Genomic DNA, 47,055 nt, shown 5'->3' on the forward strand with positions numbered 1-47,055 from the left:
CACCAATCTCCACCATATGTCGGTTTCCTGAAATTTCGCCTTGTAAACAGTGTCACCGCCCGGCTATACGCGTCGGCGGAGACGTGGCCGAGTGGTCGAAGGCGCTCCCCTGCTAAGGGAGTAGGCCCGGAAGGGTCTCGTGGGTTCGAATCCCATCGTCTCCGCCATATACCCTTGAAATAATTGAATAAATATACTTGATTTGAACGCGTTACCAAAATGGATCCCTAAAGCTAGCCGCGCTAGGTATGTAAAAATCAACACTACACAGCGGCTTTCGGGAAGCAAAAAAGCTATATCCTTTGTTTGCTGTCCGACTGAGTCGCTCGAAGGGGTTACTCAGCACTCTTGCTCTGTCCCATCGAAGCCTGACCGGCACCCCATCCCCCCGAAAACCGCCCCCTGCGGCTTGCTCAGACCCCTTGATTGATGGAACGGCAGATTTTACGACGGCTAGTTTCGTTTGGATCTTGAGCCGTGGGGGCTGCGCGGTCCAAAGTCCGCGTCACAAATACCGTGATCCACGGTCCAAGGTACACTGTCCAAGGGCCTGATGTCGATTTTCAGCGCCCAAGGACCGAGATCCATGGATCACTGAGCAAGAACGAAAGACCGATACTCTCAGCCACTGGCATAACCAGAGATTTTAAAATACGTGTTTCCCGGGTGCGCGCGCGCTCTGGTGGTACGGGCCGGTCGCTGCTGCTAGCCCGTTTGGGTCTCATAGTTCGGAGAAGGTCGCGACAATGGGCGGCGGTTTGCAGAGGGCCGGGTATTTTCTTGGCGCGGCCATTCGGGAATACCTGCCGGGCCGGTGGGCCCTGGCCCGTCACCGGCTGGCGGGGCGGCTGCCCGAGCGTCTGGAGGACGTGCCGAGCGATGTGCTGGAGCGGGTGGCCTATTACAATCGGCTGACGGCGCCGGTGGATGATCTGCCGCCCGTGCGGTTGGGCGATATGTCGATCGGCACCACGGATCGCAGCGGCAAGATGTATTACATCGATCTGATGCGCGATGCGCAGGGGTTCGGGCCGGAGTTCCGCATCGCACCGCTTTTCGGGGATGTGACCCATGTGCCTGATGCGCCGTCGCTGGTCAAAAGCCGGCCGATTGCGGGGGATGTGGCGCAGTCGGTTCTGTTGCTGCTGGATGCGCTGCGGCATTTCCAATTTCCCAAGGACAGCCGATGCTGGGCCGACAAGCGCCCGTCTGCTGTGTGGCGGGGGATGCTGAACGGGCAGGCGCCGAGGATCGCCGCCGTGCGGCTTTATGCGGACAGCCCCGCGCATGATATCGGGCAGGTCCACGAGGCCGAGGGGCTGGCGCCGCCGAAGGGCTGGCTGAGCATCGCGCAGCAGCTCGAGCATCGGTATGTTCTGTCGCTCGAGGGCAATGACGTGGCGACCAATCTGAAATGGATCATGGCGTCGAACTCGGTCGCGCTGGCGCCGAAGCTGGAATACGAGACCTGGTACATGGAGGGGCGGCTGGAGCCGGGGGTGCATTTCGTGCAGATCCGCGCCGATCTGAGCGATCTGGACGAGCGGATCGCGTGGTGCGAGGCCAACCCCCGTGCCGTGGCCGAGATCGTGCAAAATGCGCAAACCTGGGTGCGGCAGTTCCGCGATCCGGCGCGCGAAAGGCTGATTGCGGCGCTGGTCTTGCAGAAATACGCGGAGTTTACCGGCGGGCTGGGCTTGACCTCCTCCCCTGTGCGGCTGTTTACGTAGACTAAAAACCGTAGTGTTGCATTGCACACAATCAAACTTTAGGTGTTCAGTCCCTGCGCGTATGGGTTGACTGAACAAGCTTGAAATAATTTTGGAAACGCTGAGAGCGGAGTTAGGCCTTATGCATGCACCCAAGCTTTATGATTGCTTCCCTTTTTTTAACGAGCTGGATCTTTTGGAACTGCGCCTGCGGGAACTTGACGGCGTGGTTGATCGTTTCGTTTTGGTCGAGGCGCGCGAGACCTTTACAGGGAAACCCAAGCCTCTCTACTTTAATGACCATCGGGAGCGCTTCGCCCCATGGGCCGAGAAGATCACTCATATTGTGGTGGATCGCTTTCCCAAGGGGAGTTCCAAATGGGACAACGAACATATGCAGCGCTCCGCTTTGCAGCAGGGGATTAAAGCGGCTTCGCCGCAGGATCTTGTGATGCTCTCGGATCTAGACGAAATTGTGAAGCCGAACGTTCTTGCTGGACTGAAAGAGCGCCCCCCTTCCAAGGGCGAGGTGTTGTGTTTCGAGTTGCGGCTTTTCCAGTTCTACCTAAATCTCGAAAACACACAGCAAAAATGGTTACGGATTGGGCCGCGTCTGGCGCGGCGCGACATAGTTGGTCGAATTCGAATGATGCGCCAAATCCGTGCGCGTGAGGGTGGCGGACCTCGTGATTGGGTGCGTTTGGCGCGGGCAATTTGGGTGATGCAGCGGCCCGTCTGGCGCCGAACTATTTTGGACGCTGGCTGGCATTTTTCATGGCTGGGCGGTGCTGAGGCAGTGGCTGAAAAATTCTCAGCGATTCCTGATCAGGTAGGTCTCGAGGGCGAGATGGACGAGATGCAAGCGCAAGAGTTTATTCATAGAAATGTAGAAATAAACCACTATCTAAGAGTCGTAGAGATTGATGGGGGCTTTCCGAACACAGTGCGGGAGAATATCCAAAACTACACTCACTTAACGTACCAGCGGCCTTCGAAATCTGAAAGCAAATGAGGCTTTCCACGGATCATCCACTAGTTGATTTGGTCAAAGGGTGCACCGAAAGTCGGACGCGGAGACCCTTTTAATTTCTTGACGCTTGCGTCCATAGGACTCTTCGAGACTTAGAACTGAAGACTTGCTTTTTGAAATGACGCTTGCAACCTTTAGTTGCTTGGGCGGTGACTTTTGAGCCTTCGACTCAGACTGAGGCCGAACAAGGAAGTGGCCATGTGCCAAGAAACGTGAATTTTTCTTTAAATGTTGATCACGTGCTCTGACCCGGTGCGTCCACCACGTGCCCCAAGATCCGCGGTTCTTGGAACTCTGCCATTAACTTCAGATAAATAAATGTTATAATATAACACTCCATCTAAGGGATGTAAGCGGTCGCTGGCCCTCACCTTTTACCCGCTTGTCTGACCTGCGATGCCATGTCCGATGGAGATCGGTGCAGGAGTTTCGCGATGGCGACTACGTTGGAGTTTCTCCGGGATTACGGGGTGGACATAAGGACCAACGGACAGCGACGCTGGCCGGATGAGATAAAGGCTCGGATCGTTGCTGAGAGTTTGCAGCCAGGTGTGAGCGTGAATGCAGTTGCGGCGCGGTATGGTCTTCGGGCGAACCATTTATCGGAATGGCGTAGTCGGGCACGTGATGGCCGGTTGGTTTTGCCTGTGGTTGAAGATGACAGCTTCTGTTTTGCACCGATCGTCGTGTCGGATGGTGGCGGCGGTGCGGATGTGCCGGCTGTCGCCGGGCAGCCCACAAAGCCTGACGGGTTGTCCTGTAAACCCATCGAGATTGCGATAGGTCGTGTGACAATCCGGGTCGATGGCACCACCAGTTCTGACCGGATTGCCGAGATCGTGCGGGCAATCGGGGCGCGGCCATGATGTTCCCGTCAAACCGCGTGCGGGTTCTGGTCTCGACGCAGCCAGTGGACTTCAGGAAAGGTCATGATGGTCTGGCGGCAATCGTGTCATCTGTGCTGCGCAAGGATCCGTTCACCGGCACGGTGTTTGTGTTCCGATCGCGCCGTGCCGATCGGCTGAAGCTTCTTTACTGGGACGGCACCGGTCTGGTGATGGCTTACAAGCGACTGGAGGAGGCAACCTTCACCTGGCCTGCGATCAAGGACGGGGTGATGGCGTTGAACCATGCCCAGTTCGAGGCGCTGTTTGCCGGGCTGGACTGGCGTAAGGTTAAAGCCTTAGAGGCGCGCCCCCCTGCTGCGGCAGAGTGAATCAACCATATGTTTTTGCGTGATTTTACTGGGGCATCTGGGTAGCTATGGCCTATGCAAACTGCCCCGCAACTTGATCTTTCCGCTATCCCGGCTGCGCAACGCGCGGCGGTTCTGGCGTTGATGGAAAAGGTAGCGGCGCTCACAGAAATAACCCAACGGCAAGAGCACCTGATCGCCGAGTTGAACCATGCCCTGCATGGGAAGCGGTCGGAAAAGCTGACCGAGGATGAGCGACAGCTGGCGTTCGAGGATCTGTCCATCGCACTGGCAGAGGTCGAGGTGCAGAAGGAACATCTGGCTGACAGGTCAGGTGACAAGACGACAACCAAGCCTGCGCCGAAGCGCACCATCGGCAATCTGCCGACAGCATTGCCCCGCATCGAAGAGGTCATCGAACCCGAGAGCCTGATTTGCCCTTGTGGCTGTGGCGTCATGCACAAGATCGGTGAAGACCGCAGCGAGCGGCTGGATATCGTGCCAGCGCAGTTGCGCGTCATCGTCACCGTGCGCCCGAAATACGCCTGCCGGACCTGCACCGACGGCGTGACCCAAGCCCCCGCACCATCGCATCTGATCATGGGCGGCCTGCCGACCGAGGCGACCATCGCCCATGTGCTGGTCAGCAAATATGCCGACCACCTGCCACTATACCGCCAAAGCCAGATTCTGGCGCGGGCGGGTCTTGATCTGCACCGCGCTGTGCTGGCCGATTGGGTGGGTAAGGCGGCGTTCCATCTCAAGCCCGTCGTCGACCGGCTGACCGACCATCTGAAGCGATCCAGCAAGCTGTTCATGGATGAAACCACGGCCCCGGTGCTGGACCCAGGGCGCGGCAAAACCAAAACCGGGTATCTCTGGGCACTGGCCCGCGATGACCGACCATGGGGCGGTGAGGACCCGCCAGGCGTGGTCTACTTCTATGCCCCCGGGCGCGCGGGCCAGAATGCCGAAACATTCCTGACAGGCTTTGATGGCATCCTTCAGATCGACGGATACCAGGGCTACAACCGGCTGACCAAGCCTACCCGCAAGGGCGGCAATCCCATTCGCGTGGCCCATTGCTGGGCCCATGCCCGGCGCAAACTGAACGAAGTCTTTGACCGCGATAGATCAGAGATCGCCGCCGAAGGCCTGCGCCGCATCGCCGGGATCTATGCCGTAGAAGCTGACATTCGTGGCATCTCCCCCGGCCAGCGATTGTCTGCCCGCCAGACCCACAGCGCTCCACTGGTCGCGGCCTTCGGTGATTGGCTGCAGGCTGAGCGACGCAAGGTCTCTGCCAAATCCCGCTTGGGCGAAAAGCTGACTTACATCCACAATCACTGGGACGGGCTGCAGACCTTCTTGGCTGATGGTCGCGTCGAGATCGACAACAACCGCGTCGAAAACATGATCCGACCGATCGCTTTGAACCGCAAGAACTCACTCTTCGCGGGTCACGACGAGGGCGGCATCGCTTGGGGCCGCATTGCCTCGCTCATCGAAACCTGCAAAATCAACGGCGTCGAGCCCTTCGCCTATCTCAAGGCAACCCTCACAGCGATCGCCAATGGCCACCCGCAAAACCATATCGAAGACTTGCTACCGTGGAACTTCAAGCCGTCAAGCTAAGCCGTCAGTGTTGTCCAGCGAACGCTTACTAAGGGATAATGGGGAGGCGTGATCATGTTCACCAAAGGCAATCAGATCGGTCAGCAAACGCGTCTTGGCCCAAACTGGCCCGGCCGTCGCTGCGGAGCCAAAACACGGGCCGGCAAGCCATGCCAAAAGCCAGCCCTGCGCGGGAAAGCCCGCTGCCAGCTTCACGGCGGCAAGAGCACCGGACCACGGACCGAGGCCGGACGCGCAAGGATTGCTGCCGCCCACACAACGCATGGGCGGCTAATGAAAGCAAAACGCGCTGAGGCCAAGCGGCGGGCCGAGGTCGGGCGGGAGATCCGTGCTGAGCTCAAGGACATCGCAGCGCGGGCCGTGGCCTATGGGTGGTTGGATTCGGACTGGAAGGAGCAATTCGACTGATCACCCGTCCTCGATTTCAACTTCCTCGGCCAATGGACCAAGGAACTCGCGCAGAGCGTCTTGGGGCGTTTGGTCGGGGGGTAGTGCGCTTTCACGAGTAGCATATCGCATAGTGTATCGCTCCCCCGATGAAAAATCGAAGCGCGGATATTTTTGTTTCGCCTATAGCGACAAACCCGCACGACGACGTGCTTCGGCCCAAGCCTCAGCCTCCGCCCTTTGGCGAGGCTGTCCGCCATCATATTCGCGAATTGCGGCGCGTTCCTCGAAGAGATCGTGGGCAAGCATCTCCGCTGTCATCACCCCCTTCGGATATTGTACAATCTCCTGTTGGCCCGGGCACCGCCCGGCAGACGTACTTCGGTTAGGACGATTAGGATGATTAGGATTGGCCTGCCGGTTTCGTGCAGCCTTCAATGCGGCTACGGTATCGAAGCTAAATATGGCCATCATTCAACCTGTCGCATGATGCGCCATGCTTCTTTACGGGCCTTGCCAGCGACCTGCGCTCCATTTTCCTCCTTCACCCACCCATACGTTTCGAGGCGCTGAAGTGCCTTGCGCGCTCTGTCAGTCACCTTGAAAGGTCCACGCTGCGCGGCGACTCCAGCAGAGATAAACGGCTCACTCCAAGACTGAAGAAGCCAACGTCGCATGCGTTCAGCATCAGCAACTTCGGGAGGCACAATCGCAGTATCCGCGAGACGGGCTGCTTCGTTTGCATAAAAGGTGGCAATTTCGATAGCTCCAGCCATTGTTTTCCCACTAACCTCCGGCGCGTCGGGATTGGCATAGATGGTCAGCACTGCTGCTAGGCGGGCGGCATGTTCTGCCGTTTTCGAAGCAAAGGCTCGGACATCTTCAAAAACGCCGCTCGCCGCTTGCGCGCGTTCAACCTCTCTTGCAAACCGCATCAACACATCCCGGGCTTCAATTGAGAGCGGTAAGATTGGTGGCTCGAGTTCATTGCGCCGACCATCCACTGTAGGTAAATCACGAGAAAGGAGCGCCTTGGTGCGGGCGGCGAAGCGCGCAATCTGGGTCTCTGCAACCGCATCTTGCTCCATTCGCACCCGCGAGCCAATGTGGGATACGGGACGGCATGTCAGGAAACGGGCTAGAAGCCCTTGTCCGTTAGCCATCGGATCAGAGAGCAACTCTTGTGCGGCTATTGGTTGTACAAGGAGATGCACTGAAAAGCGCCGCCCAGTGTAGGCTTCTACGCCATCTCCGGCCCGCCATCGATCAATCCGTGATCCGTCCCACATGGCGCTAAGGCTGGCACAGGTTGCAAGGCGGTTTTCAGCCTTCATGCTGTGGCCACCAATCATTGCCCCGCCTTCCTCGCTCATGATGCCCAAGCTGGCTTGCAATTCTGGGAGGTGTTTTACAATTCCTTCGATAGTTGGCGCGGAGGCTACGATATACGGTTTCAACGGCGCCTGCGGCTCAGGGCCAAGGGCCTCGAGATCAACTCTTTTTGATGCATTGTCCGCTTTCCTATTGCTGATTATCTTATTTCGCGCCGATTTCCAGAGTTCGTGACCGTCCCGCCATAAACTATGTTCGAGGTCATAATTCATGCGAAGTTCGGCTTCATAGTCTCGCACGCCCTTCATTGCGAGACGGTCAGCTGTGCTCTTGCGTTCGCCGCTCTCAGCGACTGTCAAAAGAAACAGGCTTGCGGGCGCACTTCCGTTAAGCGTTTGCGCATCTCGCAGCCCCTGTACCGCTAAGGATGCCGCTGCAAGAATGGAGGCTGCACACATGGCGACCGGAGCCTCAGTTGCGCTTGCAATACCCATAGTAGCTGGAGCCAAAACTCCCAAAGCATCAACCGGGAAGGGTGCAGCTTCAGGCATCTCTCGTAGCAAAGGTGTCGGGCCTTCAGGTTCGAAGGGGGTCATATCTGGGCGGTTCATGAGTTACCCTCCTGTTTGATCAGGCGATCATTCCAGTCTGCTCCATCGCCGGGATCCATAATGTCGATATGCCAACCCTGTGCATGCGCACGCTCGGCGAGGTTGTGCCCCGCGAGACGACCGGCCTTGTCTCCATCAACAGCAACGATCAACGACGGACGTACGTTTCCGAATCCTCCTAATCGGGGCAGATTCAGTCGGGACATCCCACTCGCCGACAAGGCAGCCCAGACTGCCATTTCTGGATCGTCATACAAAATGGACGCTGAAAGCGTACTTTCGATCCCCTCGCCAACCATCAACGGTCCCGGTCCCAATCTGAGCCGTACTGCTCCACCAGCAGCAGCACCAAGCATCGCTTTAACTGGATCAACTTTTGCTTTTCCGTGGCCATCGCGGCTTAAGTAGGTTCGATGGACCGCAAAGTCGTTTCCGCCTTCAATGGTAGCGACCATTGCAGGGAGGCGCTTTGCTGAGGCATGCCAGCACGATGGATGATAACGCAAAGTATTTGGCAGAGTTCCAGTTATCCCGCGGCTGCGTAAGTAAACCTCAGCAGCGGTATTAAGGATCGATTGTGCCGTAGACCAGTTTGCAAGCGCCTGTTTAGCTTTTTTCGCATCCAATGCCTTTTGCTCCGCTGCGCGTTTAGCAAAAACGGCCGCATCAGGAGGGACATACTCGCCAGATTTGATACCCGTTGCTTTTAATATATCCCCAAAGCTGCAGCCTGCTTTGTGGCAATAAATAAGTAGCCTGCCGTTTCCACCATCTGCGATAGACAAAGCATTTTGGTCGCGGCGTCGTTCGGGTTGACAGACCGGGCAGGCGGCGCTGCCGGAGCGTCCATGCCATTTGCCGCCCAGATCACGGGTCAGGGTTGTGGCCTCAATCATTCCGCACCACCTTCCTGACCACCAAGGAGAGTTTCAGCGCTGCTTGCAGTGACGATCGTGCACCCGCCGATCCGAACGACTTTGAGACGCCCACTTCTGATGAGTTTGTAGATTGTCGTCCGCCCAAGTCCGCTTGCTTGGCAGAGTTCTTTGATGCGGTATCCGAGGCGTTGGTTTCGTGAAGGTGTGCTCATGTCCGGCTCCGTCTGATGGCGTTTGCTGGACACTCTCAAGAAAAAATTGGCCTCCAAAATCGGCCGTTAATTGGCCGTTTTTTTCTTGGCTGATTTCGGTCGGCCAGCTTTGCGCCGTGGACCGAGCTCACGTATTCGTTGCCGAGTAACCTTATGGTTGGGGTGGTCATTAACCGCCATCGCTAAGAGCTTGTTTCTAGGCAGAAGCCTTTGTTCCTCTGAAAGCGATCCCCACCACGCCTTTAGGTTGGCATCGGGAAGTGTCGGTCGTTTAGTTTCCTGCCGATACGGTGAATTGCCTGTGCCAAGAAACTTGCGAAGCTGCCCGCGGATCATGGTAATATCACGGTAGTGATCGGACCGCGCAAAGTGAGGCGTCGTGTAGGGTTCATCTGTAAAGCTAAACCACAGCAGGCTTGGTGGTCCAAATCGGAGGCCATCGATGCGATAATCGAAGGCCGCAAAAGATTCGGCAGTATGGGGAGCGATAGGTGCGATTACTTCTGATCCGTCTGGCCCGTCTTCAGGCACGAATTTGCCAAGTAAGGCGAGGTCGCCTGCGGATACTCTTTGCAGGAGCGATTTGAGGGTGGCGTTAAACGTTGTGAATGCTTCAGTCCTCGTGAGGCCGAAATGTTGTGCATTCAGTGCTTTAGCAAACCGCTCTCCCGGAACTTCAACGCCAAACGCGGCGAGCGTCAACGCGGCCGTCAATGGAATTCGTTCAGCTGCTTCCGACATCGACGCTTAAACTGCCTCTGCATTATCGCAAGTGACCACCAAGCTGGCGCAGTAGTCTGCCCATTCATTCATGAGCAGCCGTCGCTTTTCAAACAAATCACCCCGCCGGTAGGCTGCCTCTGATTTGTTGCCAATCGTATGAGCCAATGCAGCCTCACAGACTTCATGTGGGAATGATGTGGTCTCAGATGCCCAGTCCCGGAAGCTCGAACGAAATCCGTGGACTGTCACTGCATCCTCAATGCGGCGTAGAAGCATCGACATCGCCATACCTGACATGGCTCCGCCCCGTGGGCCGGGAAACAGGTGTCTTCGACCAAGTTGATGCGTCTGGCGCAAGATCTCTACCGCACGCTCGCATAATGGCACTCGGTGCTCTCGAGCCGCCTTCATGCGCTGTGCTGGAATGGTCCATGTCCGGTCCGCAAAATTGATCTCATCCCATTCAGCGCCAATCACTTCGCCTGTGCGGGCTGCGGTCAAAATAAGAAACTCGAGGGCAAGCGCCCCCGTCGCAGAGCGCTCACGCAGCCGGACTATGAAATCCGGTATGCCCCTATAGGGCAGGGCTGCATGATGCCCGCGAGATAGTCGCTTGCGCGGTGGTAGAATCTTATCGAGATGACCACGCCACCGCGCGGGGTTTTCGCCAGTTCGATGCCCCCTAACCTTTGCCGCGTCGAGGATACTCTCTATCCGACCTCGTAACCGGCTCGCGGTCTCGCTTTTTGTGCCCCAGATCGGCTCTAAGACCCGCAGGACGTGCTGTGTTTCAACGTCTTTCACAGCCATGTCTCCGATGACGGGGAAGACATAATCTCGCAATGTATTGTGCCATTGCTGCCGATGCTTCGCATTGCGCCATGTGCCCTCTCGGGCGCTCAGGTAATCACTGGCGGCTTCTTGAAACGTGACTTGTTCGGCTTCATGTAGCAAATTCTCTGCAGCCGCTTCAGCCAAGGCCTTTTGGCGTTCTGATAGCGGATCAATACCTGCTTTGACCTTCAACCGGTAAATCGCAGCTAAGTCGCGTGCCTCTGCGAGGGTGAGTTGGTCACTCTGCGACTTTTGCATAATAGCGATTGCTTCTGGACAACGAGACAGTCCCATGTCTCGCGACTTTCCATTCAGCATGAAGCGGAATACCCACGACCGTGCTCCGCTCGCTTTAACAAGCAGATACAAGCCGCCGCCATCAGCATGCCTGCCCGGCTTTGCATTTTTGACTTGCAGTGGGGTGAGCGCATTCGAAATTTTCTTTGGCATCTTGATGGAGCCTGCTATTGTTACCAAAAAAGTTCCACTAAAATAGGGTGGTTTTGCGCGAACCGCAACGGACAATAGCGGCGACAATACGCTTCCTGAACGTCCTGAAGGCCTATTTTCAAAAGATATTTTCCACGCAGACGGTCAGCGCCGTACGTATGTTAGGCGGACATCGTCTCCGCCACTTCCCCGAGGTGTTGAAAGCTTAGGTGCAGCATTACCCTGCATCGCGTCTTCAGCTTAGGCGTCTGCGGTTCACGGCCCATCCCTCTCTTGGACAGATGGCCAAAGTCTTATTCGCCTGATTTCAGGGGGTTAGCTCAAGGGCCAGACGCCTGTATCACTCAATGACGGGGAGGCCCGAGATCGTTTCCCGTCTTTGCTCAGTCATCCAGGTAAATTACGCCGTTTGTCGGGCCTAGCCGCGGGTGAAATAATCCAGTGACCGCCGCAGATCATCGCCTTTGTATCCACGCCCGATGAAAACGATCTGGTTTTGACGTTGAGCTGCCTCGGCCGGCAGAAATTCGGGGGGCTGCACGGACTTTCGCACCGCTTGTAAAAGCAATGGACCGGCTGGCGTGTCGAAGACACCCTTGACGCGGACCAGGTCATCGCCACGCGCATAGATAAGTGCCGACAGCCAAATAGAAAATGTGGCCCAGTCCACATCGTCCGGGATGTCGATTTTCGTGGGTTGGATCGGCTCTCCGCCATCCGAAATCCGGGGCAAATCATAAGGTGGTACAGCCGGCAAGTCCGGCAAGGCGAAAGGCTCGCCCTTCACCGCAGCCTCGATCCTAGCCACCGGATTGAGATGGCGCACGGTTGCAACGACAGTGGCCAGCACAGCATTGGGAACAGCATCCACCTTTGTCAAGATGATGCGGTCGGCCGCTTCGATCTGCGCCCGTCCCAAATGCTCGGTGCGCAATTGGTCCGCCGCATTCATGGCGTCCACCAACACGATGATCTCGGCCACGCGGATGTGATGCACAAGCACGCTGTCTTGCTGGATGGCATCCAGTATGGCGGCAGGATCGGCAAGACCGCTCGTTTCGAGGACAATCTGCGGAGTTTTCCGGTCTTCGGAGTTTTGCCGACTATGGGCATCACACAGCGCCTTGAGCGCATTGACAAGATCATCCTTGCCCGTGCAGCAGGCACATCCGCCCGACAACATCGTGACGCCTGCGGATTGAGATGCCAGCAAAGTGTCGTCGACCGGAGTTTCGGCAGCTTCGTTGATGAGAATATGGGCCTTGCCGAAGGCACCTTCGTAAAGCTGATGGCGCAGCCAGGTTGTCTTGCCGGAGCCAAGGTAACCACCAAGAATGGTCAGCCGAAGACGGCCATCTTCAGGCGGCGCGATCATGAGTTGGGTTCGGCGGCGGTGAACCGGGGATCAAGCGGATCGATGGGGTGGCCCAATTGCTGCGCGGCTTCCTGCCATACGGCTTCAAGATCAGGCAGCAATGTGGTGCGACCTGAAAAGGAAGACAGCGCAAAGCCCGGCCCGTGCCCGGGGGGACGCGCCTTGAAACCATAGCCATTCAGCAATCTGTTCAGGATCTGGGCACGGCGCATTTGCAGCCTAAGCCTGTCGCCGGCGTTATCGGCACCTGCGTCGGTCCAGTGGCCAGGGCGTGTCGGGAAACCGCATGCATTGCACATCTGAACACCTCATCGAATTGCGGACGGGGCAGCGCGCATGGCGCTGCCCCTTTGCCATGTCATATCACTTCAGGACGCTTGTCGCTGTCGAACGGGAAGCGCTGGCGGAAGTCGTCCGCAATGGTGTTGAAATCCACCCATTCGACGCCGGAATGCGTGTTGATATACTCGATCAGCCGCTCGAGCATCAGCAGAACCTGCGGACGGCCCGCAACGTCGGGGTGAATGGTGATCGGGAAAACGCCGTAGTCCATTTCACGATAGACCCAGTCGAACTGATCCTTCCACATCTGCTCGATATCACGCGGGCTGACAAAGCCGTGGCTGTTGGGCGCGTTCTTGATGAACATCATCGGCGGAAGATCGTCGACATACCAGTTTGCGCCGATGTCCACGAGGTCGATCTCTTTGCCGTGCTTGAGCGGATGCATCCACTCTCCGGCGGTCTTGGAATAGTCGATCACATTCCATTCGTCGCCGACACGGGCATAGAAAGGCTGGAAATCTCGGTAGCTTTGGCTGTGGTCATAGGAAAATCCGTACTTGCCCAAAAGCGATGCAGTCACGTTGGACATTTCCCACCAAGGAGCGACATAGCCCTTGGGGGCTTCGCCGGTGAGTTTCTTGATCAGTTCGATGGACTTGACCAGAACATCCTCTTCCTGAGAAGGGGTCATCGCAACCGGGTTTTCATGCAGATAGCCATGAGCGCCAATTTCGTGTCCCGCCTCGACGATCATGTCCATCTCTTTCGGAAATGTCTCGATCGAGTGGCCCGGGATGAAGAACGACGTCCGCATCTCGTATTTCTTGAACAGGCGCAGCAGGCGCGGCACGCCGACTTCAGTCGCGAAGATGCCGCGCTGGATGTCGTTGGGTGAATCTCCCCCGCCATAAGAGCCGATCTGGCCCGCGACAGAGTCGATATCCGTGCCGAAGGCACAGTAGATTTTCTTGGTCATTTTGGGTCTCCTCTTCTTTGTTTCAGTCGATGTCAGCGCGGCACTAGCCGCGGATGATCTCTTCGCAGCTCAGAGCGGCGGCCAGCAGGGCTGTGTCTTGACCGGTCGGGGCTGACAGCAAGAAGCCCGTCGGCATGCCATCGGCATCGGTGCCGTTGGGAATGGAAACGCCACACCAATCTAGGAAATTGCCCAGAGAGGTGTTGCGCAGCGCCAGGCCGTTGTGGCGAAAGAAAACCTCTTGATCCGCTTCGAGCGGCTCGATCTCCATGGCGGTGGTGGCCGTGGTCGGGCACAGCACGATTGACCGGCCTATTCTGGCCGCGGTCGACGCCATCATGCGGGTGCGGGCCTGTTGCAGTAACAGAACGTCAACCGCGCTCATGCTCTCGGCCAGCCTGATGCGGCGCACGACGCGTGCATCCATTTGAGCGGCTGCAGGGCCGCACACCCGCTCGCGATGCAGCGCCAGCGCTTCCGCACCGGCCAGAAAACCGTGCTCGACGATCAGGTCGGTCAGTTCCGACAGTTCAGGAAGCGAGATGCGCTTGATCCTTGCTCCCGCAGTCTCGAGCCTGTCCACGGTCGCGTTGAAATTGGCCGCGACCGATGGCGCAAGCCCATCCAGAAAGATCTCGTCCGGAATGATGAAGGACAATCCATCGACATCTGCGGGCTGCGCCTCGGGGGTGTCTTTGCCGCGCAAGACCGCGTCGAACAAGGCACAATCTGCAACCGTGTGTGCCAGTGGCCCGATCGTATCGAGGGATTTCGCCAGTGGATAGACCCCGTCCATGGGATAGCGGCCCGAAGAGGTCTTGTAGCCCACCACGCCGTTGAAAGAGGCCGGGATACGGACCGAGCCGCCCGTATCCGTGCCTATCGAGATAGGGACGATCCCGGCCGAAACGACAACGCCAGAGCCCGAGGATGACCCGCCCGGGCTGCGTCTTTGACCGGTGGGGGCATGTACATTGCGGGGCGTGCCGTAATGTGGGTTGAGACCGATACCCGAAAAGGCGAATTCCGTCATGTTGACCGTACCGGTGCTGATCATCCCGGCCCTGTGGGCTGTTGCGATCACCGGTGCGTCGGCCTTCGCTGGTGTATCGGTTCTGGTGACAATTGCTCCGGCGGTGGTCACACGGCCTTTCAGGTCAAACAGGTCCTTCCACGCCACAGGCACACCATCCAATGGGCCTGCCGGCAACCCCGACTTGAACCGCAAGCGCGAAGCCTCGGCCTCGGCCATCGCGCGATCGCGGGTCGTTTCGATATAGATTGCGGTGTCGCCGTGCTGTTCCAGACGGTCATAGACCTCTTCGGTCAATGCGACGGGATCAAGTTTTCCCGAGCGCAATCCCTCTGAAATATGCTGTGCGGTCGTGTAGGCCATAAAAATTGCCTTGCCCCTAGTTGTCGATCACGGTGGCATTGGAGGGGTTCCACGCGACAAAGGCGCGAGACCCGGCTTTAAGGCGGTCGCGGTACTTGTCCACATGCCCTTCGACATTGATCTGATTGCCATCCGCGAAGCGCACGATCATATGCATGATATGGCCGACGATCTGCAGCTTCTCGATTGTGCAGCTGATGGCGTTCGATCCGAAATTCGCGCGCATTTCGTCTTCCGGCACGTCGGCGGGAACAAGATCCACGGCCTCGGCCGGCAGGATGATGCTCATCTCGCGGCCTGCATGGATATCGACGCCCGCGCGGTTCGCACCGGTCAGATGGCCAAAGGCTGTTTGGAGGATCACATTTCCATCTTCCTGCCCCACGACGGTTCCCGGCAATATGGTGTTCGAGCCGATGAAGCGGGCGACGAACTGGCTGCAGGGGCGTGTGTAAAGCTCGCGTGGGGGGCTGATCTGTTCGATGCGGCCCGCGTTCATCACGACAATACGATCAGACAGTGCAAGGGCTTCGGATTGTGCATGTGTCACGAAGACAAAGGTGATCCCGAGGTCGCGTTGCAGCAGTTTCAATTCGTTCTGGATGCTCTTTCGCAGGTTCGCATCGAGCGCGCCCAGGGGTTCGTCCAGCAGCAGGATGTCCGGTTCGACAACCAGTGAGCGGGCAAGGGCGATCCGCTGACGCTGGCCACCCGACAGGCGCGCGGTCGGCATGTTCGCAATCGCGCTCAGGCCCAGCTTTTCCAGGATCTCGTCAACCTTGCGATTGGCTTGGTCGCGCGGCATGTTCTTGACCTCAAGGCCGAACAGCACGTTCTGGCGCACGTTCATATGCGGGAAAAGCGCATAGTTCTGAAAGATCATCGAGGTGGGGCGCTTCTCGGGGAGTTGGTCGTTGACCCGCTTGCCGCGGATCATCAGATCGCCTGACGTGATCGTTTCAAACCCGGAAATCATCCGCAGGGTCGTGGATTTACCACAGCCGGAAGGGCCCAGAAATGCTATGAATTCCCCTTTCTCGACATCCAGATTGAAGTCGATGACGGCCGGTGTTCCATTGTCATAGGTCTTGTAGACGTTCGCGAGCTGAAGATCATAGGCCAAGGGAAATGCGTCCTGTTCCTGGGAAAAGGGAAGGGGGGTTCAGCCGGCGGGCCGGCTGAACCAATGTCAATTCATGCAGAGAGGAATTCGTCCCACTTCTGAATGAGCAGGTCATACTCATCGGGCCACTGGTGCCAGTAGGCCACGTTGGCGGCGCGCTCTTCGAGGGATCCACCATCGCGCAGATCTCCTTCCTTGATGCCACGCTCGGTTTCACCAACCCACGGCTTGCCTTCGTACCAGAAGGCATATTTGTCAGGATCCATGACGTTCTTGACGTTCGTTGTGGGCGAATAATAGCCCTGCTCGGACACGGCGATCGCGGGCGGCCCGGACAACCAGTAGTCGGCATAGGCCGCTACGGCTTCAAGGTTCGGCGACGTCTTGAGCGGGGCGACACCGATCGCCCAGCCACGGTAGCCGCTTTTCATGGTCGCGTAGGAACACTCGACACCTTGTGCCTTCACGGCCATCACTGCGGGCTGCCATGCGTCTGCAATGACCATCTCACCGGATGCCAGCAGGTTCACCAGTTCGCCGAAGTCGCCCCAAAGCGCGCGGAACTGTCCTTCTTTCTTCTTGGAGATCAGGAACTTGGCAGCTTCTTCGATAGCGGCGGCATCCGGGTTGCCGGGGTTTGACACCTCGAGCAGGTTCAGTTCGTTCATGGCTAGGACGGCTTGACCGAAGGCGATCAGCGGGTCCACGTTCAGGCCGGTCTTGCCCTTGAATTTCGGATCGAAGAGCGACGACCAGTTGGAGGCTTCTTCCGCATCCACCAGATCGGGACGATAGCCGATGGAGTCGTAGTTGTAGACCGTCGGCACCATGTTCAGGCGAGTCTGGCTTTCATCCTCCCAAATCTGGCCGACAATCTGCTGATTGAGCGCCCAACGGTCGGACGGTGTGGTGAAGGTTTCGCGAATTCCCGCCCAGTTCGCGAGGTCCGAAGCGGCAACAGGCGCAAGCTTGTCCGTGGCCACCATCGCCGCAAGACGCTCGCCGATGATTTCCCAGCAGTCATAGGCATCGGAGCCGGACAGAATTTCGGTTTGGGTGTTGGGGAAGATATCCGCCTTGCCGCTAACCGAACCGACGCCGGATTTTTCCTTGAAATCGTTCAGGATACGTTCCTGCACGGTCACCGAAAGACCAACGGTCCGCAACTCCTGGTTGGCGAGGTTCGCCGCGAATGCCTGCTGTGCGCCAAGGAAGGGCATGCCGCCCGCCGCGAGCGCGGCAGAGCCTGCCGTGGCTTTCAGAAAGTTCCGTCTTGAGAAATTTGAGTGTGTCACTTTTCTTCTCCATGTTGAGGTCGTTTCGTCTTTGGAAATTGGGAAGTCTTTCTTCCCTTCCGTGTTCAGTAGCGCCCGACCATAAGCCCACCATCCACGGTAATAACCTGACCTGTCAGATATCTCGCGGCGTCGGACGCGAGGAACGCCACGACATCCGCAATGTCATCCGGCAGGCCAATGCGGCCAAGTGGAACGATATCGCCCACTGTTTTGGCTCCCTCGGGTCCAAGGGAGTGTTTCTCTGACAAAAGCTGAGCCGTCCGGATATATCCCGGCGCAACGCCATTCACCCGCACGCCGCTTCGGCCCAGTTCAACCGCAAGGCCGCGGACCAGACCGACCACCCCGGCCTTGGCCGCTGAGTAGTGCACATGCTCATCCCAGCCATAGGCGACGCCCATGATCGACGAAAGGCAGACGACCGCCCCCTTGCCGCGCGCTTTCATGCCGGGCACGGCTGGCCGGATAACGCGAAGCATCCCCTTGAGGTCGATATCAAAGGTGTGATCCCATTTCTCGTCCGTCAGTTGTTCCAATGGAACACGGTGCGCGATGCCTGCATTGGCCACGATCGTGTCTATCCTGCCAAAGCGCGTTTCGATGTCCTTTACCACCGCATTGGCACGATCGGTGTCGCGCACATCGAGATGCTGGAACTCCGCCTCGCCTCCGGCCTTGCGGATCTCCTGCACGATGCTGCGGCCTTCGTCCTCGAGAATGTCGGTGGCGATCACATGATCACCGCGCGCGGCAAGAGCTTTGGCGGTGGCGCGCCCTATGCCGATACCGGCGCCCGTGATCAGAGCAACTGATTTCATAGCATTACGTCTCCCGAATTTGGTGAAAGCGTCTGACCGACATAGATGCGCGCCGCGTCGGAACACAGGAATGCAACCGTTTCCGCGACATCTTCGGGTTCTCCAAAGTGGCCCAAGGGAAGTTCGGCGGCTTTTGCCGCGCGCCATTCCTCGGAAAGCGCGCGCACCAAAGGTGTATTGATCGGACCGGGGGCCACAGCGTTCACGCGTACGCCTTGGGTTGATACCTCGCGGGCCAGTGCCTTGGTCATCCCGATGATCCCGGCCTTCGCCGCGGAATAATGGACCAACTCGATCCCGCCGATCTGTCCAAGTTGCGAGGCCATGTTGACCACGCAGCCAGATTTCCGGGCAAGCATGTGGGGCAGGACCGCGCGCGTGCACAGGAACGTGCCGCGCAGATGGACGGAAATCATACGATCGAAATCGACAGGGTCGAGATCGATAAAACGCGATTGGTGCACATGGCCTGCATTGTTGACGAGGTGGGTCGGCGCACCGAACTCTGCAACACATGCCTCAAGCATGCGGGCCACGTCCTGCTCGTTTGAGACATCGCCTTGCACTGCAAGCCCACCGATCTGTGCAGCGGCCTCGTTCGCGGCGTCGGCATTGTAGTCATTGACCACGACATTATAGCCCAGCCCAGCAAGCTTTGTGGCAACCGCAAGGCCGATCCCTGATCCTGCGCCAGTGACGATGACCGTATTCATGCGATATCTTCCTGCATGGCCATTTTCTTTGCGCGCCGGACGCTCAGGCCCATCAGGATGCCGTAGACCGCCAAGAGCGCGAATGAGAACAGTGTTGTCATGACCCCGAAGGCAAAGATGTTGGGATGGATCTCGACCGAGAAGGTGCCGTAAATCGCAAGCGGCAATGTCTGGTCGCGGCCCGAAGCGAAAAGGGTGCGCGGAAATTCATCAAAGCTGAGCGTGAAGGCGAAAAGCATGGCCGACAGAACGCCCGGGAAGATCAGCGGGAACGTCACCTTGCGGAACGTGGTGATGGGCGAGACGCCAAGCGACCACGACGCCTCCTCGACAGAGCCATCGAAGCGGTTGAGGATCGCCAGCATCACGAGGAAAGCGAACGGGAATGTATAGACCACATGCGCCAGGAAAGCCGTGCTCCACCAGTGGCGCTCGATACCGACCACGTTGTTGGCCAGCAGCGATGTGCCAAGGCCGGTGAGAACACCCGGAACCATCATCCCGAGAACGATCAGGTAGAAGACTATACCAGCGCCCCGGAACCGTTTGCGGAAGGCCTGCGCGGCCATGACGCCAAGAACCGTTGCCGTGACCATGGTCATGAAGGCCAGTGTCAGCGAGCGAACAAGAGCCTCACCAACCGGCAGCGGGGCAATGCGTGATGGCGGGGTCAGCCCGAAAAGATGCTGATACCAGTAAGTGGACCATTCGATGATCGGAAACTGCGGCCCCCCTTCGGGACCCTGCTGAAAGGACAATATGCTCAGCACGATGAAGGGACCGTAGAGAAACAGGATGAACAGGCCGACATAGACTGCGAGGATCGGTTTGAGGATCTTGGATTCCATCGCTTAAATCTCCCGCTTCAGATCGACGATGCGCAGAAATCCTGCCACCACGATGCCCAGCAGGATGGTCAGGATCACCCCGACAACCGATGCCATGGCCCATTTCAGCGATCCCACCTGGGTCACGATGATATTGCCCAGAAGGTTCACCTTTCTTCCGGACAGGGCGCCCGATGTCGCGAATTCGCCCAACACCATCACGCTGACGAAGATCGCGCCGACCACGACCCCGGGCAAGCTGAGCGGAAAGATGATCTTCCAGAAGATCCGTCCGAACCCGGCACCCAAGTCGCGGGCAGCCTCGATGATGTTGCGATCGATCCGGCCTAGCATGAAGGCGATCGGCCCCACCATGAAGACGACATAGATCTGCGTCATGCCGATGATGACCGAAAGTTCGGAAAACAGAAGAACCTCGATCGGCGTGTCGATAAGACCGACTTTCTGCAGGATGATGTTGATCGCCCCCTCCTTGCCCAACATGGGGCGCCAGGCCAGCACCCGGATCAGAAACGAGGTCCAGAAGGGGATCACGCACAGCACGAGAAGGACTGTTGCAACCGTCTTGCTCTTGACCAGCAAGCCCACATAGAGAGCGGCCGGATAACCGATGATGAAGGTCATGGTAAGAACGATCAGCCACAGCCGGATCGTGGTCCAGAGTGCACCGACATAGGCCTCCGAGCCGAAGAAGTTCCGCCAGCTGTCCAGCGTCAGTGTCGAATTTATCGCGAAGGTCGTCTGCGTCCAGAATGAGACGTAAACGATCATCATGATCGGTGCGACCAGGAACAGGATCATCCAGACGACGCCGGGAGCAAGCAGCTGGAACGTGGTTGCTTTCTGCCGTTTGCCAATTGCCGCACTCATTGTGCTGCCTCCTTGCCAAATACGATCGCCTGCGCGGGATCCCATGAAAGAATGTAATTCTGTCCGACGCTCAGATCGCGTGGCTCACCCAGACTTAGGTGATGATCGACCTCGACTGTCTTGTTGTCTTCGGTTTCAAACAGAAAGATGATCGAGGATCCGAGATATTCGCTCGCGAGGTAGCGGACAGGTAGCGCCGGCCCGGGCAGTTCTGAGGCATCCGTGTCGAATATCCGTGTCCGGTCATACCGGATCGCGTAGACATCGCTGTCGTTGGCACGCACAGAAGACACAGGTGCTGCTCCGAAGGCGCCATGGAAGCTGCCGTCCTTCAGGGTTCCCTCGAAGAGATTGAAGCGATTTAGAAACAGCGCGACATCCGAAATGATCGGGCGGTCATAAATCGCATCCGGTGTGTCGTATTGCACGATCCGGCCAGAATCCAGCACCGCCACCCGGTCGCCCATTGCCAGAGCTTCGGTTTCGCTTCCCGTCACATGTAGGAAGGTCACATCAAGCCTTTCGCGAATGGTCCGCAGTTCCGTCTGCATTCTCTCGCGCAAGTTGGCGTCCAGTGCCCCAAGAGGCTCGTCCAGCAACACCAGTTTCGGCTGCATCACGAGCGAGCGCGCCAATGCAACACGCTGCTTCTGGCCACCCGATATCTGATCCGGATTCCGGTCTTCCAGACCAGCAAGACCGACCATGTCGATCGAGGCCCTGACGCGATCCGTGATCTCTGCGTCCGGCACTTTGGTCGCCCCATTGCGCAAGCCGAAGGCGACGTTCTCGAAAATGGTCACGTGTGGGAAAAGTGCGAAATTCTGAAAGACAAAGCCGATTCCGCGCTCATGAGCCGGCAGATCGGTGATGTCATGACCCTGAAACCAGATGCGGCCCGTATCCGGCGCTTCAAATCCGGCGATCACGCGCAAGAGTGAGGTCTTGCCCGACCCTGATGGCCCCAGAAGTGCGATGTAGCTGTTGTCCTCAGCTACGAAATCTATGCCGTCAAGCGCAGTCAGATTGCCATATCTGCGCGTCACTCCCTCCAGCCGGAAAATGGGGTCGCTTTGCGTCATAAAGCCCTCTTTTCGTTGTGAACCCAAGCAACTCAGCCGCCGCACGACCTGCTTGTGGAGTGCTGCAACATGGCCTGAACACAAAATGTATATCGTATGAAATGACTAATTGGGACCTATAGCAAGAGCCATCTTTTCCCGAATAGTTAGCGAATTTTGCCCCAATTTCCGAAAATGTTAAGAAAATCCACGGGTTTTACAGGAAAAATAAATGAATATCGCGTTCCAAATACATTTTTAAACTCTGTTCAGATATTTGGGGATCGATTCGCTTTCGGGTATCAGGGCCACGATCTTGAGCCTTGCCAGACTCTTGTACGACAGTATGCGCAAATGTTCTTTCAAATATTCAGTCGAGGCGCTTGTCTGTCGTGATCCGATCAGATGGAAAAGAGCGCCGTACTGATCCAGAGCGACCGTGTCCACCGGCAAACCAAGGTCGCTGAGCGCCTTGTCCATCGCAGACAACAGCAAGCGATTGTTGTCGATGATTTCCACCAGAGCACTGTTGGGAGCCTTGCGAAGACAGTAACGCATCAGCGCATCCTCCAGTTCGGCCGCGTCCTTTGCTTTGCCACTCTCGATCTGCCGGCAGATCCGCGTGATCTGAGAATGGTCGATGAAATCGGTCGCCATCCGCAGGGCTTCCGGTTCCATCAAGCTGCGAAGCTCGAACTTCTCGCGCAGGGTCCGGGCGGTCAGTGGCCCGGCAAGCCAATGCGAGGTTGCCCCCTTTCGGATCAACCCCCGTTCATTCAGGCGGCTCAGGACATCTCGGGCGACGGTTCGGCTGACGCCGAGATGGTTTGCCAGCTCGGTTTCGACCACCCGGAATTCACCGAATATCTGACAGGCCGCGATTTCCGCTTCGACCTTGTCATAGACCCGGAGCCATGTCCCTCGCACGGCCAAGGCCGAGCGCGAGGCAGGGGGAATGTCGAAATCGAATTCCTCCAAGGGTTTCCGGATCGGTTTCAGGTTGGCGGACGGTTGTCCGACCAGATAGCCGCGTCCCCGGAACCGGTGTATCAAACCCTCGGCGTTCAGCATGCGCAGCGACGCTTGCACCGGAGCGCGGCTGGTTTGCATCAGCTTTGCGATCGGGCCTTCGATCAGAACAAACCCATCGGGCAGGCGCCCCGACACGATGTTATATCGCAAGACCCGGCTGATCGTTTCGTACAGGGGCTCCTGTTCAAGGCTGTTGGGTTTCGCGGTCATTGTCCGGACGTTCCCAGGCTTGTGATGAACCGGTTCCAGGCGCGCGCCGCGTAATTGTATTCGTCCATCACCGTATTCCACAACGCGATCCGACTGACACGTTCGCGGTAGGCTCCGCCCGCGCGGCGTTGACCCGCGCGAACCACGATTCTTCCATCAGGCCCTTTCAGGTCGCATCGGGCGATCTCTCCTTCATACCAATAGCCCCATTCCTCAGGGCTCAGGTATTCGCGCACACCATCGGCATTCGTCATGTAATGCCCCTGACGCGCCATCACCGCCCCCGCCGGACCCGAAAGCCACCAGTTCAGATACTCATAAGCGATATCCAACTGGCTACCCGAAAGGTGCCGCGCGAGTGAAGCGCCCCCGTGCCAGGCGCGATACCCTTCGCGTGGCACGCTTTCGCAGAAGACGCCCTGCATATGCCCAAGATTGCCGTAAGAGGGGGACCACATGCTTTGCACCGAGACCCGGTCGGCGCGCACCAGCGCTTCGGCCTGATCGGGAGACACCCAACTGCCCACAAAGAACCCCTGTTGCCGAAGGGTTTCCAATAGGGCCATAAGGCTGTCGATCTCGTCAACGGTCATGTTGCCGATATCCTCGAACGTCAGGTCTCCGTTCGACTCGGCGGCCAGAGCCGCGTCAAAGATTCCGATCGCGGGTTCATCCACCAGAGCGATCCGCCCGCGCGCCCGGCGGTCCAGTAACCACGCCCAGCTCGAGCCCTCGGGTCCCTCATCCCCGAAAAGGCGGCGGTCGAAACCGAAACTGTCGACGTTATGGGCTGTCGGCAACATGCTGACCAGCGGCATCGGTTGCTGGCCCAATGTGCCATCCGGCTGAACATAGAGCTTGCGCACCGGGGCGTCGCCATGGCCCTGCCAGGTATATTTGCTGATGCCACCCGTCTTGGCGAGATCGCCAATTTTGTCCCATTGGAGAATGCGCCGCGTGTCGATCGGCTGCAGCGCGCCCCAGTACCAGACGATATCCAGATTATGAAAGCATTGCTCATAAATGTCGTAGTTCGAAGGATCCATTGCTGCCCGATGCTGGCAGGTCAGGAAGTCAAGCGATTCATGGTGGATTTCAAAGCCAAGGTCCGCCTCGGCCAACTGCCGCACTTCCTCCAGCAAAGTGACATCGGTACCGCGCACACGAAGGACCCGCCGTTTCACCTGGGCAGGTGCCGCTGGTTTTTGTGAATGACGCAGGTCGGCATGCATTGGAGCGCTTTTCCCAATTGAAACGTACCGGACATCGGCACAAGACGTGCAGCATGAGGCCCCAAAGGCGCCCGCTGTGCAAGTCCGCATCGCGCCGTTTGGCACGCCACCTTGGGGCATCCTTGGGCGTTCTTGGCGCATGCACCAGACGAATTGCAAGCCCCGGCACTCCGCATCCCCGGAGATGAGGCCACCAAACTTTTGTGCGCAAATCACCTATTTTGCCTTGTGGCTTGGGGTAAGGTTTACCCTAAGATGCAATGGCCGGTATTTGCGAGAAGCCGTCCGACAGGAGGAAAGGATGTTTTTTTCTACCGACCACGGAAGCGCCATCGACAAGAACAAAGTCTGGTCACGAACGATCTCGGAAACCTATTTCCCGCTTTCGGTTGAATGCCGGGACGCCACGCGTTTCAGGGGGTCTTTGAAGTCGTGGGGGCTTGGTGTGATGGGCCTGTCCGAGATGGAATGCGACGGCGTCATGTACCGCCGAAACAAGAGCCATTTCCAAGAGGAAAAGGACAACAGCCTGCTGATTACGATCCCCCATGTCGCCGAGGTGCGTTTCCATCAGGCGTCACGCCATACGCGCTGTGCGCCAGGTGGCTTTTTGGTCGAACAGGGCGACATGCCATATGAATTCTCTCACAGCCAGCGCAACAAACTTTGGGTGCTGAAGGTGCCCACCGCCAGTGTACAGTCGCGCGTTGGGCCGACGGAGCGGCTGAGCGCGCTCACATTTGATGCGCGCTCCGGGATCGGATCCTATTTCGTCGGCGCCGTGCGGAACACGATCGAAAGCATTGATGTCATCAACGATGCCGCGCGTGAAATGGCCGGGCAACATCTGCTCGATCTTCTGTGCCTCTCGATGCGCAGCGATGATCGCATTCTCGACAGTTCCGTGTCGACGATCCGTGCCGCCCATCTGCAGCGGGCCGAGCAGTTCATACGTGATAACCTGTCAAACCCCAATCTGGGGCCGCAAATGGTGGCTGAGTCCTGCGGCATATCTCTTCGGTATCTGCAGGGTTTGTTCGCCGAAAACGAGTGCTCTGTCGCGGGCTATATTCGTGACAGGCGGCTGACCCGCTGTCGCGAGACGCTGGAGATGGTGCATGACACCTCCACGATGGCCCAGATCGCGCAGAAATGGGGCTTCTACGATCAGGCCCAGTTCTGCAAGCACTACCGTGCCAAGTTCGGCTGCACGCCGACGGAGACACGCAAGCAAAGGCGTTCGGCTGCATGCGCCCGCCCCGACATGTGACGAAAGTTCGATGAACATCCTGCACTCTTGGTTTCGCAGGCGAACGGTATCGCTTGCCGCGTGTTCGGCAGGTGTGAAAAAGGATAGGAAAAACTGATGACAAAGACGAGAGTTGCAGTAGATGTTGGGGGGACGTTCACCGACGTTTGTATCATGGACGAAGAAACCGGGCAGATCCGGATCGAAAAGACACCGTCCACCCCCGATGATCCCATGCGCGCCATCCTGACTGGCGTGTCGGATGCCAAGGTAAGCCTGTCCGACGTCACCATGTTTTCACACGGGACCACGGTGGCCACGAATGCGCTGATCACACGCAAGTTGCCGCGCGCGGCCATGGTCTGCACCGAAGGTTTCCGCGATGTCGTCGAGATCCGCCGCTCGAACAAGGAAGACCTGTGGGACACCTACAAGGACGTTGCCAAACCCTACATTCCGCGAAGGGACCGTCTGACCGTCAAGGAACGCGTGGACGCTGCTGGAAAGATTATCCAAGAGCTTGACGAGGATGGGGCACGTCGCGTTGCCGAGATCCTGAAAAAGCGCGATGTGAAGGCGGTCGCCGTTTGCTTCATCAACTCGTATGTCAACAGTACGAACGAAGTGCGCATGCGGGCGATCCTGCGCGAGGTGATGCCGGATGTGCATATCTCGATATCGTCAGAAATCATGCCCGAAATATTCGAGCATGAGCGGTTCTCCACAACGATGGTCAATGCCGTCGTGTCGCCGGTTGTCGTCGATTACGTCTCGCGTCTCAGCGACAAGCTGACGGACGGTGGATACAATCGAGACCTTCTTTTGCTGCACTCGGGCGGCGGGGTAATGACACCTGCCAGCGTCAAGGATTTCGCGGCGCGTCTTGCGGGGTCCGGCATCGCGGCAGGGGCCATCGCCAGCCGTTTCATCGGCAATCTGTGCGGCTATGAGAACTCGATCGGTTTCGACATGGGCGGGACCAGCACAGATGTGTCGCTGACCTACCGCGGCGAGTCCACGGTGACGAAGGACTGGTATATCGAATACGGCTATCCGATCCGGTTTCCCAGCATCGAGGTGCTGACAATCGGGGCCGGCGGGGGATCCCTGGCCTGGAAGGACGAGGGGGGATCGCTGCGCAACGGGCCACAATCCGCCGGAGCCTATCCGGGGCCTGCCTGCTACTCCAATGGCAACGAGGTGGCGACCAACAGTGATGCCAATGTTGTCCTGGGCCGACTAGGACACAGCCTTGCCGGCGGCGACATCACTCTTGATCCTGCACTGGCCGAAAAGGCTGTGCGCGAGACAGTCGCAGAACCTTTCGGCATGGAACTTCACGAGGCGGCCGAGGCGATCATTGACGTGGCCAACGCCAATATGGCCAACGCGGTGCGCCTTCTGTCGATCAGCCGCGGACATGACCCGCGGGATTTCGCGCTGATCGCCTTCGGCGGTGCAGGCGCCCTGCATGGTGCTGCGGTGGCAAAAGAGCTGTCCATTCCTGTCGTGATCGTGCCGCCCAACCCGGGCGTCACCTCGGCGATGGGATGCCTGCTGGTCGATATCCAGCACGACTTTTCCGACAGTTTCATGGCGGATGCAGCGACCACGACGCCGGAAGACCTGGAAGCCGCATTTTCAAGGATCGAGAAAGAGGCCGTGGCACGGTTGCGCCACGAAGGTGTCGCGCCCGAAGACACCGTTTTGCAACGCTCGGTCGAGATGATGTACCAAGGACAGTGGCGGTCGCTTTCCGTCTCGGCTCCGTCCCCGATCACGAGCACGAAGGACCTCGTGCAAGGGTTTCACAACGAGCATGAGCGCGAATACAATTTCCGTCGCGAAGACGCACCCGTCAGTATCTTCCGTGTCGGCGTCAAGGCGACCGGCATCGTGCAGAAGGCCAAGCTTCCGTCCTTCGAGGTCGTCAAGCACGCACCCGAACCATCAGGCACCCGCGCGGTTTGGTTCAAGGGGGAAAAATGCGAGGCCGCGATCTATGACCGCGCCAAGATGAAGGCGGGGGCTGAATTTACCGGGCCCGCCATTGTCGAGCAGATCGACTCGACAGTCGTCGTGCCGCCCAAGGCTACGGCCAAGGTCGACCAATACATGAACATTCTTATTCGCGTGAAGGACTGAGGTATGAACAGCACAACCAATCAGGAACTGGACCCGGTCACATTCGAGGTTCTCAAGAACTCTTTTATCACCTCGGTCGACCAGATGGCTGAGCAGATGCTGCGGACTTGCTATTCCTTCGTGATCTACAACCGTGATTTCTCGAATGGTCTGCATGACGCCGAAGGGAACTGCGTTGCGCAGGGCAATTCTGACATCGCGGTGCACGTCGGAACCTTGCACTATACCTGCAAGGACGTGATCCGTGTTTTCGAAGGCGATATGTATCCCGGCGATGTCTATGCGATCAACGATCCATATGCAGGCGGTACCCACTTCAGCGACGTGCGCCTGATCCGCCCGATCTTCGACGAAGAACAGCTGATCGGTTTTTCGCAGTCCAACGGGCACTGGTCCGATCTGGGTGGCTCCGTTCCGGGGTCGTTCAACGTCGCGGCGCATGAGATGTTCGGTGAAGCGGTGCGGATCACACCTGTCCGGCTGTTTCACAAGGGCAGGTTCTGTGCCGATGTAGCGAATATGATCGCTGCCAATACGCGCGATCCCGCGTCGATCATCGGCGACATCCATTCACAGGCCCAGGCGACACAGGTGGCCGAACGCGAACTTCAGCGACTGGTGGCCAAATATGGACGCGATCAAGTCACCCAAGGCATGGGCGCGGTGCAGGACTATGTCGAACGCGCGGTGCGTCAGCGCATATCGGACTTGCCTGACGGGACTTGGGAGGCCGTGGATTATATCGACCGTGATCCGGGTGCCGGCGAGGGAATGATCCCGATCCACATCAAGATGACAATCAAGGGCGACCGGATCGTTTATGATTTCGAGGGCAGCCATCCGACCATCTCGTCGATCTACAACTCTGCACATGGCGCAACGTTTTCGGCCGTGGTTGCCGGGATGAAGACATTTTTCCCCGACTTGCCGCTCAATAGCGGGTTTTATCGCATGGTCGAGGTCAAGGCTCCCAAGAACAGCGTCGTGAGCGCGGAATGGCCCGTTGCGGTGACGGGCTTTCTGATGCCGTTCGAAAAGATCATGAACGCGATTTTCGAAATGTGGTCACAGATCATGCCGGAGCGCGCCATCGCCTGTGCCTTCAACCTTGAATATCTGCTCGCCGGTGGGAACGATCTGCGCAAGCCCGGCAAACCCATCTACATGTTTTACGAGTGGTTGCCCGGTGGCTGGGGCGGGCGCAATGGCAAGGATGGAAGCGACGTGACAACCGCCTGTTTCGGTACCGGCTTGATGTCGCAGCCCTCGGAAGGCAACGAGCGCGTGAACCCGACGCGCGCCGATGAATTTCAGATCAAGCAGGACAGTCCTGGCCCCGGCAAATGGCGTGGAGGTGCTGGCGTGATCAAGGCGTCGACATTGCTGGAAGCCGAAAACACGGTCATGTCCTATATCTGCGACCGGGAACGCGCTGTGGTCTGGGGCGTCGAAGGTGGGTTGCCGTCGATGCCGCACGGTCTGATGATCGAGCACGCAGACACTGGCGAGGAAAAGTGGCTGGGTTCCGTATTCTCTAATTACAAGATCAAGAGCGGCGACAGGTTCACACGGCCCACTGCCGGGGGTGGTGGCTATGGTGACCCACTGGAGCGCGACCCGGAACGTGTCCGTCAGGATGTGATTGACGAATATGTTTCGGTCAAGCGGGCAGAACTCGACTATGGCGTGGTGATCAAGGTGATTGACGCCGACATGCTGGAATACGAGATCGACCAAGCCGCGACCGAAAAAGCCCGAGCTTATATTCGCCAAAACCGCGTGGGCTGGGCTCGGATGGACCCCGAGATCGTGTCTCGCATGTATCAGAACGCCGAAATCGACGAGATGGATGCGGTTCGCAGATATGCCGTCATTCTGGACTGGGGGACAGGCGAGATCATGGAGAACTCGACGCGGCAGTTCCGGGAGAGCTTTGAGAAGCGTTCCGTCGCGCATTGGAGCTGACATTGCCATGGCCCGGCATGTCCTGCCGGGCCATGTGCATTGGTCACGGCTGTCCAAGAAGCCCCGTCTATGAAGCGGGCAGGGCGCTCGTCTCGCACAGACATGTTCCTCGCCCCCGAAAGCAGGCGATCCGGCAAATGGTGCAGGGGCGTGTCACCGACCGCTTGCCTGACAGCACTTCAAACCTTGTGGGTCAGTCCTGCGAGGGCGTGCCGGGAACCATAGGCAGTCGGATCGATGCCTGAAACCCGTCGGGCGCATCGGGGCGTGGTGACACCAGAACGAGGTCGCTTCCGATCCGCTCGGCGATGGCCGTGACGATGGCCAGACCCAGCCCGCTGCCCTCACTACTGGCGTTCGCGCGCTCGAAACGACCCGCCAGTCGGGCGATCGCGTCGCGCGGTACGACCGGGCCGTCATTTGCCACGCTTAGAAGACCGTCGCTTGTCAGGCTCACCTCGACCGGAGTGGTTTCCGCGCCATGGCGCAAGGCGTTCTCCACAAGGTTTCGGCACAGGATGCCGAAAGCGTCGGGGTGGATGTCCGACAGGACAGGCCTGTCCGGCAGATTCAGAACGATGCGCCCCGGCGCGCAGGCGCGCGCCATATCCTCCACCATGACCCTCGCGATGGTCCTGATATCGGTGCCCCGGTCCGTTCTCAGCTGCCCGCCTTCCGCCCGCGCAAGCTGCATCAGGCGCTCGGAAAGCCGGGTCAGCCGCTTGAGTGTCGTTTCAATTTCCCGAGCGCGCGCGTCAATCGCCGGATCACGTGTTTCGGATCGAATGCGCTGGGCCTGCCCGATGGCGCCCGCCAGAGGCGTGCGGATTTCATGGGCTGCATTGGCCGCAAAGCTGCGTTCGGCCTCGAAGGCGTCGCGCATCCGGGCAAGCAGCCCGTTGACCGTTGCCGCGAGGGGCGACAGCTCTGCCGGCAAGCCCTCGGCGGGGATTTCCGACAGGTCGCGTGCGCTCCGCGTCTCGATCCGCGTGCGGAAATGGCGCAGCGGCGCGAGACTGAACTGCACAGTCAGAATGATGGCCACCAGCGCCACCGGCAGCACGATCAACAGTGGCAGGCCGAATCCAACCTGGATTTCGCGCGCGACCTCGGCGCGATGCGTCAGCGGTTCGGCTACCGTGATCCGGATCGTCCCCCGCAGCGCCGCATCACTATACAGGCGATGAGTGGCGGTCTGCTGAAACCCGGTCCCGTCATAGGGTGGGAAAATGGCCGGATCGGCCGCATGGGACTGCAGAAGAACGCGCCCTTCGCTATCGCGCACCACATAGGTAAAAAACTCGTCATGCGCGCGGATCGGGGTCAGTCGCTGCGTTATTCCCTGATCTTCCCGACCGACGATGTCGGTTACCGCGAGCGGAAGGATGCGCTCTGCGGTTTCGCGCAGGGCGCTGTCAAAGACCTCGTCCATCTCGCCGCGGATCGTGACAGCCGTCACCGTCGCAGCCACAAGCCAGAGGATTGTCAGCACAAGGCCAAGCGACAGCGCAAGCCGGGCCTGCAGGCTTGTCGGCCATCTCATGGGCGCCCCAGACGGTAACCCATACCGCGCTCGGTTTCGATGATCCCGGCTCCCAGTTTCTTGCGCAACCGGCTGACATGCACTTCGATCGTGTTGCTTTCCACCTCGGCGCCAAATTCATAAAGCTTTTCTTCAAGTTGCGCCTTCGACAAAAGCTGCCCGGGACGCGCAAGAAAGGCCTCGAACAGCGCCCATTCTCGCGCTGTCAATTGCACCGGCTTGCCGTCGCGATGAACACTGTGCGCGGCAAGGTCGACGTCGATGGGGCCATGGCTGATGATCGGGTTTGGGTTGCCACAATAGCGCCGCGCGACCGAGCCGATCCTTGCGGACAATTCGGCAAGGTCGAAGGGCTTCACGAGGTAGTCATCAGCACCCGCGTTCAACCCCTCGATCCGATCCGTGACCTGATCGAGGGCGGTCAGAATGATGACCGGCGTAACATCGCCCCGCAGTCGCAACGCCTTCAGAAATCCGATGCCGCGTCCATCCGGCAGCATAAGGTCAAGAAGGATCAGGTCATAAGACGTTGCGCGCAGCGCATCATCCGCAGCGTCAAGCCTGGTGACCCAATCAACCGACCGGCCATCCGCCGCAATCTGGTCACGCACGGCCGCGCCGAGCGTCGTATCGTCCTCGATCAGCAGGATGCGCATGGATGTTCCTTCCGTTTCGATGATCCAGCTTTGGCGGCTGCGGCTGACGCAAAGCTGACGCTTGCGGGAACACCTCTTCAGGTTCCTGTCAGTATGGTGAGGCTTAATGCCCCTGAACAGATGCTCCACATTGAGTTTGTCCCATGAAGAAGACATTGACAATTCTTGGTTTTATCGCGGTTCTCCCGGCTGGCGCCGCATTGGCGGACGATGATTGCTATGCGCCGATGGCGGATTGGCAACCGCGCGAGACGGTCGCTCGGCTCGCTGCCGAGAATGGCTGGACGGTGCGTCGCATCAAGATCGACGATGGTTGCTACGAGATCGACGGCAGGGATGCCGCCGGACGGCGCATCGAGGTGACGCTCCATCCCGAGACGCTCCAGATCATCGAGTTCGAATACGAAGACGACTATGATGACGATGACGATGACCGCCGCAACCGCAAAGGTCATGACGATGACTGATGCAATCGATCACGACGTCCGGCATATCGATACGGGCGCGCCCGGCAGGGTCCGGGTCTGGGACGCGGTCATCAGGACGTTTCACTGGGCTCTTGTCGCGACCGTCGCGCTGGCTTGGGCGAGCGCGGAAGAGCTTTCGAGGATACACGAGCTGTCCGGCTACGCGGTTGCAGGACTTGTCGCGATCCGGCTGGTATGGGGGCTTCTGGGAAGCCGCTATGCGCGCTTTTCTCAATTTGTCAGGCCCCCCCGGGCGACTCTTGCCTATCTGCGCGACATGTTGCGTGGGCAGGAACGGCGCTATCTGGGACATAATCCGGCGGGCGCGGTCATGGTGCTGTCTTTGCTTGCAACGCTCTCCTGCGTCGCCGGCACAGGATGGCTCATGGATGCGCCCGATCGCTTGGCAATGGTGCCGTCCATTTTGGCTCCCGCATGGACGGACGAGGTCGGTGCCCATCGCGAATACGGTGAGCATGCCGAGTCCATGAGAGAGACACTCGAAGACGCGCATGAGGTCTTCGCCAACATGTTGCTCTTGCTGGTCGCGCTGCATGTGGGCGGTGTGATGCTGGCGTCGGCCCGCCATCGCGAGAACCTTGCTGGCGCGATGGTCACCGGAGACAAGCGCGCGCCCGTTGTGGACGATATCACCTGACATAAAAGCCTCAAGAGCAACCGGCCAGCTGGCCCCGCTGTCCCCGGCGGGGCCTTTTCTTCTGGCCGGCGCTTCCTGACAGCGAGCTGACGTGGAAAACGTCGGGCCGTCAGGAAACCCTCAGATACCGGCGCCAAATTGGTCTCAGCAGCAACAAAGGAGATACTGCCATGAAAAAGACACTGATCGCCCTGACCCTTTTCGCCACCTTGCCAGCGGGTGCCGTGCTTGCGGATGACGATGATTGTTTCGTGCCCCGTGATCAATGGCAGCCGCAAGAGACCGCGATGCAACTGGCCCGGCAAAACGGCTGGACAGTGCGTGAGTTCAAGATCGACGATGCCTGCTACAAGATCGAGGGACGCGACGCCAATGGTCGCCCAATCGAGGTGAAACTCGACCCCGGCACACTCCAGGTGGTCGAATTCGAGTATGAGGATTACGATGATCGCCGCGGCTCGCTCAACCTCGCACCTGGCAATTCCGTCGCGCCCTCCGTGTCGCCGCAGCGAAATGGTCCTCTGGAACCGGATGACAGTTCCCTGCGCCAGGACAACTGACTACCTTCCCGGCCTTGCCTGGGCAGGGCCGGCGATGGCTTCCACGCTGCGACTGACAGGTCCCCTGACAGTACGCATGCGGCTGATGCCGGCAAAAGACAGGGGCGTCGCTACCTCACGGAGACGGTGGCGGCGCCCCTTTGTCTTGTCGTGCCGTAACCAGACGACAGGATCGCCTGCCCTGGCCCAAGCTCGGCCAGCGGCAGCAATGCGTCTCTCCGCTCTGCTATGGGCGATCCGTGATCATCCTGCCGGGCTAGCCCTATGGCGAGCAAACCGCGCAATGATGCCGCCGCCTCGCTCTTTCCGGCCCCCATTTTCATCGTTCCCCAAATACTCACATGGGATATCCCGTGGCGCTGCCGAGCCGCACCGGGCAGACGCATGCAGGCCCGACAAGACGCGATTCCAGAAAATGCCTATACCCGCCATCGCGCTGATCCGACTGGCGCCCGAACAAGATTGAGCATCCTTAATGCCGGGGCAGGTGGGTTTTGATCCGACGCCAAAGACACCGATAGTCCCACGGTCACATCATGCCGGACCTGAGGGGTTTGCGCCCTCGGCCCCCAAGCCCTAATCCACGGACAAGACGATTTTTCCCACATGCCCGCCCGCTTCCAGCTCGGCATGGGCGTCGCAGGCCCGGTCAAGCGGGTGGACCGAATGGATCACCGGCTTGACTGTGCCATTTTCCAGAAGCGGCCAGACCTTGCGCTGCAGATCTGCGGCGATCAGACCCTTTTCTTGCGGCGTTTGCGGGCGCAGGGTGCTGCCGCACAGGCTCTGGCGCTTGCGGATCATGCCTTCGATATTCACCTCTGCCTTCCCGCCGCCCAGAAAGGCGATGATGACGAGCCGCCCCGCAACGGCCAGTGATGCAAGATTGCGCTCCAGATACTCGGCGCAGATCATGTCAAGAATGACATCGACGCCGCGCCCTTCGGTCTGGCGCAGGATCTCTTCCTCGAAACGCTCCGTTTTGTAGTTGATCGCCTCGGTGGCGCCCAGATCCCGGCACGCCTGACATTTCTCACCCGTACCCGCGGTGGCATAGACCGTCGCACCGAAGGCGCGGGCCAGCTGGATCGCGGTGGTGCCGATGCCGCTTGCGCCGCCATGGATCAGGACAGTATCCCCTTCGGCCAGCCGCCCGATCCGGAAGAGGTTCGTCCAGACGGTGAAGAAGGTTTCGGGGATGGCTGCGGCCTCAATCGCCGTCAGGCCCGCAGGCCAGGGCAGAACCTGCTCTTCGGGCGCCACGCAATATTCGGCATATCCGCCGCCAGCCACCAAGGCGCAGACCTTGTCGCCATGCGAAAACCGCCTGACGCCTGCGCCGCAGGACACGATCTCGCCTGCGACTTCCAGCCCGAGCACCTCGGTGATGCCGGGAGGCGGCGGATATCCGCCCTGGCGCTGACGCAGATCAGGGCGGTTGACCCCTGCCGCTGCGACCCGGATCAGCACCTCGCCCGGGGCGGGTTCGGGAACGGCGATCCCGCGCGGCTGAAGAACCTCGGGGCCGCCGGGGCTTATGGCGAAGATGGCTTGCATCATGTGGTTCATGGAGGATCTACCTTTGCAATGAAATGAATGCGGCAATGGCGCAGAAAAGCCCGGTCGCCAGAAGCGCCAGGCAGGTGAGTTTGATGTTGCCCGACCGCACGAGCGGTCCTGCCTCGAGCCCCATCACCCGACTGGTGATCAGAACATTCGCGGTGAAGGGCGAAGAGGCGGCGGTAATGCCCCATCCGATGATCGCGGCCAGCGCCAGCCAGATCAGCGCGGCTTCTGGAACAAGCGGGTGCAGCACGCCCAGCAGGATACTGGCCGAAACGATCGGGTTTATCGCCCAAAGACCTCCGATGACCATCCCGACTGGTACCAGAGCGATGAGCGCGGGGATCACGATATCCGGCGGGGCGGACAAGGCGCCGTCGAATGTGGCGATTGCCTTGGCGATGGTGGCGCCCAGAAAACCGGCTCCCGACACAATCACGATCTCATTGACACCCGTTTCGACCGTGACAGCCAGCTCCTCGTGCAATCCCGGCGCGCTGCCCGCCCATGTTTGCAAAGCCCACCAGGACAAAGAAAAACCCAGAACGGCGACAAGCACGGACTCGGGCATCGAAAGACCGGCCAACTGATTGAGGCCGAACGCGACTGTGACCAGCAGCGCAACCCTCAGCACGACCCGCGCCAGCACCTTCTGCTCGTGAAGCGGGGGCAGGGCACGCGCGAGATCCGTTTGTGCCGGCGCGCTCTTCGACAGAAGATAACCGGCGGTTACGTACATCAGGCCGGCGGCGATGCCGAAGGGCAGGATCTGAAAATAATCGACCTCCGGCAGGATCGACAAGGTGATGATCGTCGACAGCGCGAGCGGTGACCACATCGGCATCGCCGCGAACCCGCGCAGCATGGCCAGAGTCAGGTCTTCGATCGCGTTCTGACGCGCAAGCGTTTCCCTGCTTTGGGCCAGCAGCGTCGCCATCAGGCTGGCGGCCCCGAAATTGAGAAAGATCGCGAAAATATGCGTGCCGAAGGTCACGAAAAGATACCGTGCCCCGCGCGGTCTACTCGCGACCACCGTGGCAGCGCTTCGGATATCGGGCGCCCGCGAGGCGGCGCGGCTCAGCATGCCGAGCGCGATCAGGAAGGCGCCCAGGAATGTCACGCGCGACATGGCGTCCGAGGCGTCAAGCCAGCCGGTGATCCAGACCAAGAAGAACAACACGGTCACGATGCTTCCGATGATCCTTGCGGGTCGGTTGAGACGGCGGTGGTTCAAAACGGCAAGGGCGATCAACGCGCATGCCACGGGACTCTCGGGAACGGGATGCATGATCGACACGGCTCCTGCGCCCAGCAGAAAAAATGCCAGTAAGGTGTTGAGCCTTGCCTTCAAGGGAAGTGCCATGGCGGGCCTGTCAGCCATCCACGGCCTGGCGGATGCTCGCCGAAAGGCCTCCATCGACGACCAATTCGGTCCCCGTGATATAGCCTGCCCGATCCGAGGCCAGAAAAACCGCCGCCTCGGCGATATCCCATGCGCTGCCCATCCGGCCAATTGGACATTGCCGGGCGCGCGCCTCGCGCATCTGGGCTTCGGTCTTGTCACCGTAGCTTTTCGCCAGGGTGATACCAATCCGCGGCGTGTCGATCAGACCGGCGATGATCGCATTGACGCGGATGCCCTCCGGGGCCAGCTCAACGGCGAGGGCACGGGCGAACTGGTTGGCACCAGCTTTGGTGGCGGAATAGGCAAGATGCGGATAACCCACATGCCGGATCGACGCGATCGACGATGTGACGGTGATGACACCGCGCCCCTGAGCGCGCATCATCGGCAGCGCGGCCTGGGCCGCCACATGCAGCGAGGTCAGGTTGGCGTCGCTGATGCGCCGCCAGTCCGCAGGGCTGGTATTCTGGGAGGGGCCGCTTTTGCCAAGCCCTACATTGCAATGCAGGATATCAAGCCGTCCATGGCGCTCTTCGATATCGCCAATCAGGTCCGTGACGCTGGAATCCTTCAGCACGTCGACCGTGCGGGCTTCGGCCTTGCCGCCCTCGTCATGGATCAGTCGCACCGTGTCGGCTGCGGATGCCGGATCGGCATCCGCCGCGATGACGTGCGCGCCCGCCCGCGCCATGCATATGGCGATCGCCCGACCGATACCGATGCCTTCGGCAATCGATCCCGCACCGATCACAAGCGCGATCCGGTTTGCAAGCTCCTGGCTCATGACGTACCCGAGGCGCGTATCGCGTCCCGTTTGGCGCGTGTCGCACGCAACTCGCGCCGGATGCCCACGAAGAGCGAGAACACCGTTATAGCGATGAAGATCCAGCAGATCGGGCTGCGGAAGAAGATCAGGATATCCTCGGAGATCAGGAACGACCGGCGCAGGTTATCCTCGAAGAGCGGGCCGAGGATGAAGCCCATCAGGAACGGGGCGGCCGCCATGTTGATCTTCATCATGATGAAGCCCAGGACGCCAAAGGCCAGCATCACACCCACATCGAACATCTGGCTTTGAACCGCATAGCTGCCGAAGACGCAGAACATCAGCACGATCGGCAGCAGGATATGGCGCGGAATGTCCGCGATACGCGCGAAATAGCGGATCGCAAGCTTGCCCGAGCCAAGAAGCACGATGGAACTGAGCATGATCCCGATGAAGATCGCGTAGATGATCGTGATATTGTCCTGGAACATCAACGGTCCCGGGGTCAGGCCCTGCAGCATGAAGGCGCCAAGGATCACCGCCGTGACGACATCGCCCGGAATACCAAGCGCGAGAAGCGGTATGAGCGTCGCTCCCGCCACGCCGTTATTGCCCGCCTCCGAGGCAGCAACGCCTTCGACATTGCCCTTGCCGAAGGTTTCGGGCGATTTGGCCGTCCGGCGCGCCTCGCCATAGGACAGGAAGGCCGCAGCAGTGGCACCGGCGCCGGGGATGGTGCCGATGATGACACCGATGAAACTGCCGCGGACGATGGACAGCAGGCTGCCCTTGAATTCCGCAAGCGTCACGCGGCTCCGATCCGCGGCCTTGACCGTGAAGGGAGCGACCTTGCGCACATAGAAGTCGATCACTTCGGGCAAGGCGAACAGACCGATGAGCAGGGGGATATAGCTCACGCCACCCATCAAATTGAAATTGCCATAGGTGAAGCGTTGCGTGCCATAGACCAGATCCAGCCCGATGGTCGAGGTCAGCAGGCCCAGAAGTCCCGAGATCAAACCCTTGGTCAGTGACGACCCCGAGATCGAGATCACAACCGTCAGAGAGAAGCAGATCAGCCAGAAATATTCCGGTGGCCCGAAGGCCAGCGCCAGACCCGCGATCAGGCTGGCAAAGAAGATCAGCGACAGGTTGGACAGGAAATCCGCGATGCAGGACGCATATAGCGCCATGTTGAGCGCCTTGCCCGCCTGTCCCTTCTGGGCCAGCGGGTAGCCATCCAGCACGGTACAGGCGGCCGCCGGCGTACCCGGGGCGCGGATCAGGATTGCCGTGATCGACCCGCCGAACACACCGCCCTTGTAGACCCCGACAAGCAACAGGATGCCGGTGACGGGATCGAGATTGAAGGTGAAGGGCAGCGCCAGGGCCACGGCCATTGTGGCCGTCAGGCCTGGGATCGCGCCCACGACAACGCCAAGACAGACCCCGGCGGTGATCGCCAGGATATTGCCAAGGGTGAAGAAAAGTTCGAAACCGGTCGCGATGTTTTCAAACATGGATCACATCCAGTCTTCGAAAAAGCCGAGCGGCATCGGGACCTGCGCGACTTGGGTGAAAAACAGATAGACCAGCAGCGGCACGCTGATCCCGACACCAATCAGGATGACGGGCCTGCGTTCGCCGCCCATGGCAAGAAGCGCTATGGTCACCACCATGGAGGTCACCAGCATCCCCAATTGATCGGGCAGCAGCAAATAGACCAGAAGCAGAGCGACGAGCATCAGAACGCGGCTCTTCCACTTGGGGTGTGCGTCGAGCGCGCCCGCTTCCTCCTCGGCGGGGATATGCGGGGCAAAGATGGCTTCGAGCAGGTGGATCAACGCGAAGATGCCGATGGCAGCCGTCAGAAGATAAGGCAGGAAAGCAGGCGAAAGCGGCAGATGTTTGACCGAAGCCGGGGTCACGACGCCGCCCGGAATGACGAAAAGTCCGAACAGAATCGAGGCCGCAAGCGTCAGGGCCGCGAACAGGATTTCGCGGCGCCGCCCCTTGCGGGCCTTGGTTTGAGTGATGGTCTCGCTCATGGCTGCTCCTCCCATGCCGCCCGGTTTCGGCGGCGGCCCTTGCGGACCGCCACCGAAGATGTCGTGGATTTACTCGACCGTGACGCCGGCCTCGTCGACGACGGTTTTCCAGCTTGCCAATTCGCTTGCGATGAACGCGCTGAACTCTTCGGGGCTGCCGCCCTCGATATCGGCGCCGCGCGTATCGGCGAAATTGACAAAGGCTTCGCTTGCGATGACCTGGTCCAGCGCCCCGGACAGGGTGGCGATCACTGCCGCATCCGTCCCCGACGGTGCCAGCAGACCGAACCACGAGCGTGCCGCGAACCCGTCGAGTTCAGGGATATCAAGCTCGTCCAGCGTGGGGACGCCGTCGAGTTTCGACGACCGTTCCGGCGTGGTCACGGCCAAAGCGCGCAACGCACCCGACTCGATATGCGGCATGGCCGAGGGCAGGTTGTCGAACATCACGTCCACGTCACCGGCCAGCAATGCGGGAACGGCCTCGCCGCTGCCACGGAACGGAACATGGGTCATGTTCGCACCTGTGCGGGACTTGAACATTTCACCCGACAGGTGGATCGAGCTGCCCACACCGGACGATCCGAAGGTCTTACCCTCCGCCTTGGCCGCTTCTAGGAATTCACCGGCGGTCTTGAACGGGCTGTCCTTGTTGACGACCATCACGTTGGGAATGGACATCAGCAGCTTGATCGGTGCGAAATCCGCGACCGGATCATATTGCAGGTTCTTGTAGACCGCAGGCGCGATCCCGTGCGACGACACCTGACCCATGAACAGCGTGTATCCATCGGGACGGGCATTCGCCGCTTGCGTGGTGCCAAGCGTTGCCCCCGCGCCGGGACGGTTCTCGACCGTCACGGTTTCATCCAGAACCTTGCTCAGACCGTCCGCCACCTGGCGTGCCAGAATGTCGGTTGCGCCACCGGCGCTGTAGGGAACGATGATGGTGACACGCTTGGTGGGATAGTCCTGCGCCATGGCCGAGGTGCCGAAGGCCAGCATCGACGCGGCTCCAAGAGCGCCGACGATCGTTCTTCTGGAAATTTTCATCTTCTTCTCCTCCATTGGGTGTAGATGTCTTTCTGGGTGTTCGGATGATGTTCATGCAGATCCGATCGTCATGCCTCCGCAGACGAAAAGAACCTGCCCCGTTACGAATCCCGATCTCTCCGAACAGAAGAACGACACGGCATCCGCCACGTCTTCGGGTGTTCCGGTGCGTTTGACCGGCACGGAGGCGATTATCTTCTCCGTGCGCGGATCCCCTGGCGGGTTGACCTTGTTGAAAAGCTCCGTCGCAATCGGGCCAGGGCCGATGGCATTCACGGTGATCCCGTGCTGTCCCAGCTCAAGGGCCCAAGTCTTGGTCATGCCATGCAGGCCCGCCTTCGTCGCCGAATAGGCCGTGCGCAGCTCCTTGCCCAGGGCAACGCGGCTCGAGATGTTCACCACGCGGCCCGATTGGGCCTCCATCATCGATGGCAAGGCGGCTTGCAGGCACACGAGCGGCGCGCGCAGGTTGACCGCAGCCACCCGATCGATCGAGAACGGATCGGTCGAGATCACATCCGCAGGCTCCACGATGCCGGCATTGTTGACCAGCCGTGTGACCGGTCGGCCCTTGCAGAATGCGCCAAGTGCCGCCTGTGTCGCCTCGACATCCGACAGATCAAGCTCGATCACCTCGTCGGCGCTGTCATGCTCGGGCGGGATGCGGTCCACCACGGCGACCCGCAGACCATCCGCCTTCAGCCTTTTGGCAACAGCCGCCCCGATGCCTCTGGCGCCCCCTGTGACGATTGCGAAATCCTCCATCGGGTCAGTCTTCGAACGGAATGGCTTTGTCGATCGTTTCCCAGATGAAACGACCGGACGGTTTGCGCTGTTCCTCGGCGATATGGGCGACCAGACCGGCCGCGCGCGAGATAACCGCAAAGCCGCGCATCAGCTCGACCGGGATATCCATGTCTCCCAGCAGGGCCGCCGTGGCACCTGTCGCGTTGATGGTGATGTGGCGCTGGAATTCGGCATCCACTGCCGCCGACAACGTGCGCAGCGCCTTCAGATGGCGTGGGTTTGGGCATTCCGCCTCGCCGATCTCCAACAGTTTGAGCGCGCGCGGATCATCGGGCTTGTGCAGATGGTGGCCAAAGCCGGGCAGATGCGCCTTTCGCGCGCGATGTTCGCGCACGATTTCGGCAGCGCGCTTGGCCTGCGTCTCCGGCTCAAGATCGACCAGCTCGGCCAGCAGGCGGGCATTGTTCTCGATCGTGCCGACAAACTGGCTGCCGACAGCCAGAAGGCCGGCTGCAACCGCACCCTGCAGGTTCTCGGGCGCGGACATATAGATCGACCTTGTGGCGATGGCGCTGGGCGTCAGGCCGTGCTCCATCATGGTGATGAGGATCGCGTTCATGATGCGCATCTGGCTTGGCGTCACGTCACGGCCCAGAATGTGCTGCATCATCACGGTGACGAAATCGCTGTCCTTCGCGAGCAGTTCATCGACAAGATTGCGGTCCCGATAAAAGATCTCGGTATCGTTATACCGGCAAAGGGATGTTGTCGGTGCGGTTTTGGACATGGTTAGCCTTCCTTGAGTGTTTCGGCATTTTGCGCCAGATGCTCTTCTGCGAGTTGCATCTTCTGGAGTTTGCCGATCGCATTGCGCGGCAAGGCTTCCAGGAAGCGAATGGATTTGGGGGTCTGCACCGGGCCAAGCCGCTCCCGGATGAAGGCGATGATATCCTCTGCGCTTGCGGCCTTGGCGTCGCGGACCTGCACGGCGGCATGGACGGCCTCGCCCCATTTTTCGTCCGGCACGCCATAAACGGCGCAATCGATGATTTCGGGATGCTCGCCCATCACCGTCTCGACATCGGCGGGATAGACGTTGAAGCCGCCTGTGATGATCATCTCTTTGGCGCGCCCCCGGATGAACACGTAGCCATCCTCGTCCTTCAGACCCAGATCGCCGGTATGCAGCCAGCCATCCACGAGGGTTCGCGCGGTGACATCCGGCTGGTTCCAGTAGCCGGTCATCAACAAGTCGCCGCGAATGACGATCTCACCGGTTTCGCCCGCGGGCAGGATCTTGCCCTGCGTGTCCATGATCTCGACCTGGCTTAGGAACGTCTCTCGTCCGACCGACGCGCGCTTGGCCGGGTCAAGCAGCTCTTGCGCCGAGATCATGGTCGCGATCTGTGGCGCCTCGGTCTGACCATAAGTCGAGGCAAGACAGGGGCCGAAAATCTTCTGCGCGCGCTCGATCGCATCGGGCCGCATCGGGCCTGCCCCGTAGATCAGGTTTTTCAGATGGGCGTAATCCGAAGCGCCCACAGCGTCGAGTTCCATCAGCATATAGAGAACGGTCGGCGGAACGAAGGTAGTGGTGATCCCGGCATTCTGCAGGAATTGCAGGGTTTCCTCGGGCCGGGGCCGATCCAGTAGAACAAGGGTGCCGCCCGTGGCGAGGGTCGGAAGGATATAGGTGGAGGTTCCATGCGTGATCGGTGCCGCCGCCAGATAGCGCTGCCCTACGCCAAGCGACCAGGCCGAAACCTGGATCGCGATATTCGTGTTCCATGCGCGGTAGGGCTGCATCACGCCCTTGGGAAGGCCGGTTGTGCCGCCCGTAAACTTGATCGCCTGCGTGGCCGATAGCGGCATGTCCGCGATTGCGGGTGTCTGCCCGTCGTGATCCTTCCTAAGCTGGGTCGTGGTGTCCGGACCGCCTTCTGGGTCGCAGATAAGAAACCGCGTGTCCGCGCCATCGAGTTTGCCGACCGTATCAGGCTGCGCGATGACGATCGAGGCCTGGGTGAATTCGATGGCGCGCACCAGCTCGGTCTTGGCGTTCATCGGCTGAAGCGGAACCCAGACCTTGCCCGCCGCCAGAACGGCAAGCCAGCTCACCAGGTGGTCGATCGAGTTGTAGCAGCAGATCCCGACCCTGGAGCCGAACTCCGGATCAAGCGTCTGCAGACCCACGGCCAGCGCCTGAACGCGGTCGTGAAGCGCCTTGTAGCTCTGGGTCCGGTCGCCATGCTCGACAGCGATATGATCCGGCCAAAGCCGAACCGCGCGATCAAAGAAATGGATTGGATACATTCTTGTTGTGCCTCACGTCTTGAGGCCCACGCGGTTCAGCGCGTGGGTCATTACGTCTACGATTTCCTTGCGGCGTACCGATCCAAGGCGCGATTTCAGGGCCGATACGGACAACCCGGCCTTCAAGCGGCCCGAACGGTCGAACACCGCCACCGCGATGGCGCTGACATCGGGGATAATGATCGAGTTGTTCACGAGATACCGGTGCTCACGCCAATGGCGGACCATGCGGCGCACTTCGGCGACGGTCAGATCTCCATAGCGGCCATAGACCTCGCTGTTGGAGGCAATCAGGTGATCGCAGGCATCATCCGGCAGGGCAGCGAGGATTGCCGCACTTCCCGCGCCCACGCCAAGCGGACGCCTTGAGCCCACCTTGAGGGTATTGGCACTCAGCGGATACGAGCCGGTGGCCGTGTCGATGCACAAAGCCTCATCCCCGAAGGGCACCGTCACATAGGCGGTTTCCCCGGTGATGGCGGCTGTTTCGGCCAGCGCGGGCCGCAGTTCCATGCGAACATCGTCGAATTGCCGGGGCGAACCCGACGCGCCGGCCAGATCGAATAGCCCGATGCCGAGCGTGTATATTTTCGAATAGGGGTCAAAACTCAACAGCCCGCCATCCACCAGCCCTTGCAGAAGCCTGCGCGCTGTCGCGGTCGTGAGGTTGGCCTTGCGTGCCACCGTCGACAGGGTGACGCCCGTGGCATTTCGCTCGGCAACAATGGGCAGCAGACGTATCGCCTTGGCCAGCGATGTTTCCACGCGTCGGTCGGTAATGTCGTTCGCGTCGGACACCGGCTACCCCTCCAGTTCAAGCCCGCCTGATACGGCATGTGCGGGCAAACCTCGGGGAGGCGGGTGTTGAAGTCCAGTCAAAAATTATCAATTAGTGATAAAAGTTTATCATATAATGATAAATATATTACCAAGTATCTAAAATAAACAAATATATTCATGTACTGAATTCCGTTTACTTCTCTCGGCACTTGTCACTGTCCGTCGGAGTGGCCTTTGGCCAAGCCGGTCATGCAGATCATCTTGAATTCTTGTTTGAACGGTATGGCGCGGGCCGGTTCGGCCCGTGCCGGATCAGGCGTGATCCTGCAGGATCATGTCGCTGGCCTTCTCTCCGATCATGATCGCCGGCGCATTGGTGTTTCCCGACACGATGCGTGGCATGATAGCGCAATCGGCAACCCGTAGCCCGTCGATGCCGCGCACCCGTAGCCGGGGATCGACCACCGCTGCGTCATCCACACCCATGCGGCAGGTGCCTGTCGGATGATAGATCGTGGTCGAGTTGCGCCGGATCCAGTCCAGCGTGCCCGCGTCATCCTCGGCGGTGCCGGGGGCGGGGTTGTGACTGGTCGCGATTTTTTCGGTAAGCGGGCTGTGGCTGGCGATGCTGCGCGCGATATTGACCCCGTCGATCATCGTGCGCCTGTCGGTTTCGGTCGCCAGGTAATTCGGCTTGATCGCGGGATGCATCTCGGGATCGGCACTGCGCAGGCGGATCTCCCCGGTGCTTTCGGGGCGCAGTTGGCACACCGACATCGTGAAGGCCGAGAACGGATGAACCCCCTCGCCGGGGCTGTCGGCGGACCAGGGTTGAATGTGGAACTGGATGTCCGGCGTTTCCAGATCGGGCCGGGTGCGCAGAAACCCGAAGGCCAGACTGGCCGCCATCGCCATTGGCCCGCTGCGCCGCGTGGCATATTCCAGCGCGATCAGCCCTTTGCGAAAGAGCGACCGCACCTCGTCATTCAGGGTCGGTTCCTTGCAGCGATAGACCAATCGTGCCTGCAGATGATCCTGCAGGTTGCGGCCCACTTGGTCGCGCTCCAGATGCACCTTGATCCCAAGCGACTCGAGATGCGCGCCATCGCCGATCCCTGACAGCATCAGGATCTGCGGTGATCCGATCGCGCCCGCCGACAGGATGACCTCACGCCGCGCCCGCATCTCGGACCGCGTGCCGCGCGCATCCCTCAGCCGCACGCCATAGGCGTGCCCTCCATCAATCAGCACGGCCTCGGTCAGGGTGCGCGTGAGGATGGTCAGGTTGGATCGGGCCTTCACGTCGCGCGTCAGGAACGCAGCCGCCGCCGAGCAGCGCCGCCCGTTTCTGGCGGTCAGTTGGAAATATCCCACCCCCTCCTGCGCGCCATCGTTGCAATCCGGGTTGAAAGGGTAGCCGGCTGTCTGCGCGGCCTCGATCCAGGCATCGCAAATGGGGCGCGACATCCGAATGTCGCTGACCGCCAATGGCCCGCCCGTGCCATGTGCAGGACCGTCCCCGCGCTCCTGATCCTGCGAGCGTTTGAACAGCGGCAGCACATCGTCCCAGCCCCAGCCCGTATTCCCCGCCTGCGCCCAGCCGTCATAATCCTGCGGTTGCCCCCGGACATACAACAATCCGTTCAGCGATGATGAGCCGCCCAGCACCTTGCCTCGTGGCCAAGCCAGCGCTCGCCCGGCCAGCCCGTCGTCCTGTTCGGTGTGATAACACCAGTCGACCGCCGGGTTATGCATGGTCTTGAAATATCCCACCGGGATATGAATCCAGGGGTTGGTGTCGGGGCCACCAGCTTCGACCAGCAGCACGCGATTGCCGGGATCGGCGCTCAGCCGGTTCGCCAGTACGCAGCCCGCGGATCCGGCACCGATCACGATGTAATCATATTCCGTCCCTCTGGCTGTCATGCTCCGTCGGCCCCGGTCCTGTGGTATGGCCACGGCCGCCCGTAAGGGGCGGCCGCGCCGGCAGTTTCAGCGATCATGCCGCCGCCTCGGGCGCCTTTTTCTGTCGCGTCACGAAGGCATAGGCACACATCGGCAAGAACAGGGCGGCTTGTGCCAGGAAGAAAATGTTTCCCTGATCCGTCATTCCAAGGAAGCCGGCAAAGGCTGCCAGACCGATGGTCCAGCGTTCCCATCCCCTCAGGTTCCGGAACACGTGGCCATAGCACGCGATCGACACCGTCAGCTGGATCAGCAGCACCTCCAGCAGAGGGGGCACCACAGCCCATGTCAGGTTCGGAAAGGTCATCAATTCGGGCGAGAAGACGAAGGCGAACGGAATGATGAAGGTGGTCAGCGCGATCTTCATCGATTCCCCGGCGGTCTTCAGGAAAGACGCATCCGCCAGTTTCGCCGCCGCCAGCACACTCACCGCTATTGGTGGCGTCAGGGTCGAGAACACTGCGAAGTAGAACACGAAGAAATGCGCTTGAAGCGGCGGCACGCCGATTTGCTGCATGAACGGCACCAGCGCCAGCGCCACGATCAGATAGGCCACCGGGGTCGGCAGACCCATGCCAAGCACCAGCGACACGCACATCGCGCCCAACAGCAGTAGAAGCTGGCTGTCCGGCAGATACTGCACCAGAACCGCGCCAAGACGGCCCGACAGATTCGTTGTCAGCATGACCTGACCCAAAGGCCCGACCGCGATCAACAGCAGCGACAGGATGGCGACCAGATAGAAGCCTTCTTCCATCGCACTGTAGAGCCGCGTCCATTTCGGGCGGTATTTGCCTTGGAACATTGCAAGCCCGAGCGCGATGATGATGCCCCAAAGCCCCGCAATCGCCGGTGAGCGATAGCCAAGCAGCAGCCACAGCACCACACCGAACGAGATGACGAAGGTCGGCAACAGCCGGACGATCATCTCGCGGTCGA

Annotated in this window: 45 protein-coding genes and 1 tRNA gene (1 of these 46 cut by a window edge); 13 read left to right on the forward strand and 33 right to left on the reverse strand. The window is 59.5% G+C overall.

The annotated features are described in order from the left end of the window. Positions 1-16 carry the 5' end (the start) of a hypothetical protein gene (locus RAZWK3B_RS21300; RefSeq protein ID WP_007817640.1) on the reverse strand. 152 nt of this gene lie to the left of the window's left edge, so the window shows 16 of its 168 coding nt (coding positions 1-16); its start codon is at positions 14-16; its stop codon lies beyond the left edge, outside the window. A gap of 61 nt (positions 17-77) precedes the next feature. Between RAZWK3B_RS21300 and RAZWK3B_RS17890 the strand changes: the two genes are divergently transcribed. The 7 genes from RAZWK3B_RS17890 (at position 78) to RAZWK3B_RS22020 (ending at position 5,977) form a co-directional block, all read left to right on the forward strand. Then, positions 78-167: transfer RNA gene (locus RAZWK3B_RS17890), tRNA-Ser, on the forward strand. 579 nt (positions 168-746) lie between these two features. Further along, complete coding sequence (locus RAZWK3B_RS17895; RefSeq protein ID WP_007817642.1) at positions 747-1,730, forward strand: glycosyl transferase family 90; 984 nt, start codon at positions 747-749, stop codon at positions 1,728-1,730. Positions 1,731-1,851: 121 nt separating this feature from the next. Continuing rightward, on the forward strand, positions 1,852-2,721 hold the full coding sequence (locus RAZWK3B_RS17905; protein WP_083799263.1) for a glycosyltransferase family 17 protein: 870 nt from the start codon (positions 1,852-1,854) through the stop codon (positions 2,719-2,721). A gap of 452 nt (positions 2,722-3,173) precedes the next feature. Continuing rightward, the gene (tnpA, locus tag RAZWK3B_RS17910; protein ID WP_007811945.1) at positions 3,174-3,605 is read left to right on the forward strand and encodes an IS66-like element accessory protein TnpA; all 432 of its coding nucleotides are present in this window, start codon (positions 3,174-3,176) and stop codon (positions 3,603-3,605) included. Then, positions 3,602-3,955 (forward strand): IS66 family insertion sequence element accessory protein TnpB, encoded by a 354-nt coding sequence (gene tnpB / locus RAZWK3B_RS17915; protein ID WP_007812645.1) that lies wholly within the window; start codon positions 3,602-3,604, stop codon positions 3,953-3,955. Before tnpA ends, tnpB begins: the two co-directional genes overlap by 4 nt. Positions 3,956-4,009: 54 nt before the next feature. Beyond that, complete coding sequence (gene tnpC / locus RAZWK3B_RS17920; protein WP_007813144.1) at positions 4,010-5,569, forward strand: IS66 family transposase; 1,560 nt, start codon at positions 4,010-4,012, stop codon at positions 5,567-5,569. Between the two features lie 54 nt (positions 5,570-5,623). Continuing rightward, positions 5,624-5,977 (forward strand): HGGxSTG domain-containing protein, encoded by a 354-nt coding sequence (locus tag RAZWK3B_RS22020; protein ID WP_007817649.1) that lies wholly within the window; start codon positions 5,624-5,626, stop codon positions 5,975-5,977. 449 nt (positions 5,978-6,426) lie between these two features. Here the strand turns inward: RAZWK3B_RS22020 and RAZWK3B_RS17930 are convergent, their stop codons facing one another. The 18 genes from RAZWK3B_RS17930 to RAZWK3B_RS18010 all read right to left on the reverse strand — a co-directional run bounded on the left by RAZWK3B_RS17930 (position 6,427) and on the right by RAZWK3B_RS18010 (position 24,164). Next, the gene (locus RAZWK3B_RS17930) at positions 6,427-7,899 is read right to left on the reverse strand and encodes a YfjI family protein (RefSeq protein WP_007817651.1); all 1,473 of its coding nucleotides are present in this window, start codon (positions 7,897-7,899) and stop codon (positions 6,427-6,429) included. Then, on the reverse strand, positions 7,896-8,795 hold the full coding sequence (locus RAZWK3B_RS17935; protein WP_037296229.1) for a DUF7146 domain-containing protein: 900 nt from the start codon (positions 8,793-8,795) through the stop codon (positions 7,896-7,898). The genes RAZWK3B_RS17930 and RAZWK3B_RS17935 overlap by 4 nt, the downstream gene beginning before the upstream one ends. After that, positions 8,792-8,989, reverse strand: a complete 198-nt coding sequence (locus RAZWK3B_RS21965; protein WP_157132309.1) for a helix-turn-helix transcriptional regulator — start codon at positions 8,987-8,989, stop codon at positions 8,792-8,794. Before RAZWK3B_RS21965 ends, RAZWK3B_RS17935 begins: the two co-directional genes overlap by 4 nt. Before the next feature lie 66 nt (positions 8,990-9,055). Further along, positions 9,056-9,730 carry a hypothetical protein gene (locus tag RAZWK3B_RS21305; protein ID WP_157132310.1) on the reverse strand — a complete coding sequence of 225 codons (675 nt, stop codon included), beginning with the start codon at positions 9,728-9,730 and terminating at the stop codon, positions 9,056-9,058. A gap of 6 nt (positions 9,731-9,736) precedes the next feature. Next, positions 9,737-10,996, reverse strand: a complete 1,260-nt coding sequence (locus RAZWK3B_RS17945) for a tyrosine-type recombinase/integrase (RefSeq protein ID WP_037296231.1) — start codon at positions 10,994-10,996, stop codon at positions 9,737-9,739. 418 nt (positions 10,997-11,414) lie between these two features. Then, on the reverse strand, positions 11,415-12,371 hold the full coding sequence (locus RAZWK3B_RS17950; RefSeq protein WP_007817658.1) for a CobW family GTP-binding protein: 957 nt from the start codon (positions 12,369-12,371) through the stop codon (positions 11,415-11,417). Further along, positions 12,368-12,670: a hypothetical protein gene (locus tag RAZWK3B_RS17955; protein ID WP_007817660.1), complete on the reverse strand. Its 303-nt coding sequence runs from the start codon at positions 12,668-12,670 to the stop codon at positions 12,368-12,370. Before RAZWK3B_RS17955 ends, RAZWK3B_RS17950 begins: the two co-directional genes overlap by 4 nt. Positions 12,671-12,729: 59 nt before the next feature. Continuing rightward, positions 12,730-13,632: a polysaccharide deacetylase family protein gene (locus tag RAZWK3B_RS17960; protein WP_007817662.1), complete on the reverse strand. Its 903-nt coding sequence runs from the start codon at positions 13,630-13,632 to the stop codon at positions 12,730-12,732. A gap of 43 nt (positions 13,633-13,675) precedes the next feature. After that, on the reverse strand, positions 13,676-15,028 hold the full coding sequence (locus RAZWK3B_RS17965; RefSeq protein WP_007817663.1) for an amidase: 1,353 nt from the start codon (positions 15,026-15,028) through the stop codon (positions 13,676-13,678). Between the two features lie 16 nt (positions 15,029-15,044). Next, positions 15,045-16,151, reverse strand: a complete 1,107-nt coding sequence (locus RAZWK3B_RS17970) for an ABC transporter ATP-binding protein (protein ID WP_007817665.1) — start codon at positions 16,149-16,151, stop codon at positions 15,045-15,047. A gap of 71 nt (positions 16,152-16,222) precedes the next feature. Further along, on the reverse strand, positions 16,223-17,446 hold the full coding sequence (locus RAZWK3B_RS17975; protein ID WP_037296232.1) for an ABC transporter substrate-binding protein: 1,224 nt from the start codon (positions 17,444-17,446) through the stop codon (positions 16,223-16,225). A gap of 65 nt (positions 17,447-17,511) precedes the next feature. Further along, positions 17,512-18,267 carry an SDR family NAD(P)-dependent oxidoreductase gene (locus RAZWK3B_RS17980; RefSeq protein ID WP_007817668.1) on the reverse strand — a complete coding sequence of 252 codons (756 nt, stop codon included), beginning with the start codon at positions 18,265-18,267 and terminating at the stop codon, positions 17,512-17,514. Further along, positions 18,264-18,980 carry an SDR family NAD(P)-dependent oxidoreductase gene (locus tag RAZWK3B_RS17985; RefSeq protein ID WP_007817670.1) on the reverse strand — a complete coding sequence of 239 codons (717 nt, stop codon included), beginning with the start codon at positions 18,978-18,980 and terminating at the stop codon, positions 18,264-18,266. The genes RAZWK3B_RS17980 and RAZWK3B_RS17985 overlap by 4 nt, the downstream gene beginning before the upstream one ends. Next, a complete protein-coding gene (locus tag RAZWK3B_RS17990) occupies positions 18,977-19,828 on the reverse strand; it encodes an ABC transporter permease (RefSeq protein WP_007817672.1) in 852 nt (283 codons plus the stop codon). The genes RAZWK3B_RS17985 and RAZWK3B_RS17990 overlap by 4 nt, the downstream gene beginning before the upstream one ends. 3 nt (positions 19,829-19,831) lie before the next feature. Continuing rightward, on the reverse strand, positions 19,832-20,698 hold the full coding sequence (locus tag RAZWK3B_RS17995) for an ABC transporter permease (protein WP_007817673.1): 867 nt from the start codon (positions 20,696-20,698) through the stop codon (positions 19,832-19,834). Next, positions 20,695-21,780 (reverse strand): ABC transporter ATP-binding protein, encoded by a 1,086-nt coding sequence (locus RAZWK3B_RS18000; RefSeq protein ID WP_007817675.1) that lies wholly within the window; start codon positions 21,778-21,780, stop codon positions 20,695-20,697. The genes RAZWK3B_RS17995 and RAZWK3B_RS18000 overlap by 4 nt, the downstream gene beginning before the upstream one ends. Positions 21,781-22,017: 237 nt before the next feature. After that, on the reverse strand, positions 22,018-23,082 hold the full coding sequence (locus RAZWK3B_RS18005; protein WP_157132311.1) for a GntR family transcriptional regulator: 1,065 nt from the start codon (positions 23,080-23,082) through the stop codon (positions 22,018-22,020). Further along, positions 22,998-24,164 (reverse strand): ABC transporter substrate-binding protein, encoded by a 1,167-nt coding sequence (locus RAZWK3B_RS18010; RefSeq protein WP_198133307.1) that lies wholly within the window; start codon positions 24,162-24,164, stop codon positions 22,998-23,000. Before RAZWK3B_RS18010 ends, RAZWK3B_RS18005 begins: the two co-directional genes overlap by 85 nt. Positions 24,165-24,534: 370 nt before the next feature. On the opposite strand from RAZWK3B_RS18010, the gene RAZWK3B_RS18015 reads away from it, so the two are divergent. The 3 genes from RAZWK3B_RS18015 to RAZWK3B_RS18025 all read left to right on the forward strand — a co-directional run bounded on the left by RAZWK3B_RS18015 (position 24,535) and on the right by RAZWK3B_RS18025 (position 29,592). Further along, positions 24,535-25,503 (forward strand): AraC family transcriptional regulator, encoded by a 969-nt coding sequence (locus RAZWK3B_RS18015; RefSeq protein WP_007817680.1) that lies wholly within the window; start codon positions 24,535-24,537, stop codon positions 25,501-25,503. Positions 25,504-25,599: 96 nt separating this feature from the next. Next, positions 25,600-27,627 (forward strand): hydantoinase/oxoprolinase family protein, encoded by a 2,028-nt coding sequence (locus RAZWK3B_RS18020; RefSeq protein WP_037296233.1) that lies wholly within the window; start codon positions 25,600-25,602, stop codon positions 27,625-27,627. 3 nt (positions 27,628-27,630) lie between these two features. Continuing rightward, positions 27,631-29,592: a hydantoinase B/oxoprolinase family protein gene (locus RAZWK3B_RS18025; RefSeq protein WP_007817685.1), complete on the forward strand. Its 1,962-nt coding sequence runs from the start codon at positions 27,631-27,633 to the stop codon at positions 29,590-29,592. 193 nt (positions 29,593-29,785) lie between these two features. On the opposite strand, the gene RAZWK3B_RS18030 is transcribed toward RAZWK3B_RS18025, so the two are convergent. Together RAZWK3B_RS18030 and RAZWK3B_RS18035 are read right to left on the reverse strand one after the other, a co-directional pair. After that, on the reverse strand, positions 29,786-31,135 hold the full coding sequence (locus tag RAZWK3B_RS18030) for an ATP-binding protein (protein WP_007817687.1): 1,350 nt from the start codon (positions 31,133-31,135) through the stop codon (positions 29,786-29,788). After that, positions 31,132-31,791, reverse strand: a complete 660-nt coding sequence (locus RAZWK3B_RS18035; protein ID WP_007817689.1) for a response regulator transcription factor — start codon at positions 31,789-31,791, stop codon at positions 31,132-31,134. Before RAZWK3B_RS18035 ends, RAZWK3B_RS18030 begins: the two co-directional genes overlap by 4 nt. 143 nt (positions 31,792-31,934) lie before the next feature. Here RAZWK3B_RS18035 and RAZWK3B_RS18040 point away from each other — a divergent pair, with 143 nt between their 5' ends. The 3 genes from RAZWK3B_RS18040 to RAZWK3B_RS18050 all read left to right on the forward strand — a co-directional run bounded on the left by RAZWK3B_RS18040 (position 31,935) and on the right by RAZWK3B_RS18050 (position 33,476). After that, a complete protein-coding gene (locus tag RAZWK3B_RS18040) occupies positions 31,935-32,258 on the forward strand; it encodes a PepSY domain-containing protein (RefSeq protein WP_007817693.1) in 324 nt (107 codons plus the stop codon). Beyond that, positions 32,209-32,916 carry a cytochrome b/b6 domain-containing protein gene (locus RAZWK3B_RS18045; protein ID WP_232279564.1) on the forward strand — a complete coding sequence of 236 codons (708 nt, stop codon included), beginning with the start codon at positions 32,209-32,211 and terminating at the stop codon, positions 32,914-32,916. Before RAZWK3B_RS18040 ends, RAZWK3B_RS18045 begins: the two co-directional genes overlap by 50 nt. 170 nt (positions 32,917-33,086) lie before the next feature. Continuing rightward, positions 33,087-33,476 (forward strand): PepSY domain-containing protein, encoded by a 390-nt coding sequence (locus RAZWK3B_RS18050; protein WP_007817697.1) that lies wholly within the window; start codon positions 33,087-33,089, stop codon positions 33,474-33,476. 576 nt (positions 33,477-34,052) lie between these two features. Here RAZWK3B_RS18050 and RAZWK3B_RS18060 read toward each other — a convergent pair. From RAZWK3B_RS18060 to RAZWK3B_RS18115, 12 genes are all read right to left on the reverse strand, one after another. After that, positions 34,053-35,045 carry an NAD(P)H-quinone oxidoreductase gene (locus RAZWK3B_RS18060; RefSeq protein ID WP_007817700.1) on the reverse strand — a complete coding sequence of 331 codons (993 nt, stop codon included), beginning with the start codon at positions 35,043-35,045 and terminating at the stop codon, positions 34,053-34,055. 7 nt (positions 35,046-35,052) lie between these two features. Next, entirely contained in the window at positions 35,053-36,402 is a 1,350-nt protein-coding gene (locus RAZWK3B_RS18065; protein ID WP_007817701.1) for a hypothetical protein, read from the reverse strand. Between the two features lie 10 nt (positions 36,403-36,412). Then, a complete protein-coding gene (locus RAZWK3B_RS18070) occupies positions 36,413-37,228 on the reverse strand; it encodes an SDR family NAD(P)-dependent oxidoreductase (RefSeq protein ID WP_007817702.1) in 816 nt (271 codons plus the stop codon). Next, positions 37,225-38,730, reverse strand: coding sequence for a tripartite tricarboxylate transporter permease (locus RAZWK3B_RS18075; RefSeq protein WP_007817705.1), 1,506 nt, complete (start codon positions 38,728-38,730; stop codon positions 37,225-37,227). Before RAZWK3B_RS18075 ends, RAZWK3B_RS18070 begins: the two co-directional genes overlap by 4 nt. Positions 38,731-38,733: 3 nt before the next feature. Continuing rightward, complete coding sequence (locus RAZWK3B_RS18080) at positions 38,734-39,258, reverse strand: tripartite tricarboxylate transporter TctB family protein (RefSeq protein ID WP_007817707.1); 525 nt, start codon at positions 39,256-39,258, stop codon at positions 38,734-38,736. 69 nt (positions 39,259-39,327) lie between these two features. Then, entirely contained in the window at positions 39,328-40,311 is a 984-nt protein-coding gene (locus tag RAZWK3B_RS18085) for a Bug family tripartite tricarboxylate transporter substrate binding protein (RefSeq protein ID WP_037296250.1), read from the reverse strand. 51 nt (positions 40,312-40,362) lie between these two features. Then, the gene (locus RAZWK3B_RS18090; RefSeq protein ID WP_007817709.1) at positions 40,363-41,076 is read right to left on the reverse strand and encodes an SDR family NAD(P)-dependent oxidoreductase; all 714 of its coding nucleotides are present in this window, start codon (positions 41,074-41,076) and stop codon (positions 40,363-40,365) included. Positions 41,077-41,080: 4 nt separating this feature from the next. Then, a complete protein-coding gene (locus RAZWK3B_RS18095; RefSeq protein WP_007817710.1) occupies positions 41,081-41,845 on the reverse strand; it encodes a citryl-CoA lyase in 765 nt (254 codons plus the stop codon). A gap of 2 nt (positions 41,846-41,847) precedes the next feature. Further along, entirely contained in the window at positions 41,848-43,371 is a 1,524-nt protein-coding gene (locus RAZWK3B_RS18100) for a class I adenylate-forming enzyme family protein (RefSeq protein WP_007817711.1), read from the reverse strand. A gap of 12 nt (positions 43,372-43,383) precedes the next feature. Continuing rightward, positions 43,384-44,169, reverse strand: a complete 786-nt coding sequence (locus tag RAZWK3B_RS18105) for an IclR family transcriptional regulator (protein WP_007817712.1) — start codon at positions 44,167-44,169, stop codon at positions 43,384-43,386. Positions 44,170-44,463: 294 nt separating this feature from the next. Beyond that, positions 44,464-46,077: a GMC family oxidoreductase gene (locus RAZWK3B_RS18110; protein ID WP_007817713.1), complete on the reverse strand. Its 1,614-nt coding sequence runs from the start codon at positions 46,075-46,077 to the stop codon at positions 44,464-44,466. Between the two features lie 73 nt (positions 46,078-46,150). Further along, positions 46,151-47,055 (reverse strand): TRAP transporter large permease subunit (locus tag RAZWK3B_RS18115; RefSeq protein ID WP_007817714.1); only part of this gene is annotated, 905 nt, incomplete at its 5' end.

This window comes from Roseobacter sp. AzwK-3b, from assembly GCF_000170875.1.
Lineage (GTDB): Bacteria > Pseudomonadota > Alphaproteobacteria > Rhodobacterales > Rhodobacteraceae > Roseovarius > Roseovarius litoreus.

Coding starts and splice junctions, on each gene's coding strand:
- RAZWK3B_RS17895 (WP_007817642.1), top strand. CDS start 747: ATGGGCGGCGGTTTGCAGAGGGCCGGGTATTTTCTTGGCGCGGCCATT.
- RAZWK3B_RS17905 (WP_083799263.1), top strand. CDS start 1,852: ATGCATGCACCCAAGCTTTATGATTGCTTCCCTTTTTTTAACGAGCTG.
- tnpA (WP_007811945.1), top strand. CDS start 3,174: ATGGCGACTACGTTGGAGTTTCTCCGGGATTACGGGGTGGACATAAGG.
- tnpB (WP_007812645.1), top strand. CDS start 3,602: ATGATGTTCCCGTCAAACCGCGTGCGGGTTCTGGTCTCGACGCAGCCA.
- tnpC (WP_007813144.1), top strand. CDS start 4,010: ATGCAAACTGCCCCGCAACTTGATCTTTCCGCTATCCCGGCTGCGCAA.
- RAZWK3B_RS22020 (WP_007817649.1), top strand. CDS start 5,624: ATGTTCACCAAAGGCAATCAGATCGGTCAGCAAACGCGTCTTGGCCCA.
- RAZWK3B_RS17930 (WP_007817651.1), bottom strand. CDS start 7,899: ATGAACCGCCCAGATATGACCCCCTTCGAACCTGAAGGCCCGACACCT.
- RAZWK3B_RS17935 (WP_037296229.1), bottom strand. CDS start 8,795: ATGATTGAGGCCACAACCCTGACCCGTGATCTGGGCGGCAAATGGCAT.
- RAZWK3B_RS21965 (WP_157132309.1), bottom strand. CDS start 8,989: ATGAGCACACCTTCACGAAACCAACGCCTCGGATACCGCATCAAAGAA.
- RAZWK3B_RS21305 (WP_157132310.1), bottom strand. CDS start 9,730: ATGTCGGAAGCAGCTGAACGAATTCCATTGACGGCCGCGTTGACGCTC.
- RAZWK3B_RS17945 (WP_037296231.1), bottom strand. CDS start 10,996: ATGCCAAAGAAAATTTCGAATGCGCTCACCCCACTGCAAGTCAAAAAT.
- RAZWK3B_RS17950 (WP_007817658.1), bottom strand. CDS start 12,371: ATGATCGCGCCGCCTGAAGATGGCCGTCTTCGGCTGACCATTCTTGGT.
- RAZWK3B_RS17955 (WP_007817660.1), bottom strand. CDS start 12,670: ATGTGCAATGCATGCGGTTTCCCGACACGCCCTGGCCACTGGACCGAC.
- RAZWK3B_RS17960 (WP_007817662.1), bottom strand. CDS start 13,632: ATGACCAAGAAAATCTACTGTGCCTTCGGCACGGATATCGACTCTGTC.
- RAZWK3B_RS17965 (WP_007817663.1), bottom strand. CDS start 15,028: ATGGCCTACACGACCGCACAGCATATTTCAGAGGGATTGCGCTCGGGA.
- RAZWK3B_RS17980 (WP_007817668.1), bottom strand. CDS start 18,267: ATGAAATCAGTTGCTCTGATCACGGGCGCCGGTATCGGCATAGGGCGC.
- RAZWK3B_RS17985 (WP_007817670.1), bottom strand. CDS start 18,980: ATGAATACGGTCATCGTCACTGGCGCAGGATCAGGGATCGGCCTTGCG.
- RAZWK3B_RS17990 (WP_007817672.1), bottom strand. CDS start 19,828: ATGGAATCCAAGATCCTCAAACCGATCCTCGCAGTCTATGTCGGCCTG.
- RAZWK3B_RS17995 (WP_007817673.1), bottom strand. CDS start 20,698: ATGAGTGCGGCAATTGGCAAACGGCAGAAAGCAACCACGTTCCAGCTG.
- RAZWK3B_RS18000 (WP_007817675.1), bottom strand. CDS start 21,780: ATGACGCAAAGCGACCCCATTTTCCGGCTGGAGGGAGTGACGCGCAGA.
- RAZWK3B_RS18015 (WP_007817680.1), top strand. CDS start 24,535: ATGTTTTTTTCTACCGACCACGGAAGCGCCATCGACAAGAACAAAGTC.
- RAZWK3B_RS18020 (WP_037296233.1), top strand. CDS start 25,600: ATGACAAAGACGAGAGTTGCAGTAGATGTTGGGGGGACGTTCACCGAC.
- RAZWK3B_RS18025 (WP_007817685.1), top strand. CDS start 27,631: ATGAACAGCACAACCAATCAGGAACTGGACCCGGTCACATTCGAGGTT.
- RAZWK3B_RS18030 (WP_007817687.1), bottom strand. CDS start 31,135: ATGAGATGGCCGACAAGCCTGCAGGCCCGGCTTGCGCTGTCGCTTGGC.
- RAZWK3B_RS18035 (WP_007817689.1), bottom strand. CDS start 31,791: ATGCGCATCCTGCTGATCGAGGACGATACGACGCTCGGCGCGGCCGTG.
- RAZWK3B_RS18040 (WP_007817693.1), top strand. CDS start 31,935: ATGAAGAAGACATTGACAATTCTTGGTTTTATCGCGGTTCTCCCGGCT.
- RAZWK3B_RS18045 (WP_232279564.1), top strand. CDS start 32,209: ATGACGATGACGATGACCGCCGCAACCGCAAAGGTCATGACGATGACT.
- RAZWK3B_RS18050 (WP_007817697.1), top strand. CDS start 33,087: ATGAAAAAGACACTGATCGCCCTGACCCTTTTCGCCACCTTGCCAGCG.
- RAZWK3B_RS18060 (WP_007817700.1), bottom strand. CDS start 35,045: ATGAACCACATGATGCAAGCCATCTTCGCCATAAGCCCCGGCGGCCCC.
- RAZWK3B_RS18065 (WP_007817701.1), bottom strand. CDS start 36,402: ATGGCACTTCCCTTGAAGGCAAGGCTCAACACCTTACTGGCATTTTTT.
- RAZWK3B_RS18070 (WP_007817702.1), bottom strand. CDS start 37,228: ATGAGCCAGGAGCTTGCAAACCGGATCGCGCTTGTGATCGGTGCGGGA.
- RAZWK3B_RS18075 (WP_007817705.1), bottom strand. CDS start 38,730: ATGTTTGAAAACATCGCGACCGGTTTCGAACTTTTCTTCACCCTTGGC.
- RAZWK3B_RS18080 (WP_007817707.1), bottom strand. CDS start 39,258: ATGAGCGAGACCATCACTCAAACCAAGGCCCGCAAGGGGCGGCGCCGC.
- RAZWK3B_RS18085 (WP_037296250.1), bottom strand. CDS start 40,311: ATGAAAATTTCCAGAAGAACGATCGTCGGCGCTCTTGGAGCCGCGTCG.
- RAZWK3B_RS18090 (WP_007817709.1), bottom strand. CDS start 41,076: ATGGAGGATTTCGCAATCGTCACAGGGGGCGCCAGAGGCATCGGGGCG.
- RAZWK3B_RS18095 (WP_007817710.1), bottom strand. CDS start 41,845: ATGTCCAAAACCGCACCGACAACATCCCTTTGCCGGTATAACGATACC.
- RAZWK3B_RS18100 (WP_007817711.1), bottom strand. CDS start 43,371: ATGTATCCAATCCATTTCTTTGATCGCGCGGTTCGGCTTTGGCCGGAT.
- RAZWK3B_RS18110 (WP_007817713.1), bottom strand. CDS start 46,077: ATGACAGCCAGAGGGACGGAATATGATTACATCGTGATCGGTGCCGGA.